Here is a 57,671-nt window from a genome sequence, read left to right on the forward strand (position 1 = left end):
AGGTTGCGCTCTACCAACTGAGCTATTCCCGCATTTGAGTGCATCTGAAATTAAACTGGAGCGGGAAACGAGTCTCGAACTCGCGACCTCAACCTTGGCAAGGTTGCGCTCTACCAACTGAGCTATTCCCGCTCTGATAGTTTGTTGCTTCGTATATCGAAGAAGACGCAATTATTATGGATTTAATCGCGTGCGTCAAGTATTTTGTTTTTATTTTTTTTAAAAATTTATTTGAATTCTTTCCATGCCATTTTCAGGTAGTAGCACATGGACCAGATGGTCAATACAGATGCTATAAACATCAATATGTTACCAATGAGATAGAAAGGATCGTTATATTTGTCTGTGCCGATAAGCAAAAGGAAGATGGCGATCATTTGGGCGGTGGTTTTGAATTTGCCGATAGTGGCCACTGCAACGCTGCCGCGTTTGCCCATTTGTGCCATCCATTCGCGCAAGGCGGAAATGGTGATTTCCCGGCCGATAATAATCATGGCGAAGATGGCGTATGTTCTGCCAAGGCTGACGAGCAGGAGCAGGGCAACGGCAACCATGAGCTTGTCGGCAACGGGGTCGAGGAATGCACCGAAGTCGGAGGTTTGTTTCCAGCGGCGTGCTAAAAAGCCGTCGAACCAGTCTGTAATAGCTGCAAGTGCAAAGATGATAGCGGCTGTCCAGTTGACGGTTTGTGGTTGAATCCATGTGTTCGGTAAATAGAATAGGATGGTGAACACGGGGATTAATAGGACGCGCATCCAGGTAAGTAAAATAGGTATGTTCCAAGGCATGGTTTGGGATCTTTTGGATGATGTGTCGGGTTGTTCATTATAGCTTATTTGTTCACTCTGCTTTTTGAAGTGTTGTTTTTTTGCCGACAAGTATCTTGGGCATAGATTTTTGTCGTGTGGGTTGTGAAGAAAATCTGCTAAGGCCGTCTGAAAAATAGGCTGTTGCGGGGTGTAAATGTTTTTGGGTAGAAAAGTAGCTGCGAAATAGTGAGCAATAAGGTCTGCCTGCTGTTCGATATTTAATTGGTTGATGTGGGGTAAGGGGATAGGGTAGGCGTAAGCTTTGCGTTTTCTGTATCCGCCTTTGAGCATGATGAATAGGCCGGAAAGCCAAACTTTGTGACCGCGCTGGTGTTGCCAGACATGTGTCAGCTCATGAATCAGCCAGATTTTGTAGGCGATGCCGGCTTGAGTGAAATCATCAGGGCAGTGTTTACGAGGAAAGTATATGTTTCCATTGGGCGCAATGGCGGTATTGGCGTTGGGTATAAGTGGAATGCCGCGATATATTTTGATGTGGTGGAAGTCTATGCTGTCCGCAAAAACTTGTTTTGCCATACGGACTTCATTTTCGGTCAGTCTGCGCCAATCGGAAAAAATCATATTTGGAAGGGAATATAAGAGGGTATGAAGATTTCAGGCCGTCTGAAAGGTTTCAGACGGCCTGGGTCGGGATTTATTGTTCTGTTGAAGCGGCTTGTTTGCCGTTGTCGAACAATTTGTCCATAGGCGTCAGATTGACTGCATTGCCTTGGCTGACTATCCATTTGTTTTCAACACGCCATACGCCTGAGGCATCTTCAACGCGTAAGTACCAATGATTGGTTGGGCGTAAAGGTTTAAAGACGGCTTCGTATTCCATGCGGCCGTTTTGTGGTTCGGCTGTTACGGCGCGCAGCTTGACGGTTTGGTCATCGGCTTTGCGCGTCGGGTGCATCAACAATAGGTTTAATGGCTGTTTGGTATCGAATTGTCCGCTGACGAATACTTTGGCGGCATTCATATCCGGACTGATTAAGACCTGCACTTGAATTTGCCGTTTAACGGCTTCTTCATCACGGTGAAGTTGGATTTCGATGTGTTTGCCGTCTTTGTAGTAATCGTCAGACACCAAGTCTGTCGTGTGTTCTTTTGCGACGAAGAACATGGAAACGCTGGCGATAACGACGAAGATGGGGCCTGCCATCAGCACCCAGGGCCAAATATGTTTGTACCAAGGTTTGATTTTGGGTTGTGGGGACACCGTTTATTCTCCGATAAAGGTTGCTTTTTCTTCTAAAGTAGTCGGTTTGGAGTCGGCAGAGCCGGTCTCGCGATAGATAAAGGTAAATTCAATCGGATGGCTGCCTTTGTCGGCGTATTCGGGAATGGTAGATACCTGTACTGGGATGGTAACGGTTTCCCGCGGCGCAATTTTAATACCGTTTTCAGGCAGGCCGGTCAGCGCGATTTCGTCAAAGCCTTTGACGGTTGCGGTCATCAGTTGTTCGTTTTCACTATTGTTGATAATACGCAGGTTATAGGCATTTTCCAACCAGCCTTGGCTGTTTTCGCGAACCATGACACCACGGTCTTTCAGGATATCGACTTCGACCATTTTTCGGGTGGAAATGCCGACCAGGAAGGCGATGATGACCACCAGGAGTACTGCGCCATAACCAGCTACGCGCGGACGTTTCAAGCGTTTTTTGATGTCGCTTTCAGGGTATTCGTGTTCCAACGCGCCTTCGGTTGTATAACGGATCAAGCCGCGCTCGTAGCCCATTTTGTCCATGATTTCGTCGCAGGCATCGATACACGCCGCGCAGCCGATACATTGGTATTGCAAACCGTCGCGGATGTCGATACCGACGGGGCAGACTTGCACGCACATGGTGCAGTTGATGCAGTCGCCCAAGCCGCTGTCTTCTTTGTTGGCGGTTTTCTTGCGTGCGCCGCGCGGTTCGCCGCGTTCGGTATCGTAAGAAATAATCAGCGTGTCTTTGTCAAACATTGCACTTTGGAAACGTGCATACGGACACATATGCAGACACACTTTTTCGCGCATGATGTGGGCGAAGAAGAAAGTCATGAATCCGTAAAATGCTGCGGCAAACATTGCGCCGCCGCCTGCTGCTCCGGTGAATAAATCGGGAACAAATTGGCGGATCGGGATAAACCAGCCTGCAAAAGTGATACCTGTCCATGCGCAGACAAGGAAAATCAGCAGGTATTTGGTGGCCTTAATGCGAATTTTAGTAAAGTTCCAAGGCGATTTTTCCAGTTTTAGGCGTTTGTTTCTATCGCCTTCGACCAAGTTGTCAATCCACAGCATAATTTCGGTGTAAACCGTTTGCGGGCATGAATAGCCGCACCACAAACGACCGGCAATGGTTGTCCACCAAAACAATCCGAATGCGCAAATCATCAGCAGTAAGGCAAGGTAAATCAAATCGCCCATACCCAGCGACAGTCCGAAAATGAAGAAATGACGGTCAGGGATATTGAATAAAACCGCCTGACGGCCGCTCCAGTTGAACCATGGAATAACGTAAAATACAAACTGGGTCGCCAATACTGCGGCGATACGCAGTTTGGCAAAGCGTCCTTCCGCCTTTTTAGGATGGATGCGTTCGCCTTCAGGATGGATTTGAATCACGCTGGATTTAGGTTTGGAAGGTTTGGGCGGAGTGGCTTTTGCTGTTTTTTCTGTTGAGGGTGTGGTATTTTCAGCTTGGTTTTCTGGTGACATTTCAGTGTTCCTTGATGAAGTGCACACAAGCCTGTTGTCATGGTAGTAGTTTGATGTGGATATTTTCAGACGGCCTTTCGCGTGCATACAAATCATAACATTTGACTCTATTCAAAGCAAAAGAGGGACTTCGTATTAACGATGGATTCCTTGCGGCCGTTTGATGTAGGGCTGTCTGAAAAGGGCAGTATTCAAAGGTTTATGGTTCGGCATGTGTGCAAACTTATAGTGATTTGCTATTTACACGATAAAAATATATAAAGCACTGTTTCAAAACGAAATAACAGTTAATATCATCTGTCCCGTCCGTTTCGGGTAACCGAGTGGAAACAGGCCGTCTGACAAAGCGAATATCAAAAGCTATCCTTGAAAGCACGGCTGATTCAGGCGATAATCGGTACACCTTTTTTCATATTTCCAATCTTGTCCAAGGAAGGTCAAACCATGTCTCAACTGGCAAACGCAATCCGTTTCCTCTCAGTCGATGCCGTACAAAAAGCCAACTCAGGCCACCCGGGTGCGCCTATGGGTATGGCGGAAATGGCAGAAGTGTTGTGGACGAAGTTCCTCAATCATAATCCGGCCAACCCGAAATTCTACAACCGCGACCGTTTTGTCCTCTCCAATGGTCATGCTTCCATGATTCTTTACAGCCTGTTGCACCTGACCGGCTACAACGTTTCTATTGATGATCTGAAAAATTTCCGCCAACTGCACAGTAAAACCCCCGGCCATCCTGAATATGGCTACACCGACGGCGTGGAAACCACGACCGGTCCATTGGGACAAGGTATTGCCAACGCAGTGGGCATGGCTTTAGCCGAAAAAATCTTGGCTGCCGAATTTAATAAAGACGGTTTGAACATCGTTGACCACCACACCTACGTCTTCATGGGCGACGGTTGTATGATGGAAGGCGTATCGCACGAAGCCTGCTCGCTTGCCGGCACTTTAGGTTTGGGCAAACTGATTGTTTTATATGATGACAACAATATTTCCATTGACGGTAAAGTGGACGGTTGGTTTACCGAAAACATCCCGCAACGTTTTGAAAGCTACGGCTGGCAGGTGATTCCAAATGTAAACGGTCATGATACCGATGCCATTCAGACGGCCATTGAAGCCGCCCGCGCCGAAACCGGCAAACCTTCCCTGATTTGCTGCAAAACCTTAATCGGTAAAGGCAGTGCTAACAAAGAAGGCAGCCACAAAACCCACGGTGCGCCTTTGGGTGCGGACGAGATCGAAGCCACGCGCAAACATTTGGGTTGGGCTTATCCTGCGTTTGAAATCCCTCAAGAGATCTATGCTGCATGGGATGCAAAAGAAAAAGGCGCGAAACTTGAGGCCGAATGGAACGAACTCTTCGCTCAATATCAAGCCAAATATCCTGCCGAAGCCGCAGAATTTGTGCGTCGCATGGATAAAAAACTGCCTGAAAACTTCGATGCTTACGTTCAAGCCGCATTGAAAGAAGTGTGCGCCAAAGCAGAAACCATCGCCACCCGTAAAGCCAGCCAAAACAGCATCGAAATCTTGGCAAAAGAGCTGCCTGAATTGGTGGGCGGTTCTGCAGACTTGACCCCGTCCAACCTGACTGACTGGTCAAACAGCGTTTCCGTTACCCGCGAACACGGCGGCAACTATATTCACTACGGCGTTCGCGAGTTCGGCATGGGCGCAATCATGAACGGCCTTACCCTGCATGGCGGTGTTAAACCATTCGGCGCGACTTTCCTGATGTTCAGCGAATACGAGCGTAATGCTTTGCGTATGGCGTCGCTGATGAAAATCAACCCTGTATTTGTGTTCACTCACGATTCCATTGGTTTGGGCGAAGATGGTCCTACCCACCAACCTATCGAGCAAACTGCCACTCTGCGCCTAATTCCAAATATGGATGTATGGCGTCCATGCGATACCGTTGAATCTTTGGTGGCGTGGGCTGAAGCCGTTAAAGCTGCCGATCATCCGTCCAGCTTGATTTTCAGCCGTCAAAACCTGAAATTCCAAGCGCGTGATGAACAACAGCTGAACGACATCAAACGCGGTGGCTACGTCATCAGTGAAGCTCAAGGCAATGCACAAGCTGTTGTAATTGCTACCGGTTCTGAAGTTGAATTGGCTCTGGAAGCGCAAAAAGTATTGGCAGAACAAGGTATTGCCGTACGCGTTGTTTCCATGCCTTCTACCAATGTATTCGACCGTCAAGATGCCGCCTATAAAGCCGCTGTTCTGCCGGAAGGTTTGCCACGCGTAGCCATAGAAGCCGGACATGCCGACGGTTGGTATAAATACGTCGGTTTGAACGGCGCCGTGGTCGGTATCAACCGCTTCGGCGAGTCTGCACCTGCTGATTTGCTGTTCAAAGAATTCGGCTTTACCGTAGACAATGTGGTTGCCACTGTTAAATCTGTTTTGTAAATCAGATTTTTGATTGGGATAAAAAGGCCGTCTGAAATTTCAGACGGCCTTTTATTTTTCAGTCGGTTAAACAGTTTCTGTTTCAGGTTTGACCTTGCTTTTCTTAAACTTCAACACGGCTTTTTCTTTTGCTGCATCCCAGTCTATCAGCACAAAGCCACCTTCGGTGAGTTTGCCGAACAGAAGTTCGTCGGCGAGCGGTTTGCGGATTTTTTCCTGGATCAGGCGGTTCATCGGGCGTGCGCCCATTTGCGGGTCGAAACCTTTTTCCGCCAGATATTTGCGCAATGCCGGTGTGAATTCGGCTTCGACTTTTTTGTCGAGGAGCTGGTGTTCGAGCTGGAGCAGGAATTTGTCCACGACTTTGACGATAATGGGTTCGGACAAGGGCGCAAATGGGATAATCGCGTCCAAGCGGTTGCGGAACTCGGGCGTGAAGAGTTTGTTGATTGCCTGCATTTCGTCGCCGCGCTCGCGTTTGGCGGTAAAGCCGAGGTTGGGTCGGCTGAGGCTTTCCGCGCCTGCGTTGGTGGTCATAATCAGGATGACGTTGCGGAAGTCGGCACTCTTGCCGTTGTTGTCGGTCAGTTTGCCTGCGTCCATGACTTGCAGGAGGACGTTGAAAATGTCGGGGTGGGCTTTTTCGATTTCGTCCAAGAGCAACACGCAATGCGGCTGCTTGTTGACGGCTTCGGTCAAAAGGCCGCCTTGTTCAAAGCCGACGTAGCCTGGTGGTGCGCCGATGAGGCGCGATACGGCGTGGCGTTCCATGTATTCGGACATATCAAAGCGTTGCAGCGGTACGCCCATCGAGTAGGCAAGCTGTTTGGCGACTTCGGTTTTGCCGACGCCGGTTGGGCCGGAGAAGAGGAAACTGCCTATCGGTTTGTCGGGCAGGGCGAGGCCAGAGCGCGACATTTTGACGGCGGCAACCAGCGCGTCAATGGCGTTTTCCTGACCGTAAACCATGTTTTTCAAATCACGGCCGAGGAATTGCAACACTTGTTTGTCGTCGTGCGACACGGTTTTTTCGGGAATCCGCGCAACTTTGGCGATGACGGTTTCGATTTGCGCTTTGCCGATGACTTTTTTCTGTTTGGATTTGGGCAAAATCCGTTGCGCCGCGCCTGCTTCATCCATTACGTCGATGGCTTTGTCGGGCAGGAAACGTTCGTTGATGTAGCGGGCGGAAAGTTCGGCTGCGGCTTCAAGTGCGCCTTGCGTATAGCGGACTTGGTGGAAATCTTCAAACATCGGTTTCAAGCCGCGCAGGATTTGTACGGTTTCGGAAATGGTAGGCTCGACCACGTCAATTTTTTGGAAACGGCGGCTTAAGGCGTGGTCTTTGTCGAAAATGGTACGGTATTCGTCATAAGTGGTCGCACCGATGCAGCGCAGCGAGCCTTTTGCCAGCGCAGGTTTGAGCAGGTTAGACGCATCCATTGTGCCACCGCTGGTGCTGCCCGCGCCGATGATGGTGTGGATTTCGTCGATGAATAAAATGGCGTGCGGGATTTTTTCGAGCTGTTTCAAGACGGATTTGACCCGTGCTTCAAAGTCGCCGCGGTATTTCGTGCCCGCCAAAAGCGAACCCATATCCAGTGCGTATACTTCGGCTTCTTTCAGCACGTCGGGAATATCGCCGTTGACGATTTGGTGTGCTAAGCCTTCCGCCAGCGCGGTTTTGCCCACACCAGCCTCGCCGACCAAAAGCGGATTGTTTTTGCGGCGGCGGCACAGGATTTGTACCAGCCTTTCCATTTCGTGTTTGCGACCAATCAAAGGGTCGATACGGCCGGCTTTGACTTCGGCGTTGAGGTTGACGGTGTAGTCGGAAAGAGAGCCGGTTTTCTGTTCCGCTTCTTCGCCCTCGCGTCCCAGGCCGTCTGAATCATTGCAGTCTTCGTCATCAGGCGAGCCATGGGCAATGCAACGCAAGACTTCAAAGCGTGTAATGGATTGCAATTTGAGGAAATAAACGGCATGGCTTTCAGATTCGCTCATCATGGCAACCAAAATATCCAAAGGCTCTACTGCGGCTTTGCCGGCAGACTGGGTATGCACCATTGCCCGTTGGATGACGCGTTGGAAGCCCAATGTCGGCTGGGTTTCGACCGTATCCAGAAGATGATCGGGAATTTGCGGTGTATTTTCTGCAACGCTGGCCGCAAGCTGCTCGGACAGGACTTTCAAATCCGCACCACACAGTTTCAAGACGTTCGGCACAGCCGCATCTTCTTCTATCAACACCAAAAGCAGGTGTTCCAAGCTGATAAACTCATAACGGGCGTTGCGTGCTTCACGGTAGAGCAGTTGCAGGATGTGTTCCAATTCGGGTGAAAGCATGATTTAAACCTCTTCGACTATACATTTGAGCGGATGCCCTTCAGCTTTGGCACGTTCCATGACCTGATGTTGCTTGGTCTGCGCAATATCGCGCGTGTAGGTGCCGCACAGGCCTTTGCCTTCGTGGTGCACCAGCAACATGACGGCCACTGCCTGTTCCTGTGTAAGCATAAAGACTTCGGTCAGGATTTCGACGACAAATTCCATGGTGGTGTAATCGTCGTTCAATAAAAATACGCCGTAACGTTTCGGCGGCTGTGTGTTGATATCGCTGAGCAGGGTATCGGATTGGTGGTCGGTATTCGGATGGTTCATAAGCTTAGGTTTCAGTTTTCAGACGGCCTGTTTTAGAGTGTAAACAGTTTTCTGTTGTATTTCGGCAATTTTTTTCTATTTTCCCACTTTTTTGAAAACATAGCTTGACGTTTTGTCTTAACAAATGTAAAAAGACGGTTAAGCAGAAGTTGGCACTCGACCGCGTATGTGATACGTGGGAGAAACGCTGAACGTTTTAGTTTGCTGTATGCCTTGTTTTGCTGATTTTGTTAATTTTTAAGTATAGGAAGTTTCTAATGGCAACCGGTATCGTAAAATGGTTTAACGACGCTAAAGGTTTTGGTTTCATCACTCCTGATGAAGGTGGCGAAGATTTGTTCGCTCACTTCTCAGCGATCAACATGGATGGTTTCAAAACCCTGAAAGAAGGTCAACGCGTATCTTTCGACGTAACCACCGGCCCTAAAGGCAAACAAGCTGCTAACATTCAAGCTGCTTAATCAAATGCGCGGCGTAAGCCGTAAAATCATGGCGGGGTTTCCCGCCATTTTTTATGGGCGTTCGAGTTAAAAATTATGAATCAAAATTCATCTTATCAAAATGCTTTAAACCAGTTAGACGAGCTTATCCGTCATTTTCGTAGCGAAGGCGAGGTCAGCTGCGCCGTTGCCGAGCGTGAAGACCAAATCTTAATCCGCCTTGCCGATTTGAAACTGGATTTGCGCCCTGAAGATGAAAAAGCGATTGCTGATATCGACCGTTTTTACCGCCGCCATGTTTTAAGCGAATAAACGTTTCAAAACCGTTTGCCGTTTTATTTTTTAAGCATGCCTGATAAAATAGGCCGTCTGAAAAGTTTGTAAAGAATCAGCACAATGAGTATTGCCAATAATAAAAAAGCCTTTCACGATTTCTTTATCGAAGACCAAATCGAAGCCGGTATAGTATTGGAGGGATGGGAAGTCAAAGCCATCCGCGCTGCACGCGTGCAATTAAAAGAAAGCTATATCTACTGGAAAAAAGACGCATTCTATTTGGTGGGCTGCCACATTACCGCATTGCCCACTGCCTCGACACACGTCAAACCCGACCCTGTCCGTCCGCGTAAGTTGTTGTTGAAACAATCGGAAATCAACAAGTTAATCGGTAAAACCGAACGTGCCGGTTATACGATTGTGCCCTTAAACCTGCATTACACACGTGGTAGAATCAAAGTGGAAATCGGTTTGGCCAAGGGTAAGAAACAGCATGACAAACGCCAAAGCCTGAAAGAAGCGGATTGGAAGCGTGAGAAACAACGTTTGATGAAAAACGTACGTTGATTTTTTCAGACGGCCTTTTTGTAAAGGCCGTCTGAATATTTATTGTTTGAAAATTTTAAAAAGGAAAACAGATGAAAACCATGATTTTAGCAGCGGCTTCAGCCGTATTGTTGCTGGGCGCGTGTTCTACTACGGAACAAAGAGTATTGAAACCTGAAGAGCTGACCAGCATCAAACATGTCTGCATCATTCAGAATGCAAAAGTGCGTCCGCATGATTTGGACAAGGCTTTGTCCAAAGCTTTGGCAAAACGCGGCATTGGCAGCACGATTGTAACCGCAGACAACCGTGGCAAACTGTATGATTCTTCTTGCCCGTATAATCTGCGTTACAAAACCAAAGGCAATGACGAAATCTTGCGTAAAGGCGTATTTGTGTTGCGAAGCACGAAGTATGCGGTTTCTACTGTCAGCTACTCTTTAAATGATGAAAACCACTTCCGAACCAACCCTGATTTGGTGAAACAGGCTGAAGGCGTTGTGGCCAAATTGTTGGAAAAAAACAGCAAATAAAAGCCAGAATAAAAAACCGGCTTGCCGTGATATGGAGAATATCGGGCAAGCCGGTTTTATTTTCAGACGGCCTTAAATGGATTTGATTTTTTCCCAAAGGGTTTTGACTGTACCTTGATAGTAGGTTTCGGAAGTGCAATAGACTGTTTCTAAAGCACATTGTCCTTGTGAGCCGTATTTTTTGATACATTGGTTCAAGGCAATTTGATGCACGGTTTTGAAACGTGGGGAGGTAATGGCTACCACGTTTTGAGCAGTCAATTTGCCCATGGCTTTAGGATAGGCAACAGCGATACAGGTGTTGTGCAGAGGGACAACCGTTTTGCAGCCTGTTGCTTGGCCTGCACCGATGCCGGCTAAGGCATCTTGGCCTTTGCAGAATGTTTCGAGTTCGGCTGTCGCATCCAGTTGGGTGGCATTTTCTTTGGTGGTTTTGATTTGCAGCGCTTCATCGCTGTTGGCTGGGTTTTGCCACATGGCCAGGTAGCCGTAAGTATCGGCAGCCAGGGCGGCAGGAGTCAGTGCGCAAAGGATAAGTGTCATTAGTGTTTTTTTCATGTTCGTTCCCTGTTTGTTGGGTATTTGTCGTTATTATAAAGCAAAAGTACTTATTTGATATAAATTTGCTTTTAAAATGAATATTTAGTGTGGCAGATAGATTATAGGCCGTCTGAAATTTCAGACGGCCTTTTGATTATGTTTTAAAGAATAGGGCGTAGCTTAGAGGTTTATACACCGTGGCGGTCGAGCCAACGTTCGGCATCAAGCGCGGCTTGGCAGCCGGAAGCGGCGCTGGTGATGGCTTGACGGTAGGTATGGTCTTTGACGTCGCCTGCCGCCCATACGCCTTCGATATTGGTTGCGCCGACATTGTCACCGGTACCGCCTTTGGTTTTCAGGTAGCCGGTTTCATCCATATCGAGTTGACCTTTGAAGATATCGGTGTTGGGTTTGTGGCCGATGGCGATGAAAACGCCTTTTACAGCGATTTCTTCAGTACTGCCGTCATTGTGTTTCAGGCGTGCACCGGTAACGCCGCTTTCGTCGCCCAAGATTTCATCAACCGAGCTGTTGAGCTTGAGGATGATTTTGCCTTCTTCGACGCGTTGCATCAGTTTGTCCACCATGATTTTTTCGGCACGGAAGCTATCGCGGCGGTGAATCAGGGTAACGGTGTTGGCGATATTGGCAAGGTAGAGTGCTTCTCCCACAGCGGTATTGCCACCGCCGACTACGGCAACATCTTGTTTTTTGTAGAAGAAACCATCGCAAGTCGCACAGGCGGAAACGCCTTTTCCGGCAAAGGTTTCTTCGCTTGGCAAACCTAAATATTTGGCGGATGCGCCGGTGGCAACGATGAGTGCATCGCAAGTGTATTCGCCCATATCGCCTTTGAGGGTAAACGGACGGTTTTGCAAATCAACGGTGTGGATTTGGTCAAAAATCATTTCAGTACCGAAGCGTTCGGCATGAGCTTGGAAACGAGCCATCAGTTCCGGACCTTGTACGCCTTCGGCATCGGCAGGCCAGTTGTCCACTTCGGTGGTGGTCATCAGTTGTCCGCCTTGCTCAACGCCGGTAATGATTACAGGGTTGAGGTTGGCACGGGCAGCATACACGGCGGCAGTATAGCCGGCAGGGCCGGAGCCGAGGATGATGAGTTTATGATGGTTGCTCATGATGGTTTCCTTGCTGATAAATGATTGAATTTTGTCGTATCTAAGCTTTCAGATGGCCTGAATTTTACTTGAATCTGCCGCCGTCTGAAATATGTTTGTTGCTTGGATTTAGTGGCTGTCTTTCCATTGATAGTATTTTGAGCCGAGGAAAGAGCCGAGTTTGCGCAGGAAAGGCTGGGTAATGATGTTGCTGTGGCGCAGTTGCTCAAAAGGTTTCAGACGGCCCTCATCTCCCATGATGGCCTCGGCAATTGCCAAGCCGGCAATGCCGGTAATCGCCATGCCGTGTCCGGAATAGCCTTGGGCGTAGAAAACGGTAGGGGCGAGGCGGCCGAAATGTGGGACGAGGTTGCGCGTAATGTCGCATTCGCCTCCCCAAGAATGCTCGATTCTGACATCGGCAAGTTGCGGGAAAACTTTCAACATGTCTTGGCGGACGAGTTCGGTCATGCGGTCTGGATCGTCGATAAACTCGTTGTCTTTGCCGCCGAAGAGCAGGCGGCCGTCGGCGCTGAGGCGGTAGTAATCGAGGACGTGGCGGTTGTCGCAGATGGCCATATTGTTACGGATCAGGTCTTTGGCACGCTCACCCAGAGGCTCGGTGGCAATGATAAAGGTGCTGACTGCAATGGCTTTTTGTTCCAATACTTTGAATTTCGGGTGTAAACCGGCATAAGTATTGACGGCATAAACGAGGTTTTTGCACTCGACGCTGCCATTAGGTGTATGAACCAGCCAGCCGTTATTGCATGGCTCGATACGCGTCATCGGGGATTGCTCAAAAAGTTGTGCGCCTGCATCGGCTGCCGCTTTGGCAATGCCTAGGGTGTAATTAAGCGGGTGCAAGTGACCGGATAAAGGATCAAATTGCGCGCCTTGATACATATCGCTGGCAAGTTGTTGCTTCAGCGTGGCTTTATCCCAAAGCTGGTAATGGCTTGCACCATAATGTTTTTGAGCGTGTTCGTGCCATTGCTGCAATTCTTCCCAATGCTGAGGACGGACGGCGACGGTAGCGTAGCCGCGTTGCCAATCGCATTGGATATTGTGTTTTTGAATGCGCGAGTCAACCAGTTCGACGGCTTGCAGGGATTGCTGCCAGAACCATTGTGCCTGTTCCAAGCCGACTTGTTTTTCGATTTCTTCCATGCCGCAGGCAAAGTCACTGATGACTTGTCCGCCGCTGCGACCTGATGCGCCGAAACCGATACGAGCGGCTTCAAGTACGATGACTTCATGGCCGTTTTCGGCAAGCGGTAGGGCGGTGCATAAGCCGGATAGGCCACCGCCGATAACGCAGGTTTCAGTTTTCAGACGGCCTTCAAGCGTCGGATAAGATGGATGGGGATTGGCCGTGCTGACATAGTAGGAAGGAAGGTATTCCTTGAAGCTGGGATTGATCATGATTTGAGCTTTAGGTTGGTTTTTACTTCATTGAAATTGGTTTTCAGACGGCCTTAAATGTGGGTTTAGGTTCAGGCCGTCTGAAAGGATAAGATGCAGTTAATAAAACAGGCTGTTCCGACACTTTATCGGACAGCCTGTCTGCATATTAGGCGGCTTTCTCGGCTGCCAATTTTTCTTGGCGGTAGGCTTCGGCAGCCTCGCGTTCCCGTTTGGTTGCCTGACGCATCATCCAGTAGTTAACAACAATAACCAGCGTACCGATGATACCGATCAGGATGGTTGCCAAAACGTTCATCTGAGGGTCAAGGCCGAGTTTGATTTTGGAGAAAATCACTTGCGGCAATGTCGATGAACCCGGGCCTGATAGGAAGGAGGTAATCACCAAGTCGTCCAAAGACAGGGTAATGCCCAAGAGGAAGCCTGAAGCAATCGCAGGGGCAATCAGCGGCAGGGTAATCACGAAGAAAATCTTCAGCGGACGGGCACCCAAGTCCATTGCAGCCTCTTCCAAGGATTGATCCAATTCCACCAGGCGCGAGCGGATAACGACGGTAATGTACGCCATGCAAAGTGTGGTGTGACCGAGGAAGATGGTGAAGAAACCGCGATCGAAGTATAGCGATTGCAGCAATTCGCTGCCTTGCAGGAACATTTGCACCTGAATAATCAACAGCAGCATGGACAAACCGGTAATCACATCAGGCATCACCATAGGCGCGGAAATCATACCGGCAAACAGGGTGCTGCCGCGGAAGCGCTTGATACGCGCCATAGCGTAACCAGCTAATGTGCCGAGTGCTACGGCGGCAAGTGAGGAAACAATGGCGATACGCAATGACAGCCAAGCTGCTTCCAAGATGGTGTCGTTTTCCATCAATGCGCCGTACCATTTGGTTGAGAAACCGCCCCAAACGGTAACCAGTTTGGATTCATTGAAAGAATAGATGACTAAAACTACCAGCGGAATATAGAGGAATGCCAGCGAGAGCAGGAGCATCAGTTTCAAGAACCAGGATAATTTGGTTTTCTGCATTATTTGCCTCCTTCTTCCAATTCGCGGTTTTCATAGTGCTGGAACAGGGCAATCGGTACAACCAGCAGGGCAACCATGACGACGGCGACAGCAGAAGCCAGCGGCCAGTTGTTTTGGTCGAAGAATGCCTGCCACAATACTTTACCAATCATCAGGTTTTCAGAACCGCCCACCAATTCAGGAATCACAAATTCACCGACGGCCGGAACGAAGACCAGCATAGAGCCTGCGATGATGCCTGTTTTGGATAAAGGCAGGGTAATGGTAAAGAACGATTTGATCGGACCTGCGCCCAAGTCGGAAGCGGCTTCGAGCAGGCGGTTGTCCAGTTTTACCAATTGTGTGTACAGCGGCAAAATCATAAACGGCAGATAGGCGTAAACCATCACCAAATTCAGCGAGAACGCATTGTAGAACAAGTCTAAAGGCTCGCTGATGATTCCATATTTGATTAAGAAATTATTGATGATGCCGTTGTGACCCAATAAGCCCATCCATGCGTAAACACGCAACAGGAAAGAGGTCCAGAAAGGTAGCATGATTGCCAACAGCAGGCCGTTGCGCGCAGCCGGATTGGCGCGTGAAATGGCATAAGCGGTCGGATAACCAATCAACAGGCAGATGATGGTCGTCGTCAGCGCGGTCTTAATCGAAGACCAGTAGGTCATCAGATAGATATTGCTGTTTTCACTGTCGCCAAACGGATTGAGCGTATTCCAAAAGTTTTGGAAGATGTCGGCGTAGTTCTGATAGCTGATGGCAATGTTCAGACGGCCTAAGTCTTCATCAATCGTCGTCAAAGGCGTAAATGGCGGAATGGCGATTTCTTGTTCGGCAAAGCTGATTTTCAAGACGATGGCGAACGGAATCAGAAACAGCACCAAGAGCCAAATATACGGTACGGCAATAACTGCACGCTGGCCGGGGCGGCGAAACAGTTTCTTTTTCAGTTTTTTAAGGTCCATTGCATTTCCCTCAAATTAACTGTACAGAGGTGTCGGTTGGTTTTCAGGCCAGCTGATATAGACGGTCTCGTCCCAAGTCGGCGGCGTAATGTTGCGCACATACCAATAAGGTGCGGGAACTTGGCTTTTGACGACACGGCCGTTGGCGAGTTTGATGTGGTAAATTGCGAAGCTGCCCAAGTAGGCAATTTCTTTAACCGTACCTTGGGCCCAGTTGTGCGCGCCCAAGTGTTCCGGTTTTTCTTTATGCAAATCAATGTCTTCAGGGCGGATGCTGATCCAGATTTCATGCTCGTTCGGAACGCCCAGACCGTGGTCGATGCGGACGTGGTTTTCCAAGCCGTCACATTTGACGATAGAGAAATCGGCGCGGTCGTCAATAACGACGCCGTCAAAAATATTGGTTTCGCCGATAAATTCAGCGGTAAAGCGACTGTTAGGGTAATCGTACACGTCGCTAGGCGTACCGACTTGGCGCAGTTGGCCGTCGGACATAATGGCGATACGGGTAGCCATCGTCATCGCTTCTTCTTGGTCGTGGGTAACCATGATACAGGTTACGCCGACTTGTTCCAGCGTGTTGACCAATTCCAGTTGGGTTTGTTGGCGCAGTTTTTTATCGAGTGCGCCCAAAGGTTCGTCAAGCAGCAGGATTTTAGGACGTTTCGCCAGGCTGCGTGCCAAAGCGATACGTTGTTGTTGGCCGCCGGAAAGTTGGTGCGGCTTGCGTTTGGCGTATTTGGTCATTTGCACCAGGCGCAGCATTTCTTCCACGCGGGCATCGATTTCGCCTTTAGGCATTTTGTCTTGTTTCAGACCGAAAGCGATATTTTGCTCAACGCTCATGTGCGGGAACAGGGCATAGCTTTGGAACATCATGTTGATTGGGCGCTCGTACGGAGCAAGCTTGGTAATGTCTTGGCCGTCGAGAATGATTTTGCCCTGATTTGGGCTTTCCATGCCTGCCAACATGCGCAGCAGCGTAGATTTGCCACTGCCTGAGCTGCCCAAAAGGGCAAAGATTTCATGTTGGTAAATGTCCAAGTCGATGTTATCGACAGCGTAATTGTCACCAAACTTTTTCACCAAGCCTTGGATTTGCAGATAAGGTTTGGCTGAAGACGCAGTGGTTGCGGTCATAATGGCAATACTCCAAAAAGAAAGACGAGTACCGGCAAAACGGATTTTCGAATGGGTGATAAAAAGCTGTTTGATTGCTGGCGGGAGCCGGACGGAGGCCGTCTGAAACTCTTGTAAAGCGCACGGGCAGCGTGGATAGAAAGCAGTTTAAGCCTAAGCTTTTGCTCTCGGCAAACTCGATATTATATTAGCCTAAGCCTCATAGGGGCAATATGAAATTGCTTGTATCGGCTGATTTGAAACAAATATGAAAGGAAAGGCAGGCAGGGGAACAGGATAGCGAAAATGGGTAACGTTGTTTTTCTGCACAAAGTGGCTTAATTGTTATTTATATGTCTTAAATAATTATTCAAAATAGAATAAAATACGCAAATTGCATTTATTTGCTAAAACCATAATGGATCACGTTTTATATCGGGAGAGGCGGGTTTGCTCAAAATTGAAACTAAATCCGCTATATAAATAAAAGGGAAAACATGAGTATCAAAGAATGGCCTGAAGGGGAACGGCCGCGCGAGAAGCTCTTGGCGCATGGTGCGGCGGCGTTGAGTGATGCGGAGTTGCTGGCGATTTTGTTGCGTGTCGGAACGCGCGGTATGAGCGCGGTCGATTTGGCTCGTTATTTGTTGAGCGAGTTTGGCAGTTTGGGGAAGCTGATGAGTGCGGATGCCAAAACACTCGCTGCTTATAAGGGCATGGGCTTGGCGAGCTATACTCAATTTGCAGTGGTCAAAGAAATCGGGCGGCGGATTTTGGGTGAGGATTTGCAGGAGCAGATGGTTCTGTCAAACCCGAAATCGGTTGCGGATTATCTGCGCCTGCATCTTGGGCATGAAAAAATCGAGGTCAGCGTTGCTTTGCTTCTCAACCGTCAAAATCAATTGATTGCGGTACGGGAATTGTCGCGTGGTACGGTGGCGGAAAACACGGTTTATATCCGTGAAATCGTCAAATTGGCATTGGATGAATACGCCGACAGTTTGATTTTGGCACACAATCATCCGGGTGGTTCGGGAAGGCCGTCTGAATCTGATGTGCAGTTTACAGAGCGTTTGAAACAGGCTTTAAGTTTGGTCGATATTACGCTGTTGGACCATTTTATCGTGACGGCAAAAGAAACCTGCTCTTTGCGCGAACAGGGCTATATGTAAGGATGAATGTTCAGACGGCCTCAGTAGGATTGGTTACCTTACTGAGGCCGTCTAAAGGATTATTGCGCTACTTCGTCGGATGAATCTTCCTTATAGACGATTTCTTCCGATTTTGGCTTTTCTTTGCTCTTTTCCTTCTCTTTTTCTTTATCCTTGTCTTTTTTACTGTCGGGAATGGCGGCATCAATCACTGCCCCCGTTCCTTTGACGACCAATTTTCCGGCAGTCAGGACGGTTGTGGCAGCCAAATCGACAGCCGCGCCTATAACGCAGCCGTTAAGCGTCAGACAAAGGGCAAGTGCCGGAAGCAGGCGTTTTGTGCATCTCAATGACTGCATCCGCAGTGTCCTTCATGATGATGGCCGCATCCGAGTGCTTCTTGCCAAGCATCATCATCGCCGTCAAATTCTTCAACTTCGTCAAATTCGCCGTTTTCTACCATGCTTACCAGCTCTTCCAGGCTTTCTGCGCCTTCTACCCAAAAGCAGGGAATATCGGGTGGTGTGTCGGGGGCAAGCAGGGCGGCTTGCTGGTCGTGCCAGGCAATCCAATAGCCGTTTTGCGTTTGTACGAATACGGCATCGGGATGAATGGTTTCGTTTTCGGTATTGACAAGCATTCTGGCAGCGATATCGGTTTGAAAAGGTAAGGTTTGCATGATGGTTTGAGAATGTGGGAAAAGAAAATATTGTAACACGGCAAAAACAAACGCACCGTCTGAGGCAGGCGGTGCGTTTGTGTCTCGGCAACTTGGGTGCGGTCAGTTTAGAAGTGTCAGCCGCACCGGGAATGTCATTCCGTCAAGATTATTTGTCGTTGTTAGCCAAAACGAAGCGGTAAATAGCCGCGCCAACTGCTGCGCCGGCAATAGGAGCCAACCAGAACAACCACAGTTGTTCAACAGCCCAGCCACCTTGGAACAAGGCAACGCCGGTAGAACGTGCAGGGTTAACGGAAGTATTGGTCACAGGAATGCTGATCAAGTGAATCAGGGTCAGACCCAGGCCGATGGCGATAGGGGCAAAGCCGGCCGGAGCCAATTTGTCGGTAGAACCCATGATGATAATCAGGAAGAATGCGGTCAGTACGAATTCGATCAGCAAAGCAGCCATCATGTCGTAACCGTTAGGAGAGTGCTCGCCGAAACCGTTGCTGGCAAAGCCGGAAGCAACAGCATCAAAACCGGTTTTACCGGAAGCAATCAGATACAGAACGCCCGCGGCGGCAATCGCACCGATAACTTGGGATACGATGTAAGGCAACAGGTCTTTACCGTTGAAACGGCCGCCGATGAAAAGGCCGACGGAAACGGCAGGATTGAAGTGGCCGCCGGAAATGTGGCCGACGGCGTAAGCCATGGTCAGTACGGTCAAGCCGAATGCCAAGGCGACACCGGCAAAACCAATGCCAAGTTCAGGGTAGGCTGCTGCCAAAACTGCGCTGCCGCAGCCGCCGAATACCAGCCAGAAAGTGCCGAAAAATTCTGCAAAATATTTTTTCATTTGTTTTTCCTCGTAAAGGGTGGGGGTGTTGCCGAAGGCATGAATCATAATAATATTGCTTCTAATCGAAAAACGGATTTACCTGTTTTTTCCGGTCTTGACAAAAGGCAGTCTGAAAATGGCGACAAATGGATAGGGACATATATTTGGCAGGTCGAATTTTGATTATTGGGACTGGATTTATTTGATAGCGAAGCAAATGCCGTTAATGCAAAAGCATTTGTTTTTGTAAGAAATGCCGTTTACAGATTACTTATTTGCTTGTTTATTTAATTGGAATCTCTGAACCCATTATCTGATTAAAAAAGGCCGTCTGAAAACTTTTCAGACGGCCTTTTATTGATGGAGATAAGTTAATCTAAATGCTCACTGCTTTGCGCCAAGATGGTGCGGTTGCCATTGTTTTCCGCCGGGGAAACAATACCGTCGGCTTCCATTTGATCAATCAGGCGGGCAGCGCGGTTGTAGCCGATGCGCAGTTGGCGTTGGATATTGGAAATGCTGGCCTTACGCGATTTCAAGACAACGGAAACGGCTTCGTCATACATGGGGTCGAGGTCGCTGTCGTTGCTGCGGCTGGTGCTGGTAAAGTCCTCGGTCGAACCGCTGCTTAAAATATCGTCGATATAGTCAGGCGTGCTGAATTGTTTCAAGTATTCCACTACGCGGTGTACTTCGTTGTCTGATGCGAATGCGCCGTGTACACGTTGCGGATAGCCGGTACCGGGTGGCAGGAACAGCATATCGCCTTGACCGAGCAAGTTTTCCGCACCCATTTGGTCAAGAATCGTGCGGCTGTCGATTTTGCTGGACACTTGGAAGGCAATGCGTGTCGGAATATTGGCTTTAATAAGTCCGGTAATGACATCCACGCTTGGGCGTTGGGTGGCAAGAATCAAATGGATGCCGGCTGCGCGTGCTTTTTGGGCAAGACGGGCAATCAGCTCTTCGATTTTCTTGCCTGCAGTCATCATCAGATCGGCAAACTCATCTACCACGACCACGATAAACGGCAGTTTCTCCAATGGTTCAGGATTTTCAGGCGTGAGGCTGAACGGGCTGCCGATTTTTTCGCCACGAGCGGCGGCTTCGGCAATTTTTTGGTTGAAGCCGGCAAGGTTGCGCACGCCCATAAAGCTCATCAGGCGGTAGCGTTTTTCCATTTCGTTGACGCACCAGTTCAGCGCGTTTGCGGCCAGCTTCATATCGGTTACGACAGGGGCGAGCAGGTGAGGAATGCCTTCGTAAATGCTTAATTCCAGCATTTTCGGGTCAATCATAATCATGCGCACGTCTTCAGGCGTTGCTTTGAAGAGCATGGACAGAATCATGGCATTCACACCCACGGATTTACCCGAACCGGTCGTACCGGCAACCAGCAGATGCGGCGCTTTGGCCAAGTCGGTGACGACAGGCTGGCCGGTGATGTCTTGGCCGAGTGCGAGGGTCAGTTTGGATTTGGACTCGGTAAATGCAGGCGAATTGAAGATTTCGCTCAGGCGGATCATTTGGCGTTTCGGATTAGGCAATTCCAAGCCCATGCAGGTTTTGCCTGGGATAGTTTCCACCACGCGGATGGAAGCCACGCCAAGCGAGCGCGCCAAGTCTTTTTCAAGGTTCAAAACGGCACTGCCGCGTACACCGACATCAGGCTCAATCTCATAACGCGTAATGACCGGGCCGGAATAGGAGTCCATCACTTTGACTTTAACTTTGAACTCGGCCAGTTTTTCTTCGATGGTAATGCTGTTTTCCAGCAACTGTTCTTCAGTTTGCGAGGCGCTTGGGTCAAACTGCGGCGGCAGGAGCAGGGCAGTGGTCGGCAGGTGTGCCTCGGTCAGGGTTGCCGAAGTTGGAATAGCTATGCTTGGTGTATCTTCTTGAACGCTTGGTTCTACGCTTCGAACAGGCGTTTCAATGACTGTCTGTGTATATTCAGACGGCCTTGCGATTGTTTCAACAGGTTCAACAGGTTCAATCGTTTCAACCGCTTGAATCGCTTCTGTTTCCGCTTGTACAGGCGCTTCCGGCTCACCATCGAATTCTGTTTCTTCTTCCGCAGATTCGCTGATTAAATAATCGCGGATACTGCGTTCAGGCTGATTGCTAACATGCGCATTGACTTGCGAATCAAAAATCGGCACTTGGATTTTATGTTCGAAAGCAGGCGGCTCGGGGATATCAATCGGTGCAATCGAGGTTTGGAAAACGGGCGGCTCGGGAATATCGGTTTTCGCCATCGGGACAACCGGTACGGCAGGCGGCTCGACTACGGTTGCGTTTGGCGCGGCAGGTCGGGAGATATAAGGGGATTTTTTAACAGGCGCAGCCGGTTTTGGACGGGACGGCGTTGCCGATACGGCAGGTTGTGGTGCAACAGCTTCCGTGGCAGCTTGTTTGCGCGCCCATCTTTCGGCGGCCGCTTCGGTATGGCGAACTTGACGGCGCAGGCTGGCAGGACGGCTGATTTGTCCCAAATTGGCCAGAATTTCGTCATTTTCGATGGTGCGCGGAGAGTAGTCGCGCAATGGGGCGACGGCCGCAGCTAGTTTGTGGCGGGCGGCGGTGCGGCGGGCAAGGTTGTCGTGAATATCTTCCGCTTGGATTTCAGAAGGGAATGCCTGCATGGAAGTATAGGGGAGGATGGCTTCTTTTTCGGCAGTTCTTAAGGCCGTCTGAACGGTTTCGATATGCGGCGCATTGGCTTCTGCCACGCGGACATTATTGGCACGCGCCAAGGCACGCTCGCGTGTGCGGCGCAAGATAGGGTCGTTGTAGTCGATGATTTCCATGCCGGTCATCGGCAGGGATGAAGCGCGCAATAATGGAGTTTCAACTTCGTCTTTGTAAATCGGCGCATTTTTTTCTGCCAAATGCTCGTTCCATTCTTCAACCGCTGCTTCGTGCAGGGAACGGGTGGCTTCTTCTAATGTGATTTCTTCAAAATTGCTGTTTTGCACCAAAGACGGGCTGTATTCGGGAGTTTCCATTTGTGCAAACGGCGTGATTTTAGGAATACGTTCCGGTTTGGCAGATTTACGGGTTTTAGGCGCAACTTTGATTTCTTCTTCGGTAGCTGCGATGTGTTCCGGCTCTTCGGCAAACGGCTCTGCTGCATGCTCTTCGTTTGTTTCGGCGCGTTGCGTTTTATTGTGTTCGAGCGCAGAAAGCAGGCGGATGCGGGCGATTTTATGGTTGTCGGCAGTGTGCTTGTTCATACTGAACAAACGTTTCAGGCTGTCCAGTTGGTCGGAAAAACCGACCGGGCTGTCTTCTTCGTTTATTTCTTGTTCGTCGCCACTGAGTCGGGCCAATTCTTGGCGCCACTTTTGCTCTTGTTTCTGGCGCCACCAGAACAAGCCGGCTATGACAGCAAGCAGAATTAAAGCCAATATTGTCCAAAGCATGCGTCCATCCCCTTAATTAAACGGCAAAGTCCGTTATTCTAACGCTTTTTTCGGGTAAACAAAACCAGCCGAAACAAGCTTTAACGGCAAAGGCAGACAGGATTGTCAAAGCTATGGCTTGAGACGCGTATAATAGGCCGTCTGAACATTTTGCGGATGAGATGATGATTTTTCAAAACGGATGGTTTCCCGTTGGTGTCGTGATGGCGGCATGGCCTGTGTTGCTGGTGATTTTTGCTTTGTGTGCAAAGCAGGCATGGGTGTCGGTATCGCAGCATCGTTCCGCTTTTTTGGTGGCTGCCGTGATGTTGCCGCTGGCTTGGAGTTTGAATGCCTCCCCGGAAAGCGGACAACTAGCCGGCATGAGCTATCATTTGCTTGCCTTAAACTTGACAGCTTTAATGCTGGGCACTTCTGCCGCTTTCTGCCTTGGCGTATTGCTGTTTTTTCCGTATTTGTGGCTTTGGGGCGATTGGCATATGTTCCCCATCAATGCCTTGTCCGTATTGCTTCCGCCTTTATTGGTGAACTTGGGTTTCCGCCATTGGGTGTCGCGTTTGCCTGCCAATATATTTATCTTTATTTTTCTGAATGGTTTTTGGGCTGCGGCGGTCGGAATGGTGTTTACCGGCGTAATTTTGGTCGGTTTGTTAGACTGGGCGGATGTATTTGATACGACGGTATTATGGAAAACCGCCTTTCCTGTTTTCTTCTTAATCGCTTGGGCAGAGGCATTTTTGAGCGGTATTTCAACAGCTATTTTCATCGCGCTCAAGCCGCAATGGATTTGTACTTTCGATGACGACAGGTATTTGAAATCCGCGCCTAAGATTTGGCAATAAGATATGAAGGCATCCTTGCTGGGTTTTCAGACGGCCTCATGACCGGATGGCCTGTTTTTTGAATTGAATGTTTAACTTGTTATGTTTGCGTATATTTTTCCTATTGTTTGCGGTGCCGCTGTTGGGGCTGTATTGCGTTGGTTGTTTGGCTTAGTGCTGGTGTCTTCTGCGCCTTTTTCTATCGGTACATTGGCGGCAAACTGGCTGGGAGCGCTGCTAATCGGCGTATTGGCAGAACTCTTAACCGATCCGCAATGGCGTTTGCTTTGGATTACCGGCTTTCTCGGCAGCTTGACCACATTTTCAGGTTTTTCAGTGGAGATGGTGGGTTTGATGCAGGCGCAACGTTGGGGCATGGCTTTGATGGCGACCTGTCTGCATGTTTTCGGTTCGTTTGGTTTGACGGCGCTGGGGATTAAATTGGCTCAGATTTGGAAGTAAGTTGCTATTTTTTATTTGAAATATAAACTAAAGGCCGTCTGAAAATTTGTTTTCAGGCGGCCTTTGGCTTTATCAATTAGGGTTGTACATAGCTTTTTGTACGCGCTAAATCGGTAATCAACAGCGGATTGTCTTTGCGCATCATATCGATCAGCTCTTGGCAACGTTTGGTTGTTGGATCTTGCCAGAGCCAGTCAAGCTCGGGCTGGGTAAGGCCGACCATCTGCAGAAATTGAACTTCACCGTTTGGCGTTTTGATAGCGGGCAGCTTGGGGTCTGGTGCGAAGGCTACGCCGACGATGGCGGTTTCTGTATCCATTCGGATAGGGTCGTTAGTTGAAGTAAAGTGATAGGCTTCAAACCAGTTACCACTTTCAAAAACGTAACGGCCAAGATTATTCATTAGATTAATTGCCCAGTAAGGCTCGTGTTTGGTGTTGTAGTCAGAATCCGGATCCTGATCGTAAGGGGGAGTACGGAAGGTAAATTCAAATCCCCATTTACTGTAATCTGCACCGGCAAGTTCTGGATTAAAGTAAAGTTCGCTCATGCCGTAGGAAACAATGTGGCGATGGAAGGTTTGCTCTTCGCAATCATAAATACTACTGCCGTCTAATGGGTCATCACCACCTAGAATGTATTTGATAATAGAGCCGTAATGACGAGGTTTGATATCACCATAAAGTGCTTTAAGCACAGCATCGATGGCTTCCCAGCCGACGGCTTGATCTTCTTTAAAAGTTTGGCGGTATTCTTGTTCGTTCATTATCTGTTTCCGTGTCGTTGATAATTTGGTCGTAAATTAATTGGCGTGTTTCTTTTAGAATGTGTTGTTTCTAAAAATAAAGCGATTTAAATATGACATCTTATTTGCTTTTTTAATCAATGCCAATAGGTAAACAGACGGTTTCTTGACAATAGGTTTTGCCGGATTCGCTTAAATGTGCCGGTTTGTAGGCGGCAAAGGTGTAGGTCAGGTCTGCGCGGAATGTGTCGGGATCGGCTTCGGCGGTGTCGCAGTTGAGGCCGGTGGGGATATCGAGGGCGACCTTCAGGCCGTTTGAATGATTGAGTTGGCTGCAGAGGGCGGCGATTTCGGTTGGAAGTGCGCCACTGAAGCCTGTGCCGAATATGCCTTCGATAATGATGTCGTAACCTTTTTTCAGACGGCCTTCCAGTTCTTGTGCGGATATCAATTCAATATGGGGCAAACCGTTGAGGCGTTCGCGATTGGTTTGAGCTAAAGGGGAGAGGTTTTCTCCGAGTGAAAACAGAATATCGATGTGCCACCCTTGCGCCTGCATATATCTTGCCATGACTAAGCCGTCGCCGCCGTTGTTGCCTTTGCCGCAAACGATCAGGGCGCGTCCGGCTTGGGGATAACGCTGCATGAGGTCTTGGGCGGCAGAGCTGCCGGCGTTTTCCATCAGTTGGTCGAAGCTTGTGCCTTTATCGACGGCTGCTTGCTCGCGTTCGCGCATCTGGGCGGCGGTATAGACTTTCATGATCGGCTCTCTTTGCAGGAAGTTATTTGTCGGCGGTATTCATCAGGCGTAAGGCTTTCAGACGGCCTATTTCTTTTTGATATTCCGCCAGTCCGATAAATGTGCCGTCTCGGCTGTATACGCGGATGGGCTGTTCGGCAGAAATGTTTTCGGTAAACTGGGGGCGTTGGCCGTGTTTGAGCATGGTAACGGCGTAGTCGTTCAACTCAAGTTTGGGGAAATGTTGTACCAAAACATCGCAAGGCAGCAGCAGGGCATCGCGTTCGGCTTCGTCCAATTCTGCCAAGGCTTCGAGCGTGTGGCTTTGGGCAATGGTAAATCCGGCGGTTTCAGTACGGCGCAGGGCAGTCAGGTGAGCGAATGTGCCGATGTGTTTGGCGATGTCTTCGCTGAGGGTGCGGATGTAGGTACCCTTGCTGCAACGTACGTCTATCACGGCTTTGGGTGCATCAAATTCAGTGATATCAATGGAGTAAATGGTGATGTCGCGCGCTTTGCGTTCGATAACGATGCCTTTGCGTGCGTATTCGTACAGCGGCTTGCCTTCGTGCTTGAGGGCGGAAAACATCGGCGGCACTTGGCGGATATCGCCCGTTAAAGCTTGGCAGGCCGTCTGAAATTCGGACAATGAAATATCGGCGCGTGCGGTAGCAACGATTTCGCCTTCTGCATCGCCTGTGCTGCTGGCTTCGCCCAGTTTCAGCGTGGCCGTATAGGCTTTGTCGGCATCAATCAGATATTGGGCGAACTTGGTCGCTTCACCGAAGCAAACAGGCAAAAGCCCTGTGGCCAAAGGATCGAGTACGCCGGTATGCCCGGCTTTTTCGGCACGGAACAAGCGCCGTGCTTTTTGCAGGGCAGTGTTGCTGGAAAGGCCTTCAGGTTTGTCGAGGAGAAGGACGCCGTTGACCGGGCGTTTGGTGGGTTTATTGGTCATATTAATTAGGGAATATTAATGTTCAGGCCGTCTGAAAGGGTTCAGACGGCCTGCGTGTTTTAATCAATCAGTCTTCAACCGGTTTTTCCGCTGCCACTTGGTCAATCAGGCTGGAAATGCTCATGCCGCGTTCGAGTGATTCGTCGTATTTGAAGTGCAGCTCGGGCGTTTTGAAGAGTTTGATGCGTTTGGCCAATTCGCTGCGCAAATGACCTTTGGCGTGTTCCAAAGCTTCTTCGGTAATGTCGCGTGTGCTGTCGTCGAGGATGGTGTAGAACACGGTTGCGTGGCTGTAATCTCGGGTGACTTCGACTTCGTTGATGGTGATGAAGCCTGCGCGCGGGTCTTTCAGGCCGGTGCGGACGAGTTCGGCAAGCTCGCGCATGATTTGTTCTTTGACACGGTCTTGGCGGGCGTAGCCGCGTTGGGGTTTTCTCATGGTTTTCCTTGATGTATGGCAGGCTGTCGTTTTCAGACGGCCTGCGGTTTGGATTTTGAAAAGCTGCCTATTATAACGGAGCGCGGTTTATTGTGCTTGAACCGAGAAAGGCATATCGATTTTTTGCCATTGCGCGCTTTCGTAGTCCAGTGCATCGGCGATGAGGGGGTGTTGCTCCAGCCATTGGGCGTTGATGCGCAAGATGAAGCTGTGGTTGTTTTCATCAACCCGAAGCTGGGTTTGTGGCGGCAAATCAAGCGGCAAACGCGAGCGGCAGAAGAGGGCCGCTAGGCGCAGGGACAATACGGCACACCACATGATTTCGTTATCGCCGATAATATCCGCCATTTTCTTGAGGTCGCCGCGATGGCCGATAACCAGTTGCGCCAAAATGGTTTGCTCTTTGCGTGAGAAGCCCGGCATATCGGCGTTTTCGAGAATATAGGCGGAGTGTTTGTGATAACCGGTATGGGCGATATCCAAGCCGATTTCATGCAGACGGCCTGCGCGGCTGAGGTATTGGTTCCACAGGGCAAGCTCTTGAACGGTTACGTTTTTGGCGTGGCACAGGCTGTTCATGAAGGCTTGCGCGGTATCAGCAACGCGTTTGGCTTGGTTGAGGCTGACGTGGTAGCGTTTTTGGAACTCGGCCGTTGTCTGCTCGCGCATATCGACATTGAGGCTGCGGCCGATTAAGTCGTAGAACACGCCGTCGCGGAGGGCGGCTTCGGTAACGGTCATTTTGGTCAGCGAGAGTTCTTCAAAAGCGGCCATCATCACGGCCAATCCGCCCGCAAAAACTTCGACGCGTTCGGGTTTGAGGTTTTCAAATTTGGCTTTTTTAACCGAACCGGCTTCGATAATCCTATCGGCAAGATAACGCATGCCTTGGGCAGTAATGTCGGCTTCTTGTGGCAATTCGGTCGCCAAAACGTCGCGTATGGATTTTGCCGAACCGGACGTGCCGATGGCGAAATCCCAACCGGTACGCTTCATCAGTTTGCTGATGCGCTGGATTTCGATACGCGCGGCGGAAACGGCGGCTTGGAAATCTTTGGTGGTCACTTTGTTTTGGAAGAAGCGCATGCTGTACGTTACGCAGCCCAAAGGCAGGCTTTCTGTGATCAGCGGTTGCAAATCCGAGCCGATGACAAATTCGGTCGAGCCGCCACCAATGTCGATAACCAGCATTTTGTCGCCTTTGGGCGGCAGGGTATGCACTACGCCGGTGTAAATCAGACGCGCTTCTTCGCGGCCGGCAATGACTTCGATGGGGAAACCCAGCGCCGCTTCGGCACGGGGCAGAAATTGGGCGATGTTTTTGGCGACACGGAAAGTATTAGTGGCCACCACGCGCACGTTTTCAGGCTGGAATCCGCGCAGGCGTTCGCCAAATTTTGCCAAACATTCCAAGGCTTGTTCTTGAGAGGCTTCGCTCAGGTTTTTTTGTTCGTCCAAGCCGGCGGCAAAGCGAACCATTTGTTTGAACGAGTCGATGACTTTCAGCTGGCCGTTGTTGTTTTCACAAATTTGCAGGCGAAAACTGTTGGAACCCAAATCGACGGAGGCTAAAACGTTGGCGGGAGTGGTGGTCATAAAAAATACCGCTTGATTAGAAAAACCTAAATGTTACTTGAGGCTGTATCACTTGACAATAAAAGGAATACAGCTCTTTGATTCTGCTCATAGATGTATTTTATAATGCTGATTTTAAGCAAATATATCAAAGGCCGTCTGAACTTTTCAGACGGCCTAAAAAGAGAAAACACATGAAATCGGAAAACCAAGATTCCTTATTTTTATCGCGCCGCCGCCTATTGCAAGTCGGCGGAGCCATGCTTTTGACGCCTGCGACCGCATGGGCGGGGGCGCAACGTGAAGAAACGCTGGCCGATGATGTGGCTTCCGTGATGCGCAGTTCGATTAATAGTGCTAGCCCTGCGCGGCTGGTGTTTGCCGATTCGAGGGAAGGGGAGCGTTGGTTGGCAGCGATGTCTTCCCGATTGGCACGCTTTATTCCCGATGAGGGCGAGCGCCGCCGTCTGTTGGTCAATATTCAATATGAAAGCAGTCGTGCCGGACTCAATACTCAAGTGATTTTGGGTTTGATTGAAGTGGAAAGCGCGTTTCGCCAATATGCCATCAGCGGCGTGGGTGCACGCGGTTTGATGCAGGTGATGCCGTTTTGGAAAAACTATATCGGCAATCCGTCGCACAACCTTTTCGACATTCGCACCAATCTGCGCTACGGCTGTACCATTCTGCGCCATTACAACAATATCGAAAAAGGCAATATTGTCCGCGCTTTGGCAAGGTTTAATGGCAGCTTGGGCAGTAACAAATATCCGAATGCCGTATTGGGCGCGTGGCGGAATAGATGGCAGTGGGGTTGAGCGGCTTACGATTTGCCCCATGCAATTCCTTTGAATCCTGTATAATCAGAAAATCTGTTAATTCACACTTTCAGACGGTCTTTTGCAAACTTAAGGCCGTCTGAAACATTATTTATGGCAAGAGATAACCGCATTCAAATGTTTCCGCACGAATGGCGTGCCAGTACCACACTTTCCGGCGTTTACGCACTGCGTATGTTGGGGATGTTTTTGGTATTGCCCGTTTTGGCGATGTATGCCGCTTCGTTGCCCGGCGCAGAAAACAATAAAGCGCTGGTCGGTATGGCGATGGGTATTTACGGGCTGACACAGGCTTTGCTGCAGCTGCCTTTGGGCATGGCTTCCGATAAGTTCGGCCGTAAAAAAGTGATTTATGCCGGCTTGATTGTGTTTGCGGCGGGTAGTTTTTTGGCCGCAGTTGCCGACAGCCTGCAGATGTTGGTTGCCGCGCGTGCCATTCAAGGTGCGGGTGCCGTCAGTGCGGCGGTAACGGCTTTGCTGGCGGATTTGACCCGTAACGAAGTGCGGACTCGTGCGATGGCGATGATCGGCCTGAGTATCGGCTTGACCTTCTCCGTCAGCCTAGTGCTTGCGCCGATGATTGCCAGCTTTATCGGCGTATCCGGCCTGTTTGCGCTGACCGGTATTCTGACTGTAATCAGTATCGGCGTGGTTGCCTGGATGACCCCTGATCCGGAAGTGTCAAAAATGCACGAAGACACGCAGGCGCAGCCTTCGCGTATGGGCGAGGTATTGAAAAACCGCCAACTGCTCAATCTCGACTTCGGTATTTTTGCCTTGCATGCGGCACAAATGGCTTTATTTACCGCATTGCCGTTTGCCATGACGCAGTTGGGTTTGGAAAAAATCCATCACTGGCAAGTCTATCTGCCGTCAACCATTACCGGCCTGATTATTATGGTGCCGCTGATTATCGTCGGCGAAACGCGTAACAAGCTCAAACAAGTGTTTATCCTTGGTATCATCTGCATTGCTGCGGCACAAATCGGTTTGCTGTTTGGCATGCACTCGGTATGGTTAATTACCGCTTATCTGATTGTTTATTTTATTGGTTTCAATGTATTGGAAGCCAGCCTGCCGTCTATGGTGTCGAAAATCGCTCCGTCCGATTTGAAAGGCACGGCGATGGGCGTGTATAACACCATGCAGTCGGTCGGCTTGTTTGTCGGCGGCGCAACCGGTGGTTTATTGTTCCAAAAATATGGTTTTGCAGGCGTATTTGCCTTTTGTAGCGTACTGATGTTGCTGTGGCTGGTATTGGCAGTCATTTCGCCGGCACCGAAGCCTGTCAAAAACCTCAGCTATCCGCTTAACGCCGAATGGCAACAAAATCCGGATTTGCTCTACCAAAAATTGACCGAAATTGAAGGCGTTGAAAGCATCAGCTTTAGCGCAGACAAGCAAACCATTTATATCAAGGCCTTGCAAAAAGGATTCGACCAAGAGGCCGCCGAAAAAATCATCACAGGAGTGTAAAATGTCATTGAATAAAGTTATCCTCATCGGCCGCCTCGGCCGTGACCCGGAAGTCCGCTATATGCCCAACGGCGAGGCCGTCTGTAACTTCAGCGTTGCCACCAGCGAAACTTGGAACGACCGTAACGGCCAGCGCGTAGAACGTACTGAATGGCACAACATTACCATGTACCGCAAGCTCGCCGAGATCGCCGGTCAATACCTGCGTAAAGGCAGCCAAGTGTACCTGGAAGGCCGTATCCAAAGCCGTAAATACCAAGGCAAAGACGGCATCGAGCGCACCGCTTACGACATTATCGCCAACGAAATGAAAATGCTTGGCGGCCGCAACGACAACAGCGGCGGCGCACCATACGATGACGGCTACAACCAAGGCGCTCATTCAAGCCAAGGCAGTTACCAACAAGCGCCACAACAGCAATACCAATCTGCTCCGGCTCAAGAACCCCCAGCAGCCCCAGCCCGTCGTCCCGCTCCGGCACAACCGACCGCTCCGGTTGATGATATCGACGACGATATTCCATTCTAATCATTGAGTAATATAAAAGGCCGTCTGAAAAATATACTTTCAGACGGCCTTTAAAATGATTTCAAAGAAAATCCTACATTTGCACCGAGCCGTTGACGGTCAGGCTGATCTCTTCCGAACCTGGGGAGGCTGGTACGCCATCTTCTATTCCTGCCGCTACTTCTGCGGCGGGGATTGCACGCAGCATTTTGGCGCGTGCAAAATTGCCGCCGACTTGACGGTTGCCGATGTGACCCAGGTTGAGTTTAACGATTTTGTAGCTGGAGAAGCCGAGTGTTTGGGCGAGGTTTTGGGCGCGATCTTTGAAGCGCAGGATGACGGCCTTGCTCAGTTGGTCGACGGTTTCTTCGCGTTTTTCTTTGGATACGGAAAACGAGGAGCTTTCCAAAATGGCGATATTGATGCTGTCGGCAATCAGGCGGTTGAGTGCTTCAAAGTCTTTGCTTTCTACTTTGAAGTAGGCGTGTTCTTCCCAGCCGGTTTGGGTGCGTTTGCCGTTGGTGTATTGATAGCGCGGGGATGCGTTGCGCTCCATCAGCTCGGCTTTAAGTTTGCTGTTTTGGGAGATTTTGTTGAACTGGTTGAATTTCTTCATGAAAGCTTGGTTGGCGGCTTGACGGTCTTTGCCTTCTGCGTTGATGCTGAAATGCGCGGTCATGGTATCTCGCGGCACTTCCATGTTGGCGGATTCGGAAAATTCAACGATGTTGTAATTGAGGCTTTCTGCTGCAACGGGCAGGGAGACGGCTAGTAGTAGGGCGGTAAGGGCTGGGCGGAGCATTTTGGTTTTCCTTGTAATGCGGATTTCAAAAAAGTAATTTAGCATGAAAGATGGAAATGTTGGCTTTGGCAAGCGTAAGGATTTGTATGGGGTGAAGCCGTCTGAAAAGAAGTTACTTTGTATCCATCAGGCCGACTTCATGGGGATTGAGGCGGGCTTTTTCTTCTTGGCCTAAGCCGACCAATTTCCGTAATCGGGTCATGTAGGCATTGACGTCAAGGCCCCGTCCGTAGCGTTGCGCTTCCCAGATGGTTTCTGCCAAGGCTTCCATCATATCGTGTTCGGCTTTGACCCAGTCGCCGTTGTAACGGGCGCAAAGTTGGTGGTGGATGGCACGGATGCCCGGGGGCTGGTCGATGGCGCTTTGCTCTTGCAGGGAAAGGTGTAGCGACATATGCAGGAATGGGTTGCTTTCGCCGTCTTCGGGCAGCCATTCTTTATCTAAATATTGTTCGATGTCTTCGAGATAGTGTCCGTATTCGGGATGGGCTTCGATAATGCGCAATGCTTTTTGTTGCAGGCCGTCCAATTGGAGCGGTGCGAGTCTGTGTTGCCAGACGTGGGCAAAGAATCGGCGGACATCGTGGGTGTTTACGTCATACATGATGAGTGTGATTTGATTTTGGGATATGTGATTATATAGCGATTGCGATGAAAAAGGCCGTCTGAAAAATATGTTTTCAGACGGCCTTTGTTTTGCAGGGTTTAGCGGCGGTCGATGATTCGGTAATACACTTCGCCGTCTTGGACATAGCCCAATTCGACGCGGGCAATTTCGGCGATGGCCTCTTGTCCGTGTGCCAAGTCTTCAACTTCCGCATTGAGGAAATTGTTGCGCAAAGTGAGCGTTTGGTTTTTTTCCTCCTGACGGACGAGCTGCTCCTGCAATTCTTCCGTATGCCCGACGCTGCCTTTACCAAACCAAAGGCTGTACTGACAGCACAAAAGTGCGAAGGTTAAAACAAAAGTCACCCACTTCATACAATCAATATCCTATATTCTGCTTATTTGCCCAATTGGTAGAATGCGGCTTTGCCAGGGTAGTAAGCGGCTTCGGCCAATTCTTCTTCGATGCGCAACAATTGGTTATATTTCGCCATGCGGTCAGAACGGGACAGGGAGCCGGTTTTGATTTGCATACAGTTGGTAGCAACTGCCAAGTCGGCAATGGTGCTGTCTTCGGTTTCACCGGAACGGTGGCTCATTACGCTGGTGTAGCGGTTGCGTTTGGCCAAGTCAACGGCTTTCAGGGTTTCGCTCAATGTACCGATTTGGTTGACTTTGACCAGCAATGCGTTTGCCACGCCTTTTTCGATGCCTTCAGCCAAGATTTTTGGATTGGTTACGAACAAGTCGTCGCCGACCAATTGAACTTTGCCGCCCAATTTTTCGGTCAGCAGTTTCCAGCCTTCCCAGTCGTTTTCGTCCATACCGTCTTCGATGGAAACAATTGGGAATTCGTTAACCAGGCCTTCCAAGTATTCGGCAAATTCTGCGCTGGTGTAAGAGCGGCCTTCGGCTTCCAAGTGGTATTTGCCGTCTTTGTAGAACTCGCTGGATGCGCAGTCCAGGGCGAACAATACGTCTTCGCCTGCTTTGTAGCCTGCGGCTTCGGTTGCTTCTACGATCAGTTGCAGGGCTTCTTTGTGGCTGTTCAGGTTAGGTGCGAAACCGCCTTCGTCGCCCACGGTAGTTGGGAAGCCTTTGGCATCACACAGTTTTTTCAGTGCGTGGAAAATTTCGGCGCCGCAACGCAGAGCTTCGCGGAAAGATTTTGCGCCGACAGGCATGATCATGAATTCTTGGATGTTCAGGCTGTTGTTGGCATGTTCGCCGCCGTTGATTACGTTCATCATCGGAACAGGCAGAGCCATTGGGCCTGCGCCGCCCAAGTAACGGTACAGCGGCAGGCCTGAATCTTCAGCGGCTGCGCGTGCTACGGCCATGGAAACGGCCAAAGTGGCGTTGGCACCTAAGTTGCCTTTGTTTTCAGTACCGTCCAATTCGATCATGATTTGGTCGATATAAGATTGTTCGTTGGCATCGATACCGATGAGGGCTTGCGCGATTTGGTTATTGACGTGGTCAACGGCTTTCAATACGCCTTTGCCCAAGTAACGGGATTTGTCGCCGTCACGCAGTTCCAAAGCTTCTTTTTGGCCGGTTGATGCGCCGCTTGGTACGGCTGCGCGTCCCATAACGCCGGATTCCAACAATACGTCACACTCTACAGTAGGGTTGCCGCGAGAGTCTAAGATTTCGCGTGCAAAAATATCAACGATTGCGCTCATGAATATCTCCAAATAGGATGGTAAAAGAAAAGTAGCTTTGTTACGCTTCAGACGGCCTTGAGGATGATTGCCAAAGTCTGATGAATGCAGACATTATACCGTCTTTGCCAGGTATGGCATCGGAGTCAGTATGAAACCGACTGTAAGTTTGTTTCACGTCAATATCGCTCAAACAAACATAAGCCGTATAGTGTAACATTTTTTACCCTTTTTAGGGTGAAAAGCTGATTAAATAAGGCATAAGGCCGTCTGAAAACCAGATTAGCCCTCGCCCAAAATCATCGAGCCTACACCGTCATCGGTCAGCACTTCCAAGAGCAGGGCGTTGGGAACGCGGCCGTCTATGATATGCGTAGCTTTGACGCCGCTTTTGGCGGCTTCGACGGCAGAGGCAATTTTAGGCAGCATGCCGCCGTACAGCGTACCGTCTTCAATCAGTTCGTCAATGCGGCTTGGCGTCAGGGTAGTCAATAATTTGCCTTCTTTATCCAGTACGCCGGGGATATTGGTCATCATCAGCAGTTTTTCGGCTTGAAGTTTTTCCGCCAGTTTACCGGCAACCAAGTCGGCATTGATGTTGAACGCTTCGCCGTTTTGGCCTACGCCGATGGGTGCAATGACAGGAATGCAGCCGCGCTCAACCAAGCCTTCCACCAAACGGGTATCGATGTCGGCCACTGTGCCGACTTGGCCGATGTCCACGCCTTTTTGTTCAGGCGTGTCGATCAGGAGTTTTTCCGCTTTGATGAAGTGGTTGTCCCGGCCGGTAATGCCGACGGCGCGACCGCCGAAGGTGGTAATCATGGAAACGATTTCTTTATTGACGTGTCCGCCCAAAACCATTTCCACGATGTCCATGGTTTCGCTGTCGGTCACGCGCATGCCTTGAACAAATTCTCCTTTTTTGCCGACTTTTTCCAACATTTCATTGATTTGCGGGCCGCCGCCGTGAACGATGACGGGATGCAGGCCGATCAGTTTGAGCAGGACGACATCGCGTGCGAAGCCCTCCTTTAAGGCCGACTCGGTCATGGCGTTGCCGCCGTATTTGATGACGATGATGGAGCCGGAAAAACGGCGGATATAAGGTAAAGATTCGGCAAGGACGCGAGCTTTGATCGCAGAGGAGACAGATTGTTGCTGAGTCATGGTTTCAACCTTGTTTCATGATTTCGGCCTTTATCTTAATCCCAAAGGCCGTCTGAAACAATATTTCCAAGCGCTTGAAATCCTGTTAAATCAGTTAAATGGTTGAAACCAGCCTCATGCAAACGGTAAAATGACGGTTTGCTTCGGCCTCTTTGCCGATTACTAAGGATACCCATGATGAAAATCAGCACCCAATTCGATGCCGGTTCGGTCGTTGTCAAAGATTTGAGCAACCCTGCCGATATCCGTCTCGCCCTGCGTCCCGACAATGCTTCGGAGTTTGCCCAATGGTTTTACTTCCGTTTGCAGGGTGCGGCCTATCAAAACTGCGTGATGCATTTTGAAAATGCGGAGGACGCTGCGTATCCTTTGGGCTGGGAGGACTATCAGGCTTGCGCTTCTTACGACCGCCAAAATTGGTTCCGCGTGCCAACCAGCTACGAAAACGGCGTGTTGACCATCAACCATACACCTTTGTCCAACAGCGTTTACTACGCCTATTTCGAGCCTTATTCCAACGAGCAGCATTTGAACCTTTTGGGCGATGCGCAGGGTAGCGGTTTGTGCCGTATCGACGACTTGGGCAGCACTGTTCAAGGCCGTGATATTAATCTTTTGACCATCGGCAACCAAGTCGAAAGCGACATGAAAGTCTGGATTATCGCCCGTCAACATCCGGGCGAAACCATGGCAGAATGGTTTGTCGAAGGTTTGCTGGGCCGCCTGCTTGATCCGCAAGATCCGACCGCGCGCATGCTGCTTGACCGTGCGACTTTCTACATCGTGCCAAACATGAATCCGGACGGTTCGGTATTGGGCAATTTGCGCACCAATGCCGCCGGCGCCAACCTCAACCGCGAATGGGAAAACCCGACTTTGGAGCGAAGCCCCGAAGTTTTTACCGTCCGCGAAAAAATGATGGAAACCGGCGTGGATTTGTTCTTGGATATTCACGGCGATGAAGGTCTGCCGTTTGTCTTTGTGGCCGGTACCGAAGGCGTGCCGAACTACAACGAGCGCATCGAAGCCTTGGAAGACCAATTCAAACTCGCGTTGCTCAATGCCAGCCCCGATTTCCAAGACGATTACGGCTATGACAAAGATGCGCCGGGTCAGGCGAACATGACTTTGGCGACCAACTGGGTCGGCAATCATTTCAACTGCCTTGCCTATACTTTGGAAATGCCGTTTAAAGACAATGCCAATCTGCCGGACGACGATTTCGGCTGGAACGGCCAACGCTCGCTGCGCTTGGGTGAGGCCATGTTGTCTGCTATTTTGAATGTGGTTAGCGATTTGCGTTAAACCGTCCGACACTGCATACAGGCCGTCTGAAAGTTCAGGCTTTCAGACGGCCTTTGAGATAAGGAACACACATTATGATGATACATCCCCAGTTTGATCCGGTGCTGATCAGCATCGGCCCGCTTGCCATCCGCTGGTATGCCTTGAGCTATATTGTCGGCTTTATCCTGTTTACGATTTTGGGCCGCCGCCGTATCGCGCAGGGCAATTCTGTGTTTACCAAAGAAACACTCGACGATTTCCTGACTTGGGGTATCTTGGGCGTCATCTTGGGCGGCCGTATCGGCTACGTTTTGTTTTATAAATTTTCCGACTATTTGGTCAACCCGTTGGATATTTTCAAAGTGTGGGAAGGCGGCATGTCGTTTCACGGCGGCTTCTTGGGTGTGGTCGTTGCCATGTGGCTGTTTGGCCGCAAGCACAACATCAGTATCTTGAAATTGATGGATACCGTTGCGCCGCTCGTGCCGCTGGGCTTGGCTTCCGGCCGTATCGGCAACTTTATCAACGGCGAACTTTGGGGACGCGTGACCGAACTCAATGCTTTCTGGGCGATGGGTTTTCCGCAAGCGCGTTACGAAGATGCGGAAGCCGCGGCGCACAATCCTTTGTGGGCAGAATGGCTGCAACAATACGGCATGCTGCCGCGCCATCCGTCTCAGCTTTACCAGTTTGCCCTTGAAGGCATTTGCCTGTTTGTCATTGTTTGGATTTTCTCGAAAAAACCACGTCCGGCCGGACAAACGGCAGCATTGTTCTTGGGCGGTTACGGATTGTTCCGCTTCATCGCCGAATTTGCCCGTCAGCCTGACGACTATCTCGGCCTGTTGACTTTGGGCTTGTCCATGGGTCAATGGTTGAGCGTGCCGATGATTGTATTGGGCGTGATTGGTTTCGTTTGGTTTGGCCGTAAAAACAATGTTGCCAAAGCGTAAATGAAACAAGAATAAAGGCCGTCTGAAAAGGTTTTCAGACGGCCTTTTTATGGCTTCAAGCAAACGGATTTTGGGTTTAACCGAAAAAGCCCATTTTGACTTGAATGAGTTTTTCCAACTCCGGCAGGACGCGGCGGCGTGAGACGAAGAAGATAATGTGGTCGCCGTCTTGGAGGATGGTTTCGGTGTGGTGTCCCATGATGACTTCGCCGGTTGCGCCGCGGACGATGGCGGCGATGTAGCAGTCGCTCGGCCATTTGATGCCGCTGATGCGGCGGCCGACGATGGCAGAAGTGTTTTTGTCGCCGTGTACCACCACTTCGATGGCTTCGGCCGTGCCGCGGCGCAGAGGGTGGACGGCAACGATGTCGCCGCGGCGGATGTGGGCGAGGATGGAGCCGATGGTAATCAAATGGGGGGAAACGACGATATCGATTTTGTTGCCTTCGAGCAAATCGACGTAGCTTGAGCGGTTGACGATGGTAATCACGCGTTTGGCACCAAGGTTTTTCGCCAACAGGCTGGACATGATGTTGTTTTCGTCGTCGTTGGTCAGCGCGCAGAAGACGTCGATTTCGTCGATGTATTCTTCGTCCAGCAGGGTTTCGTCGGTGGCGGAACCTTGCAGGACGAGGGTGTTGTCCAGATTTTCGGCCAGCCATTCGGCACGGTGGGGTTTGTATTCGATGATTTTGATGTCGTATTTGGACTCGAGCTGTTTGGCGAGGCGGTAGCCGATGTTGCCTCCGCCGGCGATCATGATGCGGCGGGTGCGCGCTTCTTTCGGACGCAATTCGCGCATGATGGCTTCCACGCTGTTGATGTCGGCGGCAAACAGGACTTCATCGCCTTCGATGATGACGGTTTGCGGGGTGGGGACGATCAGGCGGTTGTTGCGGTAGATGGCGCAGATTTGGCAGTCCACGCCTTCGAGCAGGTGTTGGTTGATGTCGGCAATTTCACGGCCGATCAGCAAACCGCCTTTGCGGGCTTGAACAATCACCATGCGCACTTTATCGTTGGCAAAACTGAGTACCTGCAATGAGCTGGTGTAGTTGAGCAGGCCGACGAGTTGTTCGGTAACCAGTTGTTCGGGGCTGATGGTTTCGGTAATGCCGAAGATGTTGAGGCTGCCTTCTTCGGGGTTGTCGCTGCCGGCAACCGGATATTCGAGGTATTCGCTTGAGCGCACGCGTGCGATGCGGCTGGGGATGTTGAATAGGTCGGCGGCGATTTTGGAGGCGACAATGTTGGTTTCGTCGCTGCGTGTCAGGGCAAGCAGGAGGTCGGAGTCTGCCGCGCCTGCCTGTTCGAGGGTAAAGGGCGATGCGCCGTTGCCGACGATGGTTTGGACATCGAGGCGGCTGCTGATGCGGTTGAGCGCTTTTTCGTCGATGTCGATGATGGTAACGTCGTTGCTGGGAACGGAGGCAAGGTTTTGGGCGACGGTCGAGCCGACTTGGCCGCTGCCGAGGATGAGTATTTTCACGGTAATTGAGTGTGTTCGGTAAAAATGAAATTGTAACAAAAGGCCGTCTGAAATTGGAGTTTTCAGACGGCCTGAGTTTTAAATAAGCCAGAAGGTTACCAGTAGCCCAAAACTTTCCACCACAAGATACCGACAGTGCCGAAAATCAGGATTTCGAGCACGCTCATGATGAAGCCGGCTTTCCACCATTCGGTCATGGTTACATAGTTGGAGCAGTAAATGACAGGTGCAGAACCGGTAGCGTAGTGGGTCAGCGACATCATGATGCCGGTAGCGGCTGCCATAATCAGGGCAAACAGCATCGGTGGTGCGCCCAAGGCCAAGCCTGCGCCGTAGAATGCGCCGAACATGGCGGTAACGTGTGCCGTACCGCTGGCGAAAACGTAGTGGGCGTAGAGGTAGGCCAGCATCAACAGGGCACAACCGGCTTCCCAACCCAAACCCATGTGGGCGATACCGCCTTGCATGGAGTCGGACAACCAACTGATGAGGCCCAGTTTGTTGAGGAAGTTTGCCATCATCACCAAGGCAGCAAACCAAACAATGGTATCCCACGCGCTTTTTTCTTTCAGCGCGTCGTCCCAAGTCAGTACGCCGGTCAACAGGCACAGGCTCAAGCCGAGGAAGGTGGTGGCAGTAGCGTCCACTTTCACGCCAAACAGCATCTCAGGAATACCCGCCCACAACAGCAGCAGAACCAGGAAAATACCGAGCATGATTTTTTCTTCACGCTTCATCGGTCCCATTTGGGTCAAATGCTCTTTTGCCAATGCAGTGGCGTTAGGGGTTTGTTTGATTTCAGGCGGATACAGGAAATACAGCACCAGCGGCATCAGTAGCATAGCAAGCAGGCCGGGTACGATCATTGCCAAGAACCAAGTACCCCAAGAGAGTTGGATTTGTGAATTGGTGGCTTTGGCAACCAATTCGACCACCAGTGGATTAGGTGCGGTGGCGGTGATAAAAATCAGACAGGTAATTACATTGGAGTGGAAGTTGACCAGTGAAAGGTATTTACCGATTTTGCCTTCCGTACCCTTTTCAGGGTCGGAGTCGAAGCTCAAGGCAATGGATTTCATAATCGGATGTACGATGGCACCGCCGCGCGCGGTATTACTCGGCGTTACCGGACCGATGACCAAGTCGGCAAGCGCTAAGCTGTAACCTACGCCCAGCGTGCGTTTGCCGAAGAGGGAAATCAAGAGGTAGCCGATACGCATACCCAAGCCGGTTTTCAACAGGCCACGCGAGATGATGATGGCGATACCGATCATCCAGATGAGTGAGTTGTTGAGGCTGCTCAAAGCGTCTTTGGTTGCGTCGGCGGCTTTTTCATTGGTCACGCCGGTCAGTGCAACCAAGGTAATGCCCAAAATCGCCATGGCGCCGATAGGCATGGCTTTGCCGATGATGCCGGCAATGATGCCGACAAACAATGCCAAAAGATGCCATGCGTCAGGCGATACGCCTTGAGGAACGGGGATAACGAACCAGATAAGCAGCGTCAGCACAAGTGCGACCGCAGCAGGAATTGGCTTGAAGCCCATTTTGAATCTCCTAATTTGAGGATTAAAGTATTGGGAAATCTGTTTTCAGACGGCCTGAGTGTCGCTTAAGCCTGTCTGAACGTATTTTGGTAGGTTCGGAAGGTATTTTTCTTATTGGGTTTCTCTTCCATCTTGGAAAGAAGAGAATGGGAGTCGGGTATCGTTTTTCAGACGGCCTTTATAGTAACAGGCCGTCTGAAAACAACGCCGTTTTACTCCTGTTCTTGCGGCAGGCCGTACTCTTCGGGGAAGGTACGCAGCGAGCTTTGCAACACGGTAACTGCGCCGTCAATCAAACCGCAACGGCCGCTTCGTGGCAACAGTTGGCACAGGCTTTGCAGGGCGCGCAGGTCGTCGGAAGTGCCGATACCGGTGTCCACGCGGTTGAGCAGGCGGGAAAGCTGGAATGTGCCGCCTTTGCAAGGCGGGCATTGACCGCATGAGTTGGAAGCGAAAAATTCCACATACTCGGCCACTTTGCGCACCACGCTGGTGCCTTCGGAAATCACAATCATCGCGCCGGTACCGAGGCTGGATTTGCGTTCGCGTACGGACACGAAGTCCAAAGGCACATCCAAATCTTTTACGGTCAAAAGCGTGTTTGACGGGCCGCCGGTAAATACGGCTTTAAACGTACGGCCTTCGAGCATACCGCCGCCGTGATCGTAAATCAGCGATTGCAAGGTCGTGCCCATTGGCAGTTCGTACAGGCCCGGATTCAATACGTCGCCGGAGAGAGAGTAGAGTTTTGTACCGGCCGCATCGCCCAAACCCAAAGATTTGTACCATTCCGCGCCTTTGGCAAGGATTTGCGGAATATTGGCGAAGGTTTCGGTATTGTTGATAAGGGTCGGCTCACCGTTGACACCGCTTTCGGCGGGGAAAGGCGGCTTGCGGCGGGGGAAGGGGAAACCGCCCTCCAGCCATGAAATTACGGCAGTTTCTTCGCCGCCGATATAACGGCCTGAAGTTTCAACCAGTTGCAAGTCCAAAGGTTTACCCAAGTAGTTTTCGATGCGGATAAACAAATCGCTGTTTTTCCATTGCTCGATGGCCGGTGTGATGGAAGCGATGGATTCGGTTTGATGAGGGTTGACGTACAAAATTGCTTTATTGGCACGGCAGGCAACGGCGGCAATCAGGACGCCTTCGATGACTTGGTGCGGCGTATTTGCCAGCAGTACGCGGTCTTTAAATGTACCCGGTTCGTCTTCGTTGGCATTACAGACGACGTATTTGTCGCCATTTTTGCTTTGGGCGGCAACGGCGGCCTCCCATTTGCGCCAAGTCGGGAAACCTGCACCGCCCATACCGCAAAGATTGGCATCTTGCAGTTTGGAAACAATGCTTTGAGGATCGGCAAGCGCAGCCAGCAGGCCTTCGCCGCCGCCGACTTTGCGCCACGCGGCTAAATCTGCGCCGACTTGGCGGGAAGGATGCAGTAAGTTTTGATTGGCTTGATTCATGATTGTTGCTCCTGCAAACCGGCGTGTTCGCGCAAATCGAATTTGCCGTAGTCGGGATATAAAACGGGGGCTTTGATGTCGCTGGTCAGGCCGGCCCGGGTCATTTCGCGTTGCAGGTCGTGGACGTGTCCGACACCGCCGCGTACTTTTTTCAGCGGCAGGCCGCAATTTGCCGCGGCTTTACCGGCACGGCGACCGAAGCTGATGATGTCCAAAAGTGCATTGCCCATCAGACGGTTGCGGCCGTGAATGCCGCCGGTTACTTCGCCGGCGCAATAGAGGCCTTCGACGCAGGTCGCGCCGTTGCCGTTGATTTCGATACCGCCGTTTTGATAGTGCAGGGTCGGATGAATCATGACCGGCTCAACAGCAGGGTCGATGCCGCATTTGTGGGCAACATGGCCGAGTGTTACTAGACGGTTCAATACGTCAGGGTCGTTAGCAATCAGGCGCGGGGTGTCGAGGAACACGCCGACTTGACCATCGCGTACCACGCCGCGGCCTTCGCGGCATTCGCGCAGAATCGCAGCGGCAACAACGTCGCGCGGTTGCAATTCGTCAACGAAACGTTCGCCCAAACCGTTGACCAGCTTGGTGCCTGCGGAGCGCACGGCTTCGGAAATCAGCGCGCCTGCCAAGTGCGGAGGGTGGGCAACACCGGTCGGGTGGTATTGGAAAGAATCGACATCGCGCAGTTTGGCACCGATACGGTAAGCCATTACCAGGCCGTCTGCAGTCGCGCCATAGTGGTTGGAAGTGGCAAAACCCTGCAAATGCAGGCGTCCGCTGCCGCCGGTTGCCAATACCACGGCTTTGGCGTGAACCAACACCAAAGAGCGTTTTTCCAAATCGTACAAAATCGCGCCGACGCAGCGGCCGTGTTCGTCCGACAATAATTCGATGGCGGGGTGGCGGTTGAGCTGGGTGATGTTTTCGTCGAGTTCGACAGCCTCGCGCAGTACGCGCATCATTTCGAGGCCGGTAAAGTCGCGGTAGCTCAGGATGCGCGGTACGGTCGTACCGCCTGCGCGTTTGCGGCTCAACATGCCGTTGCTGTCCGCGCCTTTGGCAAGGTCGAAGGTCATGCCCAAGCCAATCAGCCAGCGGATGGCGGACGGCGCATCGGTAACCATTTGTGCCACCAATTCTTTTTTGCCGACGTTGTGGCCGCCTTTGATGGTGTCGTCAAAGTGTTGTTGCAGGCTGTCTTCTGCGCCGACCGCTGCTTGAATGCCGCCTTCGGCCATCACGGTATTGCTGTCGCCGATACGCAGTTTGTTCGCCATGATGACGCGTGCGCCGGCTTCAGTCGCAGACAATGCCGCTGCCGCGCCCGCACCGCCGCCGCCAATAACCAGCACGTCAGTGTTCAAATGTTCCGCGCCCGACAAATCATAGTCGTCAATCAGTGGATGACTGATCAGCAGTTTCGCCAAATCAGGATGGCAGTAATCGCCTTGGTTTGGACCGATAGGTAGTTTCACACGCGCATTTGCCTGATAGTCAGGGTGAAATTGGCTCAGTAATTCGTTCTTTTCAGGTAAATCGCCACGCAGCTCCAATGAGGACGCACGCAGGTTGGCAAGGGCGGTTTCGTAGTCTATGCCTTGGATTTTGTTAACCATTACACTGACTCCTCTTCAAATTCGACTTTCATTTTGCCGCTGTCGATTTCGCGTAGGCGGCGCATCAAATCCACAGGGCGCAACGTACGCGCCGCTTTCATACGGCGGGCGAACAGGCCCAAGTGGTTCGGACGGATGTGTTCTGGGCAGGAGAGGGTGCAGAGGTTGCACATCACGCATTGGTCAAAGGTCAGCGCAGCTGCGCCGAAATCGCCGGAAACTACCTGCGCTACGCCGTTTTCTACTTGCAAACCTTTAGGACAGGCGCGATTGCAGCCGCCGCAATGACGGCAGTTTTGCGCTTCTGGGAAGGCTTTGGCGGTATCGTCCAACCAGTTCCAGCCGTCACCAATTTCCCCGACGTCGTAATATTGGATATGCTCGGGAATAAAGTAGTCCAAGAAGCTGATATGCATGCCTTCTTCAACTTTAGTCTCGCATGCCAGTGCGGTGGTTACTTCGCGCTCGCCTTCTTTACGAATCATGCAGCGGCAGGAACCGCATACGCCTTGACCCATACAGCCGACATTGGCAGTAATCGCATTGCCTGAACGGGCATAGGCTTGGATGATTGACGAGTCGGCGGAAGCTTTGACTTCATGGCCGTCTATGGTCAGGGTTAACAAATTTTCACTCATGGTTTGTTCCTGTGAAATTGGAAGTTGGAATAGTGGGTAATTTGATTAATTGTATTTTTATTACATTTATTGCGTATGAGGAAAATATCCAAGTGATTTACTCGGAAATTCTTTTAAAATCAATGTTTATCTTTATGAGTCGAAGTGTATCAGAATTTAGTGGTTTTGATGATAGGGGTAACCTAAGGTTTTATAGAAGGAGGATTGCAAACAAAATATGCCTATTATTTAGACAAATTTATTACAACAACTTGATTTTAAAAGTAAAATAAAATTACTTTTTTATTATAAATTTTAAAATATTCGTATATTTACTAGTAAAAATCATTATTATATGTTAGACAATTTTACATAGATTGTTGTATATATTGAATAATATTCTTATAGGTAAGTAAGTGAAAAGATTGTTATAAAATTTCAGAAAATTAAATGAGTTTGATATCAGTCAAGAAGATTGAGGGAGAAAATGACACAGATTTTACAATTGTGTATCGTATTGGAAAATAAGAAAGGCCGTCTGAAATTTAGGTAGTTTCCTTTTAAATACAAGCTACTAAATTTCTTTCTCAGATACTTAAAGCAAACATTTTCAGACGGACTTGTAATTAGAATATCATTTAAAAATAATGTAATTTTATTTCTGTGTAAGTGAATGGTCAGTGGATATATATTATCAATAACCAAGTGATTTAATACGATATTAAATTCTATTTAAATCAATAAGGTATGAAAATGATATTGTCTGAATTATTCATTTGAAAGCACTATTACACTATTGAAGGCCGTCTGAAAAAATCGGTCTCTTAAAAAATAAACAAACCCTTCCTACCATGACTCCCGAAAAGGAACACAATCATGACCGTCATCAAGCAAGAAGACTTTATCCAAAGTATTTTCGATGCTTTCCAATTCATCAGCTACTACCATCCTAAAGACTACATTCAGGCTTTGTATAAGGCTTATCAAAAAGAAGAAAACCCTGCCGCCAAAGATGCGATGGCGCAGATTTTGGTCAATAGCCGTATGTGTGCTGAAGGCCATCGTCCGATTTGTCAGGATACCGGTATTGCGACCGTATTCTTGAAAGTGGGCATGGATGTACAGTGGGATGCCGAGATGAGCGTACAGGAAATGGTTAACGAAGGCGTACGCCGTGCATACACCTATCCTGACAACAAACTGCGCGCCTCTGTATTGGCCGATCCGGCTGGTAAACGTCAAAATACCAAAGACAACACCCCTGCCGTTGTACATATGGAAATCGTAAAGGGCGACAAAGTCGAAGTCACTTGCGCAGCCAAAGGCGGCGGTTCTGAAAACAAAACCAAAGTTGCCATGCTCAACCCTTCAGACAATATCGTTGATTGGGTATTGAAAACCGTTCCTCAAATGGGTGCCGGCTGGTGTCCTCCGGGCATTTTGGGTATCGGCATCGGCGGTACGCCTGAAAAAGCAGTGTTGATGGCCAAAGAAAGCCTGATGAGCCATATCGATATTCAGGAACTCAAAGAAAAAGCCGATTCCGGTGCAGAATTGTCTACAACCGAAGCCCTACGCTTGGAACTCTACAAAAAAGTAAATGCCTTGGGCATCGGCGCACAAGGTTTGGGCGGTTTGAGCACCGTGCTGGATGTCAAAATCCTTGACTACCCAACCCACGCGGCTTCCAAACCGATTGCCATGATTCCAAACTGCGCGGCTACCCGCCACATCGAATTTGAATTGGACGGCTCAGGCCCGGCCAAACTGGAAGCCCCATCTTTGGAAGACTGGCCGGATTTGACTTACAGCCCGGACAACGGCAAACGTGTCGATGTCAACAATCTGACCAAAGAAGAAGTGGCAACATGGAAAACCGGCGACGTGTTGTTGCTGAACGGTAAAATCCTGACCGGACGCGATGCCGCGCACAAACGTTTGGTTGATATGCTCAACAAAGGCGAAGAATTGCCGGTAGATTTCACCAACAAACTGATTTACTACGTTGGCCCGGTTGATCCAGTCCGTGACGAAGTTGTTGGCCCGGCCGGTCCGACTACTTCCACCCGTATGGATAAGTTTACCCGCCAAATGCTGGAACAAACCGGCCTCCTGGGTATGATCGGTAAATCCGAACGCGGTGCAGCAACTTGCCAAGCCATTGCCGATAATAAAGCCGTTTACCTGATGGCTGTCGGCGGCGCGGCATATCTGGTTGCCAAAGCCATTAAAGCATCTAAAGTCTTGGCGTTCCCAGAATTGGGTATGGAAGCGATTTACGAATTTGAAGTCAAAGACATGCCTGTGACCGTTGCGGTGGATAGCAACGGTGAATCGGTTCACGCCATTGCGCCAAAACAATGGCAGGCCAAAATCGGTATTATTCCGGTTGAAGCTTGATATTTGCCTGGATAATCAAAGGCCGTCTGAATGATTTTAGACGGCCTTTTTTTGTTTACAAATAATTTAAATGTTTTCAAACGAGTAAATTTCCCTTTCTAAAAAGCACTTGTCAAAATCAGCGTTTGAAACTAGAATTCACAGCTTATCGAGTCGGAGTGTGGCGCAGTCTGGTAGCGCACTTGCATGGGGTGCAAGGGGTCGAAGGTTCGAATCCTTTCACTCCGACCAAAAAATTGGAAAGAGTCGTTTTAAAAACGGCTCTTTTTTCGTTTGGATGATTTATCTGAATAATGTGTCCGAATGGATTTTAAAACTTAATACCAATGCCGTCTGAAACAAAACCTGCTTTCTCAAAGCAGGTTTTGTTGTTTCTAAAGCAGGGCTATTCGGCACTATCTTTCAGCGTGTCTTTATAAGTATAAAGATAAGACGCGCCGACAAAGGATGCACCACCGACGACATTGCCCAAGAATACGGGAATCATGTTAAAGAAAAATTGCCCCCATGTGATGTTTGCGCCTGCCAGAATACCCGCTGGGATAACGAACATATTGGCGACAAGGTGTTGGAAGCCGTTTAATACGAAAATCATGACGGGGAACCAAATGGCCAGCATTCGTCCGGTTGTGTTTTTAGCGGCAAAATGCAGCCACGCGCCCATGCAGACCATCCAGTTACATGCTACTGCCGATACAAAAGCGCGGCCGAAATCCATATGGACTTTTGCCTCCGCCACAGCAATGGTTTTTTCTGCCATGCTGCCTTCAATCATACCGACATAGTACCCAAGGAAAAAAGCCATTGCCAGTGTGCCCACCAAATTGCCCATGCAGACGATAACCCAGTTGCGCAGCAGCATTTTGGAGGAAATCCGTCCGGCCAATCTGCCTAAAGACATGATCATCATATTGCTGGTTACATTTTGCTTCTGTATGAAAAAAGGCCGTCTGAACATTGAGGTTTCAGACGGCCTTGTTTTGATTTTTAAACTTACAAATGTGCCAGCTTTGCATTGCCTTCGCGAGGAATAGGGCGCGGATTGCCTTGTGCATCGATAGCGACGTAAGTGAACACGGCTTCGGTGACCAGTTGGCGGTCTTCCGTTACCATATCGTTCATCAAAGTCTTAACCCATACCTCGATTTTCAGTTGCAAAGAAGTATTGCCTACGCGGACACAATGACCGTAGCAGCACACGACGTTGCCGACCTTTACCGGTCTGATGAAATTCATTTCTTGAACGGCTACGGTTACAATTCGTCCCTGTGCGATTTCTGCCGCCAAAATACCGCCGCCTAGATCCATTTGCGACATAATCCAGCCGCCGAAGATATCCTGATTAGGGTTGGTATCGCGCGGCATGGCTACCGTACGCAATAAAAGTTGTCCTTCGGGTGCCGCATGTGTTTGTTTGTTGTCAGTCATAAATAATCCTGTCAAAAAAGTGCTATTTTACGCCATTTGTGGCGATAAACCTATGTAGGCCGTCTGAAAAATCAGCAGGTAAAGTGTTACAATCAACCTATTCATCAGACAAAGGAGAAAGCTCATGCATCCGATTCAAGAACCACGAAATAGCGGCCTTTTGCGCGTATCCGACATTCACGAAATCTACTGGGAAGAGTCAGGCAATCCTGATGGCCACCCCGTGATTTTCCTGCATGGCGGCCCCGGAGCAGGCGCATCACCGGCCTGTCGCGGCTTTTTCAACCCAGAGCATTTCCGCATCGTCATCATTGATCAACGCGGTTGCGGACGCTCTAAACCGTATGCCTGTATTGAAGACAACACCACATGGGATTTGGTTGCCGATATTGAAAAAGTACGCGAAATGCTCGGCATTCAAAAATGGCTGGTTTTCGGCGGCTCATGGGGCAGCACCTTGTCGCTGACTTATGCCGAAACCCATCCCGATCGCGTCAGCGGCTTAGTTTTGCGCGGTATTTTCCTGTGCAGGCCGTCTGAAATGGCATGGTTGAACGAAGCAGGTGGCGTAAGCCAAATTTATCCGGCTCAATGGCAAAAATTCATTGCCCCCGTAGCCGAAAACAAACGCCAAGCCCTAATTAAAGCCTACCATGAAATGCTGTTCAGCGAAGATGAAGCTACGCGCCTCAAAGCAGCTAAATCATGGGCAGATTGGGAAAGCTACCTTATTCGGTTTGAACCTAAAGACGTAGATGAAGACCCGCAAGCCTCCCTTGCCATCGCAAGAATGGAAAACCATTACTTCGTGAACGAAGGTTGGTTGCAGGGCGATAAAGCTATCTTGGCAAACATCGACAAAATCCGCCATATCCCAACCATCATCGTCCAAGGCCGCTACGACCTATGCACCCCGATGCAAAGCGCGTGGGAACTCTCGCAAGCCTTCCCAGAAGCGGAATTGAGAATCGTCCAAGCAGGCCACTCTTCTTTTGATCCTTCGCTTTCCGAGGCTTTAGTGAAAGCAGTGGAGGATATTAGAAGTAAGTTATAAAGGTAATAAATGACAATGCCGTCTGAAAAAGTTTCAGACGGCATTTTTTCTATTTACATATTAAATTTAATATCATATTATCATTGCATGATATCAGTTTGAATTTTTTAGAATTTCAATATGAAACCCTTAATTTACTACGCCCATTCCGCGCAAGATAAACTCGGTAATCTCTTACCTTATGAACGTTGGCAAACCTTGCAAAGCCATTTGGTCAATGTTGGGGAAATAGCGGCGGAGTTTGCTCGGGTATTCGGGGCGCAGGAAATTGCCTACCAGACGGGACAGCTTCATGACTTAGGGAAATATTCGGAACCCTTTAATCACCGATTGCATGGTGGCCCATCAGTCGATCATGCTACTGCCGGAGCCAAAGTTGCCATCGAGCGTTGGGGAAATGTTATCGGCAAGCTGATGGCGTTTTGCATTGCGGGGCATCATGCCGGGCTGGCAAATGGAAATGGCGAAGGCGATAACCGCCGCACGTTAAAACAGCGTTTGGCGTTGCAGTTCGGCGCAGATATTCCCACCCTCGATAACCTATGGCAACAAGAAATCAAGCTCCCTCAAAACCTGTCCGCCCCACCACTCAAAGCCGATGCGCATCATCCTTTTTTCTCCTACGCCTTCTTTACCCGAATGCTCTATTCCTGTTTAGTGGATGCCGATTATCTCGATACCGAAGCCTTTTATTTAAACCTAGAAAACAACGCCGTCGAGCGCGGCGGTTATCCCGATTTAAACGCCTTACAACACAATTTCAATCAATTTATCAACGCTTTCCGACGACGTGTCGCCCAAGCTTCAGAGCAAACCGAAGCTGAAAAACGCAATGCCGCCTTAAACCGCCTGCGCAGCGAAATTCTCGATCATGCCGTAGAACAAGCGGCACAACCGCAAGGGCTGTTCACGCTCACCGTGCCGACCGGCGGCGGCAAAACTTTCACTTCCATGGCATTTGCGCTGGAATACGCCAAACGGCACGGTATGCGGCGCGTGATTTACGTCATCCCGTTCACCAGCATCATCGAACAAAATGCCGCTGAATTCCGCAAAGCCTTTGGCGAATTGGGCGAACAAGCCGTGTTGGAACACCACAGCACCTTCGACGATGGCAAACTGCAAAATGAGGCCACCAAAGACAAATTGCGACTTGCCTCGGAAAACTGGGACGCGCCGATTGTCGTGACCACTGCCGTGCAATTCTTTGAATCCCTCTTTGCCGACCGCTCCTCGCGCTGCCGCAAGCTGCACAACATCGCAGGCTCCGTCATCATCCTCGACGAAGCGCAAATGCTGCCGCTCAATCTGTTGCTGCCTATCATGCAAGCCATCAAAGAATTGGCGCAAAACTACCGCTGCAGCGTCGTCATGTGCACCGCCACCCAGCCAGCCGTGCAAGCCGAAAACGGCTTCTATCGCGGCTTTGAAAACGTGCGCGAAATAGCCCCAAAACCGACCGCACTTTTCGACAAACTGCGCCGCACCAGCGTGCAACACATTGGCACACAAACCGACGCCGACCTGCTCGCCAAACTTGGCGAACACCCGCAAATGCTCGTCATCGTCAATAACCGCCGCCACGCCCGCAGCCTCTACGACCAAGCCAAATACCTTGAGGGCACATTCCACCTGACTACCTTAATGTGCGCCAAACACCGTAGCCAAAAGCTCGATGAAATCCGAGGCCGTCTGAAAAACGGCAAACCCTGCCGCGTTATCGCCACCTCCTTAATCGAAGCCGGCGTTGATGTGGATTTTCCGCTGGTGATGCGCGCTGAGGCAGGCTTGGACAGCGTCGCCCAAGCCGCCGGACGCTGCAACCGCGAAGGCAAAAGGCCGTCTGAAAACAGTTTTGTCTGGATATTCGCGCCCGAAGAACAATGGAAAGCCCCTCCAGAACTTGCAGCCCAAGCAGCCGTCATGCGTCTGACCGCCGACAGCTTTTCAGACGATCTCTTATCTACCCAAGCCGTCGCCGCCTACTTCGCCGAGCTTTATCAATTAAAAGGCAGCGAACTGGACAATAAAAAAATCCTGAAAATGCACAACGATGCAGGGCAAAGCCTCGATTTCCCATTCCAAACCATCGCCGACAAGTTCCGCATGATCGAAAGCCATATGCAGCCGCTGATTATTCCGTTCGATGTTGATGCCGAAAACCTCATTAGCAGCCTGCACCACGCCGACCACATTGGCGGACTGCTACGCAAATTGCAACCCTACACCGTCCAAATCCCCGAAAAAGCCCTCGCCGCTTTGTATAAAGCGGGACGTATCGAACCGATTAACGAGAAAAACTTCGGCAAACAGTTTTATACGCTGATTGGACTTGATTTGTATGATGATGTGGCGGGGCTTTCTTGGGAGGATACAGCGTTTTTGAAGGGAGAGAGTTTGGTGTTTTGATTAACTTAACAGCTTTAGAAAAAAAATATTGCATTCTCCTAAAAGTAGGAAGATAATTGACTCGTAATGAAAATTACGAGTGATTGGTGGAGATAAGATAATGACTGAGAAATTTGATTTAAGTGAAGCAAAAGTTGAAAAAGTAATTGTTCATAAAATAGGGAATCAGTTCAGAGATGAAGGTATGCAGTTATCAGATGCTGAACTAGAAAGCCACTCAGCGTTAGATGAACTTTTATTAAAACATTTTCTTCTTCCTGTTTTAAGGAGTGAAAATGAATATACTCTAACTCATGAATCTAATATCAATCTTAATTTAGTTAAGCATTATACATCGCTGATATTTGAAGATAATGAAAATTTCTTTAATGCTTCTTTGGCTATAGCAAAACATTTATATATTTGCTCATCTCACCCAAATATTGGCGGAGGAGAATTTATTGAAATATTATTTACTGGAATAAAATATGCTGAACAATATATTCAGGCTATTGGCTTATTTAGAATTGAGACCAAAAACAGTTATTTAGATATTGAAAATCACAATGGAATCATTGAGATTATTAAACGAGATGGTATTGCTATCGATTCTATTCAAAAAGGCGCTGTAATTTTATCTATTGAAGATATTACTTTTATTATTGATAGCTTAGGAAAGAAAACCAAATATTGGTTAGAGTCATTTATAAAAGCAACTCCTAAAAATACTCCTAAAAAATATACACAAATAATCGGTGGCATTAGTGCTGCAATTTCCAAGAAAATTACGAATCCAGAAAATATTTTGAAATTTTCAGAATCTTTAGCAAATGAAGATTCATTCTCAATTAATCAGTTAAAAAAAATATCTAGTAATTTTCTTCGTGAAGAAGATATTAATTCTATTGTAGATGGATTTGGTATTAAACATGGGGTTGATTTAGATGTGGATTTTTCAGTTGATAAATCAAGACTATCAAAATATATCAAAGTAATATCAAAGAAAATTCCGTTATTAGATGGCATAGAAATTGTGATTTCAAATCCTAATACAAAAATTATGTCATTTGAAGTTCAAAAGACTGATTTTGGTTATAAAGCAATCGTTGATATTAAAGAAGGAAAATAATATGGCAGGTGAAATTTCAAAAAAATCTGGTGATATTGGTGAGAAGATTGCTGAAAAATTGTTAGAGAAAATAGGGTGGAAAGAACAAATTCATAATATTTCGATTGCATGCTCTGATGATAATCATGTAAATAGTTCAGGAAATCAAAAGAAAAGTCATGGAGAGGATATAATATATTTATATGATACTCCATTTCATGATGATACGACGGTTATAGCTCATATTTCTGTTAAACATAAAATGGAAGGATATGGAACTAGTGAGTCTGCTGTTACTAGCGAATTCAGGAGTCATATTAAAGGGCTTGAGGAAATTATTGCATGTGCAAAGTATGATGAAGAATTCAATTCATTGATTGGGCTGACTACCATCAAAAAGAATCGAAAAGATATTGGGATACTGATTTGGTTACATAGTAATAAAAATGAAATTGATCGAAGCATTTTGCCTATTATTGCAAAGTCTAGACCAGATTTAAAGGGCGATACCCCCTATTATATTATAGATAGCGCTAGAGCAAGCTTTCTTTTAAAAGTAATAAATGATTTAGAAAAACGATCTAATAAAGGAGAGTATCAATTTTATTATCCTAAGATCGGAACTTCTATTTCAGTTGAATCAGATAGAAAAGGTCATTTTTTACCTATAGAGTTAATTGTTTCAGATATTATACCAGTTATTGTTTCAGCAGATAGTCAAAATCAATTTTACTTATATAGTAGGGAAAGTTTCAGCGATATAGCGTATAAAAATCTTATGGCCTATGCTTTAAATTTTTCTGCTGGCTTAGTTGCAAAAATTTATATTGGATTTCCTGATTACAATTCGGTCATCAATAAAGATATGGCTAAAATGATTCGTTCTTTATTTAAAGATAGAAGAGAAGAGATCATTCCTTTTTCTTACAATAGTTCAATTTTAGATTTGCTTCAGGAGTAAACAATGGAAAATAAATTAGATCTAAAAGGTTTGATTCCATCTGGAAATGAATTACGAGTTCTTCTCAATAGCAAACATATTTCTGAAGGTGAAATAAATAATACCTTAAAAAATAAAGGTGTATTTTGTGGGAATGGTGATAAAATTTTTTCTGTTCCCCTTCTTGTCGCTACACTGTTAACATCAAATGAATACTCTAATATTATTGATAAATCAATTGCAAGAAATTTAAAGCCTAAAAGTAAAATTTCAAAATTAGAGTTGTCTAATGAAGATGCAAATTGGAAAGAACCTTTAAAAAATTTATTTTCTTCTGATTTTGATATTTTTCAAGATATTCCTAATATTGAAATAAATACTAAACCAAAACTTACATTTATTGGAGCTAATAAAGCTAAAATTCAATACGAGATAAAGAGAAAAGATTTTAGTAAAGATTTTTTGAATAGAGAGCTTGATTTTTCTGGAGAAATTATTATTGAAAAGCAAAATGATGGAATTAGCTTAGAATCTATTTATACTCATACATCTAGTGAGACCGAACTCATAAACCGTAGGCTTGGTATTGCGATCGCGAAAGAACTAAGACAATCAGGTGTTACTAACAGTGATGTAGAAGAGAGAATTACTTTTGATAGTTTTAAAGATATAGAAAGAGTTAAGTTTTTCAAAAGATTAACAGGTGGATTAGGAGAATATTTAAAATTAGATAATGTGAATGAAATAGTTATTAGTAGGGAAGGTTCGAAAACCCTACTACCTAATGATCCTAAAGTCTCTTGGATGAATAACACAGTTACATTAATGAAAATTGATGGAAATAGGCTACATGATATCTTTTTAATGTCAGATGAAATATATTATAAGTATTACTATATTCATAATATGCTTGTAACCTATAAGTATTCTGGTGCTTCAAACTCAGGAACCTTGAAAATATGTTTTTTCTTTAGTTCGTCGTCAAGAAAAAAATTATCATTTGATAAAGATGCTGAACTTACTTTTGTGATAGCAGGATCTAACTATGAAAATCAGCCAACTGCTTCGAGCAGAAAGAATATTGAAAATGATATATCAGAGAAAATTAGAACAATGATTAAAACTGAATATCAGAAGATATTAAGTGAAAGAACATAACTAAATTATAATCTTCTATTTTTTAACATTTAAATATGGTTTATCGAAAATAATTTATAGTATCGTATTCTTAAAATACGTGTATTGAAACTAAAGCTGATAGGTTATCAGTATTAAAAAAATCAGCCGCCTTCGGGCGGCTGTGTGTTAAGGAGTTTGTATGGCAAACCAAATCCGCCTACACATTTGGGGCGATTATGCCTGTTTTACCCGTCCGGAGATGAAGGTGGAGCGGGTGTCTTATGATGTCATCACACCGTCGGCGGCGCGCGGGATTTTGGCGGCGGTGCATTGGAAGCCGGCGATTCGGTGGGTGATAGACAAGATTTATGTGTTGAAGCCGATTCGGTTTGAGTCGGTGCGGCGCAATGAGTTAGGTGGCAAGATTTCGGCGGGCAAGGTCAGCGGCGCGATGAAGCGTAAGAGCGTTGCCGATTTATATACGCTGATTGAAGACGACCGCCAGCAGCGCGCGGCGACGGTGCTCAAAGACGTGGCTTATGTGATTGAAGCTCATGCGGTGCTGACGGCAAAAGCGGGGGCGGATGAGACTGTTACCAAGCATATTGAGATGTTCAAACGCCGTGCGAAAAAAGGGCAATGCTTTCAGCAGCCTTGTTTGGGCGTGCGTGAATTCCCTGCCGATTTTGCGTTGATTGACGAGGGCGAGTCGCTGCCGCCGTCGGCATTATTGGAAAGCGAGGCAAGCCGCGATTTGGGCTGGATGCTGCACGATATTGATTTTGACCACGGCAACACACCACATTTTTTCCGCGCACAAATGAAAGACGGCGTGATTGATGTGCCGCCGTTTTACGCCGAGGAGGTGAAAGCATGATTCTTGCGTCCCTTGCCCGCTATTACCGCCGTTTGGCAGCGGAAACCGATGAAATGGGCAACCCGAAAGTGCCGCCTTATGGCTTTAGCGAGGAAAAAATCGGCTGGATTTTGGTATTGGACAAAGAAGGCCGTCTGAAAACCGTTGTGCCGAATCTGACAGCTGATAAAAAGCCGCAACCGAAGCTGATGAGCGTGCCTCAATCCTTCAAACGCCCAGGTACTACACCCAAGCCATTTTTTCTGTGGGATAAAACTTCTTATGCGCTTGGCGTTGAAGCTAATAAAAACAAAGCCGAAGCGAAAGAAAAACCGTTTACGTCGTCTGAAAAAACCTTTGATGCCTTTAAGCAATACCATCTCGATTTACTGCAAAACAGCGAAGATGAAGGCTTGCAAGCCTTGTGCCGTTTTCTGCAAAACTGGCAGCCTGCACATTTTGCTACCGAAAATCTGCCTGCCGAAATGCTCGATGCCAACATCGCATTTTCTCTTGAAAAACCGACCACACTTATCCATAAACGTGAAGCTGCGCAAACCTTGTGGGCAGGCTGCCTGAAAAGTGACGAAGCGCTTGAGGGCTTGTGCCTGATTAGCGGCGACACTGCCCCGATTGCGCGGCTGCATCCGGCGATTAAAGGCGTATTTGGCGGGCAAAGCTCCGGCGGTTCGATTATCTCGTTTAACAAAGAAGCCTTTGCCTCTTTTGGCAAGGAGCAAGGCGCAAATGCGCCCGTTTCCGAACAATCCGCCTTTGCCTACACCACCGCGCTGAACTATCTGTTGCGCCGCGAAAATAATCACTGCCTGACCATCGGCGACGCCAGCACGGTTTTTTGGGCGGAAGCGGACGATAGCGCTACGGCGCAGGCTGCCGAAGGCTTTTTCGCGCACGTGTTCACGCCGCCGGATGATGAACAAGAAAGCGCCAAAGTTTTCAACGTATTGAAACAAATAAGTAACAAAGGTCGCCCGCTGCAAGAAATTGCGCCCGAACTCTCTCCCAATACCCGTTTTTATATCTTAGGGCTTGCCCCTAATGCCGCGCGGATTTCTGTTCGGTTTTGGCTGGATACGACCTTTGGGCAGTTGGCGGAAAATTTGGCGCAGCATTGGCAAGATTTAGCCATTGAGCCTTGCGCATGGAAAACGCCGCCGTCTATTTGGCGACTCTTATTGCAAACTGCCGTGCTAGGCAAAAGCGAAAATATCTCACCCGTTTTAGCAGGAGAAATGACTCGCGCCGTGATTTGCGGCACGCCGTACCCTTTGAGTTTACTGTCGCAACTGATTACCCGAATCCGTGCCGACGGCGACGTGAACGGCCTGCGCGTGGCAATGATGAAAGCCGTATTGGAGCGGCGTTTTAGAAAAAGTTTTATCGAAGAAGGAGTTCCTATGAGTTTGAACAATGAAAGCCCGAATCGCGCCTATCTTTTAGGGCGGCTGTTTGCCGTGTTGGAGCGCATCCAATATCAGGCGCTGGGCGAATTAAATGCCAGCATCGCCGACCGCTATTACGGCTCTGCCTCCGCCGTGCCGTTTTCCGTTTTTCCGCGCCTTTTGTCGGGTGCAAAACACCATTTATCGCGCCTGCGTAAAGACAAAGCCGGTATGGCTGTGAATTTGGATAAAGATTTGGGCGAAATCATTGCCAAACTGCCCGAAACCTTTCCGCGCCATTTGAGCATTGACGAGCAAGGCCGCTTCGCCATCGGCTATTACCACCAAAAACAAAGTTATTTTGCTAAAAAAGAAACCGCTGAAACCATTGAAAACTAAGGAGCCAGAAAATGTCAGCCATTCAAAACCGCTATGAATTTGTTTACTTTTTTGATGTAACCAACGGCAATCCTAACGGCGATCCTGATGCGGGCAATATGCCGC

The 57,671-nt window shown here is 48.9% G+C and carries 53 protein-coding genes, 2 tRNA genes and 1 pseudogene (1 of these 56 only partly in view); 23 read left to right on the forward strand and 33 right to left on the reverse strand.

Annotated features, from left to right (window positions below; translation table 11 throughout):
• Positions 1-56: 56 nt before the first annotated feature.
• The 4 genes from HMPREF2952_RS06030 to ccoG form a co-directional block, all read right to left on the reverse strand.
• Positions 57-132, reverse strand: a tRNA-Gly gene (locus tag HMPREF2952_RS06030).
• A 95-nt stretch (positions 133-227) separates the two neighbouring features.
• Positions 228-788 carry a CDP-diacylglycerol--glycerol-3-phosphate 3-phosphatidyltransferase gene (gene pgsA, locus HMPREF2952_RS06035; protein ID WP_003679552.1) on the reverse strand — a complete coding sequence of 187 codons (561 nt, stop codon included), beginning with the start codon at positions 786-788 and terminating at the stop codon, positions 228-230.
• A gap of 676 nt (positions 789-1,464) precedes the next feature.
• Complete coding sequence (locus tag HMPREF2952_RS06045; protein ID WP_039862483.1) at positions 1,465-2,031, reverse strand: FixH family protein; 567 nt, start codon at positions 2,029-2,031, stop codon at positions 1,465-1,467.
• A 3-nt stretch (positions 2,032-2,034) separates the two neighbouring features.
• A complete protein-coding gene (gene ccoG / locus HMPREF2952_RS06050) occupies positions 2,035-3,519 on the reverse strand; it encodes a cytochrome c oxidase accessory protein CcoG (RefSeq protein ID WP_004520803.1) in 1,485 nt (494 codons plus the stop codon).
• 444 nt (positions 3,520-3,963) lie between these two features.
• On the opposite strand from ccoG, the gene tkt reads away from it, so the two are divergent.
• Positions 3,964-5,943: a transketolase gene (gene tkt / locus HMPREF2952_RS06055; RefSeq protein WP_039862482.1), complete on the forward strand. Its 1,980-nt coding sequence runs from the start codon at positions 3,964-3,966 to the stop codon at positions 5,941-5,943.
• A gap of 66 nt (positions 5,944-6,009) precedes the next feature.
• On the opposite strand, the gene clpA is transcribed toward tkt, so the two are convergent.
• Complete coding sequence (gene clpA, locus HMPREF2952_RS06060) at positions 6,010-8,289, reverse strand: ATP-dependent Clp protease ATP-binding subunit ClpA (protein ID WP_004520800.1); 2,280 nt, start codon at positions 8,287-8,289, stop codon at positions 6,010-6,012.
• 3 nt (positions 8,290-8,292) lie between these two features.
• Positions 8,293-8,604: an ATP-dependent Clp protease adapter ClpS gene (clpS, locus tag HMPREF2952_RS06065; protein ID WP_004520799.1), complete on the reverse strand. Its 312-nt coding sequence runs from the start codon at positions 8,602-8,604 to the stop codon at positions 8,293-8,295.
• A 257-nt stretch (positions 8,605-8,861) separates the two neighbouring features.
• On the opposite strand from clpS, the gene HMPREF2952_RS06070 reads away from it, so the two are divergent.
• The 4 genes from HMPREF2952_RS06070 (at position 8,862) to HMPREF2952_RS06085 (ending at position 10,399) form a co-directional block, all read left to right on the forward strand.
• A complete protein-coding gene (locus HMPREF2952_RS06070; RefSeq protein ID WP_003682902.1) occupies positions 8,862-9,065 on the forward strand; it encodes a cold-shock protein in 204 nt (67 codons plus the stop codon).
• 75 nt (positions 9,066-9,140) lie between these two features.
• Complete coding sequence (locus tag HMPREF2952_RS06075) at positions 9,141-9,356, forward strand: hypothetical protein (RefSeq protein WP_003679564.1); 216 nt, start codon at positions 9,141-9,143, stop codon at positions 9,354-9,356.
• 84 nt (positions 9,357-9,440) lie between these two features.
• Positions 9,441-9,887 (forward strand): SsrA-binding protein SmpB, encoded by a 447-nt coding sequence (smpB, locus tag HMPREF2952_RS06080; RefSeq protein ID WP_003679566.1) that lies wholly within the window; start codon positions 9,441-9,443, stop codon positions 9,885-9,887.
• A gap of 71 nt (positions 9,888-9,958) precedes the next feature.
• Positions 9,959-10,399, forward strand: coding sequence for a hypothetical protein (locus HMPREF2952_RS06085; protein WP_004520797.1), 441 nt, complete (start codon positions 9,959-9,961; stop codon positions 10,397-10,399).
• A 72-nt stretch (positions 10,400-10,471) separates the two neighbouring features.
• On the opposite strand, the gene HMPREF2952_RS06090 is transcribed toward HMPREF2952_RS06085, so the two are convergent.
• The 6 genes from HMPREF2952_RS06090 to potA all read right to left on the reverse strand — a co-directional run bounded on the left by HMPREF2952_RS06090 (position 10,472) and on the right by potA (position 16,623).
• The gene (locus HMPREF2952_RS06090; RefSeq protein ID WP_004520796.1) at positions 10,472-10,957 is read right to left on the reverse strand and encodes a DUF4189 domain-containing protein; all 486 of its coding nucleotides are present in this window, start codon (positions 10,955-10,957) and stop codon (positions 10,472-10,474) included.
• A gap of 170 nt (positions 10,958-11,127) precedes the next feature.
• Positions 11,128-12,078, reverse strand: a complete 951-nt coding sequence (gene trxB / locus HMPREF2952_RS06095; RefSeq protein ID WP_004520795.1) for a thioredoxin-disulfide reductase — start codon at positions 12,076-12,078, stop codon at positions 11,128-11,130.
• Positions 12,079-12,186: 108 nt separating this feature from the next.
• Positions 12,187-13,482, reverse strand: a complete 1,296-nt coding sequence (locus HMPREF2952_RS06100) for an NAD(P)/FAD-dependent oxidoreductase (RefSeq protein ID WP_049335898.1) — start codon at positions 13,480-13,482, stop codon at positions 12,187-12,189.
• Between the two features lie 148 nt (positions 13,483-13,630).
• Positions 13,631-14,518: an ABC transporter permease subunit gene (locus HMPREF2952_RS06105; protein ID WP_003679574.1), complete on the reverse strand. Its 888-nt coding sequence runs from the start codon at positions 14,516-14,518 to the stop codon at positions 13,631-13,633.
• Positions 14,518-15,483, reverse strand: coding sequence for an ABC transporter permease subunit (locus HMPREF2952_RS06110; protein ID WP_049335897.1), 966 nt, complete (start codon positions 15,481-15,483; stop codon positions 14,518-14,520). Before HMPREF2952_RS06110 ends, HMPREF2952_RS06105 begins: the two co-directional genes overlap by 1 nt.
• Positions 15,484-15,498: 15 nt before the next feature.
• Positions 15,499-16,623 (reverse strand): ABC transporter ATP-binding protein, encoded by a 1,125-nt coding sequence (gene potA, locus HMPREF2952_RS06115; protein ID WP_049335895.1) that lies wholly within the window; start codon positions 16,621-16,623, stop codon positions 15,499-15,501.
• Positions 16,624-17,099: 476 nt separating this feature from the next.
• Here potA and radC point away from each other — a divergent pair, with 476 nt between their 5' ends.
• Complete coding sequence (gene radC / locus HMPREF2952_RS06120) at positions 17,100-17,774, forward strand: RadC family protein (RefSeq protein WP_039862480.1); 675 nt, start codon at positions 17,100-17,102, stop codon at positions 17,772-17,774.
• A 59-nt stretch (positions 17,775-17,833) separates the two neighbouring features.
• On the opposite strand, the gene HMPREF2952_RS06125 is transcribed toward radC, so the two are convergent.
• The 4 genes from HMPREF2952_RS06125 to HMPREF2952_RS06140 form a co-directional block, all read right to left on the reverse strand.
• A complete protein-coding gene (locus HMPREF2952_RS06125; RefSeq protein WP_004520788.1) occupies positions 17,834-18,112 on the reverse strand; it encodes an NF038104 family lipoprotein in 279 nt (92 codons plus the stop codon).
• A complete protein-coding gene (locus HMPREF2952_RS06130) occupies positions 18,100-18,432 on the reverse strand; it encodes a hypothetical protein (protein WP_004520787.1) in 333 nt (110 codons plus the stop codon). The genes HMPREF2952_RS06125 and HMPREF2952_RS06130 overlap by 13 nt, the downstream gene beginning before the upstream one ends.
• Positions 18,433-18,580: 148 nt before the next feature.
• Positions 18,581-19,324, reverse strand: a complete 744-nt coding sequence (gene aqpZ / locus HMPREF2952_RS06135; protein ID WP_004520785.1) for an aquaporin Z — start codon at positions 19,322-19,324, stop codon at positions 18,581-18,583.
• A gap of 305 nt (positions 19,325-19,629) precedes the next feature.
• Positions 19,630-22,683 carry a DNA translocase FtsK gene (locus HMPREF2952_RS06140; protein WP_004520784.1) on the reverse strand — a complete coding sequence of 1,018 codons (3,054 nt, stop codon included), beginning with the start codon at positions 22,681-22,683 and terminating at the stop codon, positions 19,630-19,632.
• 164 nt (positions 22,684-22,847) lie between these two features.
• On the opposite strand from HMPREF2952_RS06140, the gene HMPREF2952_RS06145 reads away from it, so the two are divergent.
• Positions 22,848-23,525: an energy-coupling factor ABC transporter permease gene (locus HMPREF2952_RS06145; RefSeq protein ID WP_049335881.1), complete on the forward strand. Its 678-nt coding sequence runs from the start codon at positions 22,848-22,850 to the stop codon at positions 23,523-23,525.
• An 81-nt stretch (positions 23,526-23,606) separates the two neighbouring features.
• Positions 23,607-23,966 (forward strand): CrcB family protein, encoded by a 360-nt coding sequence (locus tag HMPREF2952_RS06150; RefSeq protein WP_003679592.1) that lies wholly within the window; start codon positions 23,607-23,609, stop codon positions 23,964-23,966.
• A gap of 76 nt (positions 23,967-24,042) precedes the next feature.
• Here HMPREF2952_RS06150 and HMPREF2952_RS06155 read toward each other — a convergent pair whose 3' ends face one another.
• The 5 genes from HMPREF2952_RS06155 to ppx form a co-directional block, all read right to left on the reverse strand.
• Complete coding sequence (locus HMPREF2952_RS06155; protein WP_070695375.1) at positions 24,043-24,732, reverse strand: suppressor of fused domain protein; 690 nt, start codon at positions 24,730-24,732, stop codon at positions 24,043-24,045.
• A gap of 112 nt (positions 24,733-24,844) precedes the next feature.
• A complete protein-coding gene (locus tag HMPREF2952_RS06160) occupies positions 24,845-25,471 on the reverse strand; it encodes an NAD(P)H-hydrate epimerase (RefSeq protein ID WP_070695376.1) in 627 nt (208 codons plus the stop codon).
• Positions 25,472-25,493: 22 nt separating this feature from the next.
• Positions 25,494-26,408 carry a tRNA pseudouridine(55) synthase TruB gene (truB, locus tag HMPREF2952_RS06165; protein ID WP_070695377.1) on the reverse strand — a complete coding sequence of 305 codons (915 nt, stop codon included), beginning with the start codon at positions 26,406-26,408 and terminating at the stop codon, positions 25,494-25,496.
• A 67-nt stretch (positions 26,409-26,475) separates the two neighbouring features.
• Positions 26,476-26,847: a 30S ribosome-binding factor RbfA gene (rbfA, locus tag HMPREF2952_RS06170; RefSeq protein WP_070695378.1), complete on the reverse strand. Its 372-nt coding sequence runs from the start codon at positions 26,845-26,847 to the stop codon at positions 26,476-26,478.
• A gap of 87 nt (positions 26,848-26,934) precedes the next feature.
• Positions 26,935-28,443, reverse strand: a complete 1,509-nt coding sequence (gene ppx / locus HMPREF2952_RS06175; protein ID WP_070695379.1) for an exopolyphosphatase — start codon at positions 28,441-28,443, stop codon at positions 26,935-26,937.
• Positions 28,444-28,616: 173 nt separating this feature from the next.
• Between ppx and HMPREF2952_RS06180 the strand changes: the two genes are divergently transcribed.
• From HMPREF2952_RS06180 to HMPREF2952_RS06190, 3 genes are all read left to right on the forward strand, one after another.
• Complete coding sequence (locus HMPREF2952_RS06180) at positions 28,617-29,240, forward strand: lytic transglycosylase domain-containing protein (protein WP_039863563.1); 624 nt, start codon at positions 28,617-28,619, stop codon at positions 29,238-29,240.
• 114 nt (positions 29,241-29,354) lie between these two features.
• Complete coding sequence (locus HMPREF2952_RS06185; protein WP_004520777.1) at positions 29,355-30,737, forward strand: MFS transporter; 1,383 nt, start codon at positions 29,355-29,357, stop codon at positions 30,735-30,737.
• Position 30,738: 1 nt separating this feature from the next.
• A complete protein-coding gene (locus tag HMPREF2952_RS06190; RefSeq protein ID WP_004520776.1) occupies positions 30,739-31,266 on the forward strand; it encodes a single-stranded DNA-binding protein in 528 nt (175 codons plus the stop codon).
• Between the two features lie 73 nt (positions 31,267-31,339).
• On the opposite strand, the gene HMPREF2952_RS06195 is transcribed toward HMPREF2952_RS06190, so the two are convergent.
• The 5 genes from HMPREF2952_RS06195 to argB all read right to left on the reverse strand — a co-directional run bounded on the left by HMPREF2952_RS06195 (position 31,340) and on the right by argB (position 35,487).
• Entirely contained in the window at positions 31,340-32,047 is a 708-nt protein-coding gene (locus tag HMPREF2952_RS06195; protein ID WP_039862478.1) for an SIMPL domain-containing protein, read from the reverse strand.
• A 112-nt stretch (positions 32,048-32,159) separates the two neighbouring features.
• Positions 32,160-32,651: a DUF1841 family protein gene (locus HMPREF2952_RS06200; RefSeq protein ID WP_049335876.1), complete on the reverse strand. Its 492-nt coding sequence runs from the start codon at positions 32,649-32,651 to the stop codon at positions 32,160-32,162.
• Positions 32,652-32,752: 101 nt separating this feature from the next.
• Entirely contained in the window at positions 32,753-33,028 is a 276-nt protein-coding gene (gene ftsB, locus HMPREF2952_RS06205; RefSeq protein WP_003679613.1) for a cell division protein FtsB, read from the reverse strand.
• A gap of 23 nt (positions 33,029-33,051) precedes the next feature.
• Complete coding sequence (eno, locus tag HMPREF2952_RS06210; RefSeq protein WP_004520772.1) at positions 33,052-34,338, reverse strand: phosphopyruvate hydratase; 1,287 nt, start codon at positions 34,336-34,338, stop codon at positions 33,052-33,054.
• Positions 34,339-34,599: 261 nt separating this feature from the next.
• Entirely contained in the window at positions 34,600-35,487 is an 888-nt protein-coding gene (gene argB, locus HMPREF2952_RS06215; protein ID WP_070695380.1) for an acetylglutamate kinase, read from the reverse strand.
• 174 nt (positions 35,488-35,661) lie between these two features.
• Here argB and HMPREF2952_RS06220 point away from each other — a divergent pair, with 174 nt between their 5' ends.
• Both HMPREF2952_RS06220 and lgt read left to right on the forward strand, forming a co-directional pair.
• Positions 35,662-36,792, forward strand: coding sequence for a M14 family metallopeptidase (locus HMPREF2952_RS06220; protein ID WP_070695381.1), 1,131 nt, complete (start codon positions 35,662-35,664; stop codon positions 36,790-36,792).
• Positions 36,793-36,866: 74 nt separating this feature from the next.
• Complete coding sequence (gene lgt / locus HMPREF2952_RS06225; protein ID WP_070695382.1) at positions 36,867-37,727, forward strand: prolipoprotein diacylglyceryl transferase; 861 nt, start codon at positions 36,867-36,869, stop codon at positions 37,725-37,727.
• Between the two features lie 76 nt (positions 37,728-37,803).
• Here lgt and trkA read toward each other — a convergent pair whose 3' ends face one another.
• From trkA to HMPREF2952_RS06250, 5 genes are all read right to left on the reverse strand, one after another.
• A complete protein-coding gene (trkA, locus tag HMPREF2952_RS06230; RefSeq protein WP_049323440.1) occupies positions 37,804-39,216 on the reverse strand; it encodes a Trk system potassium transporter TrkA in 1,413 nt (470 codons plus the stop codon).
• Positions 39,217-39,311: 95 nt separating this feature from the next.
• Positions 39,312-40,763, reverse strand: a complete 1,452-nt coding sequence (locus tag HMPREF2952_RS06235) for a DASS family sodium-coupled anion symporter (RefSeq protein WP_049335870.1) — start codon at positions 40,761-40,763, stop codon at positions 39,312-39,314.
• Positions 40,764-40,975: 212 nt separating this feature from the next.
• Positions 40,976-42,229, reverse strand: a complete 1,254-nt coding sequence (locus HMPREF2952_RS06240) for a complex I 51 kDa subunit family protein (protein WP_049335869.1) — start codon at positions 42,227-42,229, stop codon at positions 40,976-40,978.
• Positions 42,226-43,854, reverse strand: a complete 1,629-nt coding sequence (locus HMPREF2952_RS06245; RefSeq protein WP_049335867.1) for an FAD-binding protein — start codon at positions 43,852-43,854, stop codon at positions 42,226-42,228. Before HMPREF2952_RS06245 ends, HMPREF2952_RS06240 begins: the two co-directional genes overlap by 4 nt.
• A complete protein-coding gene (locus HMPREF2952_RS06250; protein ID WP_004520763.1) occupies positions 43,854-44,492 on the reverse strand; it encodes a 4Fe-4S dicluster domain-containing protein in 639 nt (212 codons plus the stop codon). Before HMPREF2952_RS06250 ends, HMPREF2952_RS06245 begins: the two co-directional genes overlap by 1 nt.
• A gap of 855 nt (positions 44,493-45,347) precedes the next feature.
• Between HMPREF2952_RS06250 and HMPREF2952_RS06255 the strand changes: the two genes are divergently transcribed.
• Entirely contained in the window at positions 45,348-46,871 is a 1,524-nt protein-coding gene (locus HMPREF2952_RS06255) for a fumarate hydratase (protein WP_003746217.1), read from the forward strand.
• A gap of 154 nt (positions 46,872-47,025) precedes the next feature.
• A tRNA-Pro gene (locus tag HMPREF2952_RS06260) sits at positions 47,026-47,102 on the forward strand.
• 154 nt (positions 47,103-47,256) lie between these two features.
• On the opposite strand, the pseudogene HMPREF2952_RS06265 reads toward HMPREF2952_RS06260, so the two are convergent.
• A pseudogene (locus HMPREF2952_RS06265) lies at positions 47,257-47,793 on the reverse strand (formate/nitrite transporter family protein); the annotation flags it as partial.
• A gap of 71 nt (positions 47,794-47,864) precedes the next feature.
• Positions 47,865-48,299 (reverse strand): acyl-CoA thioester hydrolase YciA, encoded by a 435-nt coding sequence (gene yciA / locus HMPREF2952_RS06270; RefSeq protein ID WP_004520760.1) that lies wholly within the window; start codon positions 48,297-48,299, stop codon positions 47,865-47,867.
• 124 nt (positions 48,300-48,423) lie between these two features.
• Between yciA and pip the strand changes: the two genes are divergently transcribed.
• The 8 genes from pip to cas7c all read left to right on the forward strand — a co-directional run.
• Positions 48,424-49,353, forward strand: coding sequence for a prolyl aminopeptidase (pip, locus tag HMPREF2952_RS06275; protein WP_004520759.1), 930 nt, complete (start codon positions 48,424-48,426; stop codon positions 49,351-49,353).
• A gap of 120 nt (positions 49,354-49,473) precedes the next feature.
• Positions 49,474-51,762, forward strand: a complete 2,289-nt coding sequence (locus HMPREF2952_RS06280; RefSeq protein WP_070695383.1) for a CRISPR-associated helicase/endonuclease Cas3 — start codon at positions 49,474-49,476, stop codon at positions 51,760-51,762.
• 79 nt (positions 51,763-51,841) lie between these two features.
• On the forward strand, positions 51,842-52,870 hold the full coding sequence (locus HMPREF2952_RS06285; RefSeq protein ID WP_070625752.1) for a nucleoid-associated protein: 1,029 nt from the start codon (positions 51,842-51,844) through the stop codon (positions 52,868-52,870).
• Between the two features lies 1 nt (position 52,871).
• Positions 52,872-53,810, forward strand: a complete 939-nt coding sequence (locus HMPREF2952_RS06290; RefSeq protein WP_070625750.1) for a GapS4a family protein — start codon at positions 52,872-52,874, stop codon at positions 53,808-53,810.
• 3 nt (positions 53,811-53,813) lie between these two features.
• Positions 53,814-54,947, forward strand: a complete 1,134-nt coding sequence (locus HMPREF2952_RS06295; protein WP_070695385.1) for a GapS4b family protein — start codon at positions 53,814-53,816, stop codon at positions 54,945-54,947.
• Positions 54,948-55,107: 160 nt separating this feature from the next.
• Positions 55,108-55,785 carry a type I-C CRISPR-associated protein Cas5c gene (gene cas5c / locus HMPREF2952_RS06300; protein WP_070625746.1) on the forward strand — a complete coding sequence of 226 codons (678 nt, stop codon included), beginning with the start codon at positions 55,108-55,110 and terminating at the stop codon, positions 55,783-55,785.
• The gene (gene cas8c / locus HMPREF2952_RS06305) at positions 55,782-57,566 is read left to right on the forward strand and encodes a type I-C CRISPR-associated protein Cas8c/Csd1 (protein WP_070695386.1); all 1,785 of its coding nucleotides are present in this window, start codon (positions 55,782-55,784) and stop codon (positions 57,564-57,566) included. Before cas5c ends, cas8c begins: the two co-directional genes overlap by 4 nt.
• 11 nt (positions 57,567-57,577) lie before the next feature.
• On the forward strand, positions 57,578-57,671 hold the start of the coding sequence (gene cas7c, locus HMPREF2952_RS06310; RefSeq protein ID WP_070695387.1) for a type I-C CRISPR-associated protein Cas7/Csd2. The gene runs 773 nt beyond the window's last position; only the first 94 of its 867 coding nucleotides appear in the window; its start codon is at positions 57,578-57,580; the stop codon falls past the right edge of the window.

Source organism: Neisseria sp. HMSC068C12, from assembly GCF_001814095.1.
GTDB lineage: Bacteria > Pseudomonadota > Gammaproteobacteria > Burkholderiales > Neisseriaceae > Neisseria > Neisseria perflava.

Coding starts and splice junctions, on each gene's coding strand:
- pgsA (WP_003679552.1), bottom strand. CDS start 788: ATGCCTTGGAACATACCTATTTTACTTACCTGGATGCGCGTCCTATTA.
- ccoG (WP_004520803.1), bottom strand. CDS start 3,519: ATGTCACCAGAAAACCAAGCTGAAAATACCACACCCTCAACAGAAAAA.
- tkt (WP_039862482.1), top strand. CDS start 3,964: ATGTCTCAACTGGCAAACGCAATCCGTTTCCTCTCAGTCGATGCCGTA.
- clpA (WP_004520800.1), bottom strand. CDS start 8,289: ATGCTTTCACCCGAATTGGAACACATCCTGCAACTGCTCTACCGTGAA.
- clpS (WP_004520799.1), bottom strand. CDS start 8,604: ATGAACCATCCGAATACCGACCACCAATCCGATACCCTGCTCAGCGAT.
- HMPREF2952_RS06070 (WP_003682902.1), top strand. CDS start 8,862: ATGGCAACCGGTATCGTAAAATGGTTTAACGACGCTAAAGGTTTTGGT.
- HMPREF2952_RS06075 (WP_003679564.1), top strand. CDS start 9,141: ATGAATCAAAATTCATCTTATCAAAATGCTTTAAACCAGTTAGACGAG.
- smpB (WP_003679566.1), top strand. CDS start 9,441: ATGAGTATTGCCAATAATAAAAAAGCCTTTCACGATTTCTTTATCGAA.
- HMPREF2952_RS06085 (WP_004520797.1), top strand. CDS start 9,959: ATGAAAACCATGATTTTAGCAGCGGCTTCAGCCGTATTGTTGCTGGGC.
- HMPREF2952_RS06090 (WP_004520796.1), bottom strand. CDS start 10,957: ATGAAAAAAACACTAATGACACTTATCCTTTGCGCACTGACTCCTGCC.
- trxB (WP_004520795.1), bottom strand. CDS start 12,078: ATGAGCAACCATCATAAACTCATCATCCTCGGCTCCGGCCCTGCCGGC.
- HMPREF2952_RS06100 (WP_049335898.1), bottom strand. CDS start 13,482: ATGATCAATCCCAGCTTCAAGGAATACCTTCCTTCCTACTATGTCAGC.
- HMPREF2952_RS06105 (WP_003679574.1), bottom strand. CDS start 14,518: ATGCAGAAAACCAAATTATCCTGGTTCTTGAAACTGATGCTCCTGCTC.
- HMPREF2952_RS06110 (WP_049335897.1), bottom strand. CDS start 15,483: ATGGACCTTAAAAAACTGAAAAAGAAACTGTTTCGCCGCCCCGGCCAG.
- potA (WP_049335895.1), bottom strand. CDS start 16,623: ATGACCGCAACCACTGCGTCTTCAGCCAAACCTTATCTGCAAATCCAA.
- radC (WP_039862480.1), top strand. CDS start 17,100: ATGAGTATCAAAGAATGGCCTGAAGGGGAACGGCCGCGCGAGAAGCTC.
- HMPREF2952_RS06125 (WP_004520788.1), bottom strand. CDS start 18,112: ATGCAGTCATTGAGATGCACAAAACGCCTGCTTCCGGCACTTGCCCTT.
- HMPREF2952_RS06130 (WP_004520787.1), bottom strand. CDS start 18,432: ATGCAAACCTTACCTTTTCAAACCGATATCGCTGCCAGAATGCTTGTC.
- aqpZ (WP_004520785.1), bottom strand. CDS start 19,324: ATGATTCATGCCTTCGGCAACACCCCCACCCTTTACGAGGAAAAACAA.
- HMPREF2952_RS06140 (WP_004520784.1), bottom strand. CDS start 22,683: ATGCTTTGGACAATATTGGCTTTAATTCTGCTTGCTGTCATAGCCGGC.
- HMPREF2952_RS06145 (WP_049335881.1), top strand. CDS start 22,848: ATGATTTTTCAAAACGGATGGTTTCCCGTTGGTGTCGTGATGGCGGCA.
- HMPREF2952_RS06150 (WP_003679592.1), top strand. CDS start 23,607: ATGTTTGCGTATATTTTTCCTATTGTTTGCGGTGCCGCTGTTGGGGCT.
- HMPREF2952_RS06155 (WP_070695375.1), bottom strand. CDS start 24,732: ATGAACGAACAAGAATACCGCCAAACTTTTAAAGAAGATCAAGCCGTC.
- HMPREF2952_RS06160 (WP_070695376.1), bottom strand. CDS start 25,471: ATGAAAGTCTATACCGCCGCCCAGATGCGCGAACGCGAGCAAGCAGCC.
- truB (WP_070695377.1), bottom strand. CDS start 26,408: ATGACCAATAAACCCACCAAACGCCCGGTCAACGGCGTCCTTCTCCTC.
- rbfA (WP_070695378.1), bottom strand. CDS start 26,847: ATGAGAAAACCCCAACGCGGCTACGCCCGCCAAGACCGTGTCAAAGAA.
- ppx (WP_070695379.1), bottom strand. CDS start 28,443: ATGACCACCACTCCCGCCAACGTTTTAGCCTCCGTCGATTTGGGTTCC.
- HMPREF2952_RS06180 (WP_039863563.1), top strand. CDS start 28,617: ATGAAATCGGAAAACCAAGATTCCTTATTTTTATCGCGCCGCCGCCTA.
- HMPREF2952_RS06185 (WP_004520777.1), top strand. CDS start 29,355: ATGGCAAGAGATAACCGCATTCAAATGTTTCCGCACGAATGGCGTGCC.
- HMPREF2952_RS06190 (WP_004520776.1), top strand. CDS start 30,739: ATGTCATTGAATAAAGTTATCCTCATCGGCCGCCTCGGCCGTGACCCG.
- HMPREF2952_RS06195 (WP_039862478.1), bottom strand. CDS start 32,047: ATGCTCCGCCCAGCCCTTACCGCCCTACTACTAGCCGTCTCCCTGCCC.
- HMPREF2952_RS06200 (WP_049335876.1), bottom strand. CDS start 32,651: ATGTATGACGTAAACACCCACGATGTCCGCCGATTCTTTGCCCACGTC.
- ftsB (WP_003679613.1), bottom strand. CDS start 33,028: ATGAAGTGGGTGACTTTTGTTTTAACCTTCGCACTTTTGTGCTGTCAG.
- eno (WP_004520772.1), bottom strand. CDS start 34,338: ATGAGCGCAATCGTTGATATTTTTGCACGCGAAATCTTAGACTCTCGC.
- argB (WP_070695380.1), bottom strand. CDS start 35,487: ATGACTCAGCAACAATCTGTCTCCTCTGCGATCAAAGCTCGCGTCCTT.
- HMPREF2952_RS06220 (WP_070695381.1), top strand. CDS start 35,662: ATGATGAAAATCAGCACCCAATTCGATGCCGGTTCGGTCGTTGTCAAA.
- lgt (WP_070695382.1), top strand. CDS start 36,867: ATGATGATACATCCCCAGTTTGATCCGGTGCTGATCAGCATCGGCCCG.
- HMPREF2952_RS06235 (WP_049335870.1), bottom strand. CDS start 40,763: ATGGGCTTCAAGCCAATTCCTGCTGCGGTCGCACTTGTGCTGACGCTG.
- HMPREF2952_RS06240 (WP_049335869.1), bottom strand. CDS start 42,229: ATGAATCAAGCCAATCAAAACTTACTGCATCCTTCCCGCCAAGTCGGC.
- HMPREF2952_RS06245 (WP_049335867.1), bottom strand. CDS start 43,854: ATGGTTAACAAAATCCAAGGCATAGACTACGAAACCGCCCTTGCCAAC.
- HMPREF2952_RS06250 (WP_004520763.1), bottom strand. CDS start 44,492: ATGAGTGAAAATTTGTTAACCCTGACCATAGACGGCCATGAAGTCAAA.
- HMPREF2952_RS06255 (WP_003746217.1), top strand. CDS start 45,348: ATGACCGTCATCAAGCAAGAAGACTTTATCCAAAGTATTTTCGATGCT.
- yciA (WP_004520760.1), bottom strand. CDS start 48,299: ATGACTGACAACAAACAAACACATGCGGCACCCGAAGGACAACTTTTA.
- pip (WP_004520759.1), top strand. CDS start 48,424: ATGCATCCGATTCAAGAACCACGAAATAGCGGCCTTTTGCGCGTATCC.
- HMPREF2952_RS06280 (WP_070695383.1), top strand. CDS start 49,474: ATGAAACCCTTAATTTACTACGCCCATTCCGCGCAAGATAAACTCGGT.
- HMPREF2952_RS06290 (WP_070625750.1), top strand. CDS start 52,872: ATGGCAGGTGAAATTTCAAAAAAATCTGGTGATATTGGTGAGAAGATT.
- HMPREF2952_RS06295 (WP_070695385.1), top strand. CDS start 53,814: ATGGAAAATAAATTAGATCTAAAAGGTTTGATTCCATCTGGAAATGAA.
- cas5c (WP_070625746.1), top strand. CDS start 55,108: ATGGCAAACCAAATCCGCCTACACATTTGGGGCGATTATGCCTGTTTT.
- cas8c (WP_070695386.1), top strand. CDS start 55,782: ATGATTCTTGCGTCCCTTGCCCGCTATTACCGCCGTTTGGCAGCGGAA.